The following is a 57,671-nucleotide window of genomic DNA, read 5'->3' on the forward strand; positions in this document are numbered from 1 at the left end:
AACGTACATGTTAAAGTAAAACATGCTCAGGAAATACACGTTCCACATACAGCTTTTGAGCCAGTATAATCCCGAGGATTGGCCGTGGAAATCTTTGGTAAGTATGAAAAAGAAGAACACGTAAACCCAAACGAGCGCGTGACGCCAGAAACGGTATTTTCCTTCGATGAGGAAATCGACCATTTTGTTATCGCTGCATTTCTTTTTGAAAAAGGCGTCCATATCGTTTGGTTTGCGTTGCGAAATAACGAAATGGGAATCGTATTGTGTTGGAAATTATACCAAAACCCGAATTTTTTCTACGAACCGTCTAATCGGGGTTACGACAGCCGTTATTTTTTGACGATGCGTCTGGTTTCGACCGCTTTCGAAGTCCTGATTTTCAAAAGATATACACCCGTTGAGAGCGAAGACAAATCGATCGAATCGGCAGAAACCGGTATTTCCATAACAACTCCGCGAACGTCGTAAAGCGCTTCGAACGTGCAATTTTCGAGATGCAAGATGTTTTCGGCTGGATTTGGATAAACGTTGGTACGTGACAATTCATTTTCAGATAACGACAGAGCGCCAGAGGTTTGTGTCACCTGTCCGCCTTCGAGATTCGTGGTGTAGAAAATACCGTCCCTGAACTCGATGTCCCAAAGCGTAGGTACCGAAATCGAAGCGAGCAATTGCGATTGGCCCGAAGCTATGTCGATGCGTTTTATCGTAGAAGGGCTGTACGAAGCCGCGTATATGTAATTCTCGTCGGGACTTGCCACGATGCCCTGAATAAGAGGAAGGTTCGCAGCCACCGTAATTTTCGTAGGCGAGTTTTGCGACAGGTCGTATTTGACGAGTTTGTTTGAGTCGGAGGCGAACAGATAACCGTCTTTTACGGCGAGGCCGACTGTTCCGAAAACCGAACCCATATCACTCGCAAGTAGCTGTAACGACGGATTGGTCTGTGACAGGTCGACTTTGTAAATGTTGTGGCCCGAGCTGATGTAGAGGAATTGGCCCGAAATGGCGATTCCGTTCGGATCCTGCACCAGTACCACATCTTCGGCCACCGGATTGTTTTGAGAAACGTCCAGTCTTATGATCTTGTTCACGCCGGGTGCATTCGGATCCAAGGCTGCGTATAGGTAATTGTCTTTGAAGCAAATCCCTTGCATGGTGCCGAGTCCCGATTTGACCAGTTGCGCGCCGGAACCCGTATTCGACACGTCGATGCGATGGATCGTTCCGTCGAACGTGGTCGCCATATATAAAAAGTTATCGCGTATGGCCAAACCGGAAGTATTCGACGATCCGTTGAAAATCGTGGTATTCGTTTGCGCATTGGTTCCGATGAAAACGGAAAGGCAGAAAAAACAGAGTAGAAGTCTTGTCATTACGTATCCTGAAAAGTGTGATACTTTCAAAGATAAGCAGTTTAACCTTTCGCCAATAAATCCTAACTTTAAGGCAAACAAAAAAACATGGACAGACGACATTTCATCAAACGCACGGGCCAATTCGGGTTGGCTACGTCTTTATCGCACTTGATTCTTCCCGGCATTCTCGACGAGACATCGGATTGGTTCTTTTCGGACGCCAAACCCTTTTTCAAACTTTCATTGGCGCAGTGGTCGCTTCACCGTGCTTTCGACAGCAAGGTATTGTCGCGTCTCGAATTCGCCAAAGTCGCCAAGGAATTCGGATTCGAAGGGTTGGAATACGTGAGTTCTTTCTATTTACCCGAGAAAGGCAAGGAGCACGAACTCAGGACGACCGTACACGAACTCAAGAAGCGCAGCGGCGATTTCGGTTTGCAGAACGTGTTGATCATGGTCGATGAAGGCGATTTGTCGACGGCAAACGAAGAAACCCGGAAAAAGACTATAGATGCGCATTACAAATGGATCGATTCGGCTGCGGAATTGGGCTGCCATTCGATACGCGTGAATCTTTTCGGAGGCGAAACAGAGAAAACACCCGAAATCTGGATGCAGAAATCGGCCGAAAGTTTAAGACAGTTGTGCGAGGTCGCGTCCAAAAGCAAGCTCAACGTGATCGTCGAGAACCATCAATTGTTGAGTGCCGATGCCGCCAAGGTTTCCAAAATCATGAAAATGGTGAATCTGCCCAATTGCGGCACGTTGCCCGATTTCGGGAATTTCTGTCTCAAACGCGAAGGCGGCGCACGCTTCGAAGGCAAGTGCATAGAAGAATACGACCGCTACAAAGGCATGGCCGAATTGTTGCCGTTCGCGAAAGGCGTGAGCGCGAAGTCGTACGATTTCAATGCGTCGGGTGAAGAGACGACGATGGATTACAAGCGATTGCTAAAACTCGTCAAGGATTCGGGCTATAAAGGATTTATCGGCGTAGAATACGAAGGCAACCGACTCAGCGAAGTTGATGGTTTGATGGCGACGAAGGCATTGTTGCTGAAGCATGGCGGGTGATTTTGGGATTCCGACGAAGGAGGAATCTCATCCAAAATGTTCTGCACTAATTGACCAATTCAACTCGTCATTTTCCCCAAACACCACGAAAACTTATCCGTAATTTCGTTCAACATTCTAACAAATCAACAATTCACAATCATGACAACATTAGCAAAAGCTTATGCGGCCCAAAGCGCGACTACACCGCTCTCGCCTTGGCAGTTTGAACGCCGCGACCTGAATCCGCACGACGTGCAGTTCGACATTTTGTATTGCGGGGTTTGCCATTCCGATCTGCATCAGGCAAGAGGCGAATGGGGAGGCGAGATGTTCCCGATGGTTCCCGGACACGAAATCGTAGGACGCGTGGTAGCCGTCGGCAGCCATGTCACAAAATTCAAAGTTGGTGACCTTGCCGGAACCGGATGTCTTGTAGATTCGTGCCGCGAGTGCAGCAATTGCCAGCACGGACTCGAGCAATTCTGCCTCAACGGAGGTTCTTATACCTACAACGGGTTCGAGCAGGACAAGAAAACCCCAACTTACGGCGGCTACTCCAACACCATCGTCGTACACGAAGACTTTACATTAAAGATGCCCGAAAATCTTGATTTGGCCGCAACTGCTCCATTGCTTTGCGCGGGAATCACGACGTATTCACCTTTGCGGCACTGGAACGTCAAGAAAGGTGACAAAGTTGCAGTCGTCGGTTTGGGCGGATTGGGACATATGGGCGTGAAATTCGCCGCGGCTTTCGGTGCCGAAGTGACCGTATTGAGTACCTCTGCCGATAAGGAAGCCGATGCCAGGAAACTCGGTGCGCACAAATTCGTCGTGACCAAAGACGAAGCCCAGATGAAAGCGGTGCGCGGTTATTTCGATTTCATTCTCGATACGGTGTCGGCCCAGCACGATTTGAACGCATACCTTGGACTATTGGCCACGGACGGGACTTTGTGCGTCGTCGGGATTCCTTCGACAGCACAACCTGTACATCACTTCAGCGTAATCGCCGGAAGGAAGTCGCTTGCCGGATCTTCTATCGGAGGTTTGCCCGAAACCCAGGAAATGCTCGATTTCTGTGCCGAACACAATATCGTTTCAGACATTGAACTTATCGACATCAAAGACATCGAAAATGCGTTCGAGCGCATGCAGAAAGGCGATGTGCGGTATCGTTTTGTGATCGATATGGCAACGCTGTAAAATTTTAGCCACGAATGGCACGAATCACACAAATAATTAGTGCAATTCGTGTCATTCGTGGCTTTTAAATAAAAAACCGCCAGTTAAGCGCTGACGGTTTCTAGGTGCATTTAACTCAATTCCCAACTATAGCTTAAAGAATTGTCTTGTTGGTAAGCCTTGTGCCTTTAGGAAATAAACGCCTTGGGAAAGGTCGCTTACTGGGATTTCCGCATCGGGCGAAAGTGTTACCGTTTTGATTTTTTGCCCGAGGGCGTTCAATAAAGTGGCGTTGTTGTCGGAAAAATTTCCGCTTAATCTTATATAATCGTTAGCAGGGTTCGGATACAGAACGAAAGATTGTGTTTCGTATTGTGGCGTGTTCAGGCTTTCAGCCGAAATTTTTGTAAGAAAAGTAAATCTATTGTCGCCTTCATCGTGTAAGATTCCGTCGAGGTCGACCGCACCGTACGAAAGTCCGGCGAGGAAAATATCGCCTAGCGGGCTCACGCTTACAGCATCGAATCGGTTTTCGGCACTGCCTTCAATGGTTTTGGCCATGAGTACGTCGCCTTGCGGATTGTATTTGAGTACGAGCGCATCCGAATGGAAACCGTCCACTTGCGTCGATTGGTTCGCATTCCAGTTGATATTGCCTCTGGTTTTTCCCGAAAAATAAACATTACCGATCGCATCGAGTTCCAAAGTGTTGCGGTTGCCCAAAGATGCTTGTCCGCTACCCGGTACTTCACGAATCCATTGGAAAGTCCCGATAGAGTTTAGTTTTGAGATAAAGAAATCTTCGCCTCCCGCACCCGGTCCTTCAGAAGAAATGTTTCCGAACGAAAACGCATCGAACAAAGCGGAACTGAAATATACTTCGTTAGGCGTGCGTGCCTTTACCAACGGAAAAGGGCAGGTCACGTCTTCTACGTAACGCACCCATTGGAAAACTCCCGAAGCGTTGTATTTGGCGACATACACATTATACGTAAGGTTAATAGGTGCGTCCGCTCCGTTAAAATTCGCCTGCGGTTCGGCACAGGAACCGGCCGTATAAATATTGCCTTCGTTATCGACGCTAAGCGAGGTCACGGTTTTGACTTGCGTTTGCGTTATCGTCGATACGAAATTTCCCGAAGGCGTGAATTTTGTCACGTATGAGTTGCTGTAATCGCCGTATCCGATATAGATGTTGTCGGATGCATCGACGGTGACCGTGCGGAACTGTTCAATGAAACTGTCCTCGATTTGGGGTACGAAATGCCAAATCATATTGCCTTCGGCGTTGAGTTTGACTAGCATCGGCTGGATGCCTTGGGCGGTCGTCAAAAATCCGAGGTTGTTGATGATGATGCTTCCCTGATAACCGATTGCCAGAATAAGATTGCCCTGCGAATCGGAAACCATCGAATAAATATTGCCTTGGCCCGCGAAAGTCTTCGAGTACAGCTCATTTCCCTGCGCATCGTATTTCTTTACGAAAAGAGAACCGAGTATTTCGGAACCGTAAGGCGTCTGGTTGCTTTCGAAACCTGCGTAGAACACATTTCCCGAAGCGTCGCAAGCCGAATTGTATCCGATATAATCGGCATTCAGCGTCATCGTGATCGGCGGAGTCCTGAGCCATTCGAACGCAGGTTGGGCCGCGGCACACATTGCCGACAGCACAAAACCCGAGAGAAGTAGCAGTTTTTTCATAGACTGTTCGTTGATTGATACGATGATTAGATACTAAAGTACGCCATGAGTTGCGTCGATCGGTTCACAAATTGAGCATTGGCGCGCCTTCGTCGAGAATTCGAGGCTTTTTGCCTATCAAATAAGAAAGCCGCCCCCCCGGACGGCTTTCGAAAAACACCCAAACTTAAGTAACCTAACTTACTTATCGATCACGATGAAATCGGAACGGCGGTTGGCCAGATGTTCGGCTTCTGAACATTTTACGCCGTTCTTGCATCGGTTGGTCAATCGGCTTTCGCCGTACCCAATAGCACTTTCGATGCGGCTTGCATCAATTCCTTTAGATATGATATAGTCTCTTGTAGATTTGGCGCGGTTGTCTGACAGCTTCATGTTATAAGCGTCTTTCCCTCTCGAGTCGGTATGCGATTCGATCTTGATCTTGAGGTTCGGGAATTTGGTCATCGCGAAGACGACTTTGTCAAGCTCGACTTCGGCCAAAGCTGTGATGTTCCACTTGTCGTATTCGAAATAGATCGGATTCACGGTAATCTTCTCGACATCGCCTTTTTTGGTGATCAGGTCGTCGTAGTTCGTGAGTTCGAAATTTACGTCCTTGGTCTGGTTGCCGTTCTTCTTGCCGATTTCGAGCTGTTTTTCCTCACGGCTGTGATTGGCTTTGGTCGCGGCGATCTTATACTTCTTTCCGCAAGGCACGGTTACGACGTAATCTCCATTCGCATCGGTAGTTGCGGAAGTGATCGGCGTATCCATCATATCGGTGACCGAAACCGTCGCTTCGCCAATAGGCAGTTTCGACTTGGCGTTGGTGACTTTACCCGAAATCAACTCGTCGCAAGGCACGGGCGCTTTCGTGAAATAGTAGATGTCGTCGTCGCCTTTGCCCATTTCGCGGTTCGAGGAGAAGTAACCGAATTTGTCGGTCGGATCGACAATCAAAGCGAAATCGTCCTTGTTGCTGTTGATAGGCGCGCCCAGATTCCTAGGTTCGGAAAAATTCATAGCTCCCGTCATTTTAGATTCGTAGATGTCGAGTCCGCCCCAACCAAAATGGCCGTCCGAAGCGAAGTACAGCATGCCGTTGCTCAAGAACGGGAACATTTCCTCTCCGGGCGTGTTCACCATCGGGCCTAAGTTCTTGGCCGGTCCGACCGTTCCCGCAGCGTCGATTTCGGCTACGTAAATATCCGATCCGCCTTGTCCGCCGGGCATATCCGAAGCGAAAAACAGCCATTTCCCGTCATTGCTCACCGCCGGATGCCCCGTGGAGTATGCGTTGTCGTTGAACTGCATGTCCTCGAGTTTGCCGAGTTTGCCGTCTTCCGAAACCGTACCGCGAACGATCTTGAACTGGTTGGTGCCGGTTTTATCGTTCACGAGCTTTTTGTTGTTCTTGACGATGTTACGCGTGTAATACACCGTTTTGAGATCCGGAGAGAAAGCGGCCGTCGCGTCGTGGTATTTGGTCATCGCGTCCGAAAGGAAAGGTTGCACATTCAAGAGCGTGCCGTCGTTGACATTGCGTTCGGCCACATACAAATCGAGAAATGGCTGTTGGTTCCAGTTATACAGTTTCTGGTCGTACTTGGTCGTGTCCTTGGCCGAAGCGTATACGATTTTCTGACCGTAGAACGCCGTCCCGAAGTCGGACTTGTTCGAATTCACGTCGAGCGTTTTTATCGTGTACAGCGGTTTTTCCTTGGCCAGGCTGTCCATCTGTTTTTTCTGCAACGCGTATTTGGCCATCAACGAATTGTCGCCTTTTGCAGAAAGATATTCTCGCGTCACCTTGTCGGCCTTGGCGTAATCGAGCGATGCTTTTATCGATTCGGTGTACTTGATGAAATAATCTTGTGGCATCGTGCTTCCCTGGATGTCGTATAGCATCTGATAGTATTTCAAAGCTTCGCGTTTCTGTCCGATATTGTAATGGGAATCACCGGCTTTCATAAGCGTTTCCGCTCCCGGATTGGGTTTGTCGGCCAATGCCTCGTCATACAATTTGGCGGCTTCAGAGAACGAGTATCCTTTGTAGAACTTATCGGCTCTTTTGATCTTGGTCTGTGCCGTGGTCAATGCGACTACGAGACACATCACTATGGTAAGTAATTTTTTCATCTTTGGTGTGTTTTAGAAGAATCGCGGTGACTTGATTTGGCTCGTTTTCTTGTTCATCTGGAAACGCAGCATAATTTCGTGCGTACCGTCGTTGTACTTGTTGAGTTCGCTCGTCGTGAAATCGTAGGCATAGCCGATAAAGAAATCACGCGAGATCTGGAATCCCGCAAGTGCCGAAACCGAATCGTCGAAACGGTAGGCCGCGCCAAGCACGAACTTTTCCATGAACATAAAGTTGGCCGAAAGGTCGAATTCCACTGGCGCGCCGGTCACCGCACGGGCAAGGACGGCCGGTTTGAACTTGAGGTTGTCCGACAGATCGAACACATAACCTCCGATGAGGTAGAAGTGAAGGCGATCCGGGTCGACTTCCTCGGCTATATCGTCGTAATAATCGCTTTTGATAAAACTCGGAACCGATGCGCCCACATACCATTTCTCACCGTACAAATACGCTCCGGCACCAATCTGCGGGATGAATTTGTTGTCGATGTTCTGGTTGAGTAATACGTCGTCCTCGTCATAAAAGCGCCCTTTCGACCAATCGATGTTGAGGATCCTTGCACCGGCTTTTACTCCGAAAGCAAGCTTCGTCTCATAACTTAAATCGATTGTGTACGAGAAGTTCGCATCAAGATAAATCTCACGAGACGGGCCGAGTTTGTCCTGTACGGCAGAGAATCCGAGTCCGAGTTTCTCGTTGGAAAGCGGACTGTGCACGGTAAACGATTGGGTTTCGGGAGCGCCGTCTATTCCGACCCATTGGGAACGGTGAATCAAAACGGCTTCTAAAGTTCCCGTCGATCCGGTATATCCGGAGTTGATCACAAGCGGGTTGTACATGTATTGCGTGTAACCCGGGTCTTGCTGGGCATTTCCGCTAATGGCGAACATCAGGAAAAATGCCACACTGATTGTATATATGTTGAATCTCATTGTTACAAATTTTTGGTTAATGGCTTTTCCTGATTAGCGCAAGATGTACATCCATCCCGACTTGGTCACGCCGCTGCCGTCGTTGAGTTCGAGCGTATAGTAATACGTTCCGGCGGGAAGCATCTTGTCTTCGTTTATCGGCGAATTCTGGTTGGCGATACCGTCCCAATTGTTCTGATAGCTGCGCATTTTGTACACCATCACGCCGTAGCGATTGAAGACCTGCAACATATTGTTCGGATAATTTTCGATACAATCGATGCGGAATGTTTCATTGTCGCCGTCTCCGTTAGGCGTGAACTCGTTGTACACGATAAGGCAGATCGGTTCTACCCAAGCCTCGGCTCCGTTGTTCAATACGGTAGAATCATCGGGAACGGAATCGTCGATCGTGACGCTGTTCATGTAATTGCCCGTTGGGTTTACTATAGCCGTTACGGTAAGTGTAGCCGAATTGTTTCCGAGAAGTGAAGGAATCGTCCACAATCCCGTTGCCGGAACATAAACACCTTCCGAAGTATGGAAACTGACCAACGTATAACCCGAAGGCAACGTTTCGTTGATGATCACATTCGTGAAATTGCTGATGCCTTCGTTGTTGACCGTGATCGTGAACGTGACTTCATCGCCAATGTTCGGATTGAAGTTGTCGACGACTTTCGTGATCGTAAGGTCGGAACAAACCGCAATGTTCACGTTAAGCGAAGCAGAAGCCGTATTGCCGCAGTTCGCATCGGTAAATACGACCGAAACCACGCCGACTCCGATGGTCGCCCAACTTATGTTTGCGGTGTTGTCTGTAGCGGTTCCGCCAGATACGATCGTTCCGCCAACGACATTCCACTGGTAATTGAGCATGCCCGCAGTCGTCGAATACGTCACCGTTTCTGAAATGCAGGATTCGCCGTCGCCACCTGTGATCTGGGCCGTATCGGAACCTGAAACCATCACGTCGATCTCAAGTCGCACGCTGCTTTCGCAGTTACCTTCGACCAAAGCGGCGTAATATGTTCCGGTTACCAAAGCGGTTGAAGCTGATAGTGGAGTTCCGCCCGTAAGTTGTGTATAGAATACTACGTTGGCTTCGTTCACTTCAAGATCGGCTACTGTCGGATTGTTCGCGAGACAGAAAATCTGCGAATCGTCGTTTGTGGTAGGCGTCGCAGGATTGCTGATCGTGACCGCGATTTCCAGACGTACCGCGCTTTCGCAAGTTCCGTCGGATGCGGCAACATAATACGTACCGTTCGTCAGTGGAGTAGTGGCGGCCAATGGTGTTCCTCCGGTCGCGGCCGAATAGAAAATCACACCTGTTCCGTTGACCTGGATTTCGGCAACAGTCGGATTATCCGCAAGACAGAATTCTTGAGAAGCGTCGTTTGTCGTGGGCGTAGCCGGATTTCCGATCGTCACCGCGATTTCAAGTCTGATCGCGCTTTCGCAACTGCCATCGGACAAAGCCGCATAATACGTGCCGTTCGTCAATGGTGCCGAAGCGGCCAAAGGTGTTCCGCCGTTCGGTGTCGTATAGAAAATAACACCGGTTTCGTTGACTTGTATATCGGCAACCGTCGGCGCGTCTATAGAACAGAAGTTTTGTGTTGCATCGTTCGTCGTCGGCGTGGCCGGATTTCCGATGGTCACGGCAATCTCGAGACGTGGCGCGTTTTCACAATCCACATTTCCGAAAGCCGCGTAATACGTTCCTGCGGTAAGTGGGGTTGAAGCGCTGAACTGGTTGCCTCCGGTCGGAGCATCGAAGAATACGACGCCAGTTTCATTGACCTGGATGTCACCGACTGTCGGGTTGTTCGCGGCACAAAAGTTCTGGGTCGCATCGTTTGTGGTCGGAATGCCCGGATCGTCTATGATCACTGTAATCTCAAGTCGTATCGAGCTTTCGCATCCGTTTTCTACATTGGCCATATAATAAACTCCGGCGGTAAGAGGTGTCGACGGGTCAAGCGGCGTTCCGTTCATGATGCCGTAAACCACGATGTTCGCTTCATTGATCTGAATGTCTCCAACCGTAGGATTGTCGCTCAAACAAAACGTTTGGGTCATGTCATCGGTTGTCGGCGACGCCGGATCGGCAACATTCACTACGATTTCAAGACGTGTGTCGCTTTCGCAAAGTCCGAGGACCAAAGCGGCATAATACATTCCCGAAACAAGTGGAGTCGACGGGTCGTAAGCGTTTCCGCCATCGGCTGCATCGTAGAAAATCACGCCGGTTTCGTTGACCTGGATGTCTGAAACGGCAGGCATATCGACCAAACAGAAATCCTGTGTGGCATCGTTCGTAGTCGGAGTGCCGACGTTGTTCACGTTTACGGCAATCTCAAGGCGTACGGAGCTTTCGCAACCTGTTCCGGCTTCGACCAAAGTCGCGTAATAAGTACCTGTCACAAGTGGCGTATTTGCTGATAAAGCCGTTCCGCCGCTAGCTACGTCGTAAACCGCTATGTTCGATTCGTTTACATCGAGATCGGCAACCGTAGGATTCAAGCCCGCACAGAAATCCTGTGAAGCATCGTCAGTAGTTGGCGTCGCAGGGTCGCTTATCGTGACGGTAATTGCCAAACGATCTTCGCTTTCACACAGTCCGTCGACGATGGCGGCGTAATAAATGCCATTGGTCAGCGGAGTTGTCGGATCGTAAGGAATTCCCGCAATCGGCAAGTTATAGAACACGACTCCGGTTTCGTTGACCTGGATGTCGGCGACGGTCGGGTTATTGACCGCACAAAACGTCTGCGTATTGTCGTTCGTAGTTGGCGTTGCAGGATTTCCGATGGTAACGGTAATGGCCAGACGGGTTTCGCTTTCGCACACGCCATCGGACAAAGTCGCGTAATATATTTCCCCGTCGACCAAAGGAGTAGTAGTAGAGAGAAGGTTTCCTGCGGTTGGCGCGTCATAGAACAACACGCCGGTTTCGTTGACCTGCAAATCGGCCACGGTCGGATTGTTCGCGGTACAGAAATTCTGTGTCGTCTGTAAAGTCGTCGGTGTCGGCAAACTGCCTACAGTCACGGTCACGGCTTCAAGATTTCCGGCTTGGTTGATACAGGTCGTGCCGCTTGTAAGCGCGATGTAATACGTATATGGGCTATTGGATTCGTCGAGACCTGTAATCGTCAGTATGCCGTTCGGTGCGATGTCGAACGTCACGCTTCCTACGGTCATACCGTCTAAAATTGGCTGGGTCGTATCGTTGGTGAAGTAATACGTGAAGACAGGATTCGAAAGCGTGCTCGTCGGTGTGATGACAGCCGTTCCGTCAAGGCAGATTCCCGTATCGGCCACCGAAATATCGGCTGCGACCGAAGACGGCAGGATCATGAAGTCGATGCGCGTGCGGTCGGCTTCGGCAGTCTGGCAATATTCATTCGAACTGAATCCGACGAAATAGGTGTATGAACCCGGTGCAAGTCCCGTCAACTGTAAAGTCGATGAGGTTTCTCCGGCGATCAGGGTTTGTGTCGTGCCGTCGAAAGAATACCAGTAGAATATAGGATCGGTGATCGTGATGACCGCGGCCAAAGTGGCGATCAACGTCACGTTTCCGTCAGGAGCGCAAAATGATGATTCGGCACCACCGTTGATCGTGACGCTTTGGATGCCGTTTTCGGGAGCGGTTTCCGTTACGTTCACGGTCACGCTGCCGCGGCTCAAAAATGCACATCCGAAACGGATCGGTTGGATCCAGAACGTATGCGGGCCGGCCGGCAAATCGGAAGGAATCGTAAACGAATTTCCTGTGGCGACCACGTTTCCGCCAACTTCGGCATCGTACCAGATAAAAGTGGTACACGCAATCGGAGCGGCTTCGAGCGTAATCGTCTCGCCTTGACAAGCCGTAATGGTATTCGTCGGATCGGCGCCGATCACATGTGTATTTGCCAATCGTTCGACATCGTGAACGTTGAGGAATTCAAGAACGCCCGCGACTCCGCCGTAGCGGATGCGCAAACGGTCGAAAGTGGCATCGGGCGTAAACGTTACGATTGCCGACTCGCCTCCGCCAAGCAATTGCAAAGACAACAGCGAAGTCGTGATGTTAGATCCCGAAACGGCATTGCCCAACATCGGTTGGATGGACAATCCGCCCAAAAGCGACAAACTCAACAAAGAACCCGGTTTTGAAATCCGGATGCGTACCTGGTCGCCCTCGATGGACGGCGTGTTGAACACCACGGTCATCTCGGCTGCCGCGAGGACGCCCAATCCGCTATACATCGTCGCGGATGAGGTCTGGCTATTGTCGATGGCCTCGAAAGCGTCGTCAACTCCGACCGTTGCAGTCAAAGCACCGACACCAAGGTCTACGGCTCCGTAAAGTACGTCGCGCGCATCGTCTCCGCAGGCAACCTGAGTGGCCGAAGTGGTATAATAAGCGTCGAAAACTTTCGCGTTTTGGGCCAAGCTTACCGTAGAAGCGATAATGACACGTACGCCATCAAAGTCTTGCGGACCTGATCCGTTGGATGGGACGAAAGTATATTCGAACGTGTTTTCTCCTGGAAGCAAGTTCAATAAAGAACCCGAAACCTGTTGTGCGTTTCCGATCGGAGTAGGGGTTCCCGAACCATTGCGTTTGGTTCCGACTACGGAAAATCCGCCGATCAAAGCCAATCCGCTGTATTCGGATCCCAATTTGACCGTTACCGGAGTTCCGGCCGGGATCGTTTCTTCCCATTGCAAGGTTTGCCAGGTCGTGCCGATTCCCAACAATCCGATTCCTGTCGTGACGGTGGAATGCGTCTGTAGATTGGCGTCTACGGCGTTATTTCCGTTCGAAACGCCTCCGGTTATGATCGAGCCCGAACTTTGCATGGTCGCGAAATCGGGTTGGGTCAACGGAGGGCATTCGTTCGCGTCCAAAACAGTTACGGTGATCACGATGCTTGCCGAACAGCTTCCGACGGTTGCGATTCCCGTAAAGGTGTACACTCCGGTCGAAGTGAAAGCAGCGGTGGTGTTCGAAGCCAGCGCATCGCCATTTTGGTTATACCAAATAATAGTTCCCGAAGAAGAAGTCGCATTAAGCGTAACGCTGTTGCCTACATTGGTCACGATGGCATTGCCCGTAGCCGTAATCGTAGGTTGTTGGTTTACGGTTACATTGACCGAGGCAAGCGCGGAAGCACAAGTGCCGTTCGGGCCTTGGGCTTGGATGGAATAGGTGCCGCTTGTCGTGGTATTGGCAGTAGCTTCGGCGGTAATCGGATTGTTCGAACCGTCAAAGAAAAGATAGGTGTTGTTCGGGTCGAAGTTCTGGATGGCGTCCGCAAGGTTCACAGAGCCGCATCCTTCAAGATTGGCCTGCGCCTGAACGACCAATTGGCTTGAATAGTTCACGACGACTTCCTTGAGCGTTCCAGTTGCGTTGGTACACAATCCGTCTACTTGCAAGGCGATGTAGTATTCGTATGGCGAATTGGCTGCGGATAATCCGCTGATCGTCAATGCGCCGGTCGTGTTATTCTTGACATACGTGACACCGGCATCGCCAGAATATCCGGTGGTGATTTCCTGGGTCATGTTCTGGTTCGTGTAATATCTGATGACAGCATTCTCTAGCGAGGTTGTAGGTGTAAGGGTAATGTTGCCTTGACACGCGCTCAGCGGTGAAGAGATTTCGATGTCGGCTGCGGTAGGCAATGGCACGACATCTACATTGATGCGTACACGAGACGATTCTTCGGGGCATCCGATTTTCACGGCAGCGACATAGTAAGACGTATCGGCCATAAGTACTGGCGTCACGAACGGTTGACCCGATTGCGTGGTGGCTAACGTTGACCCGCCTTGTGCAGCAGAAAACCAATGCAATTCATAGCCTGAAGCGGTCGTTGCGATAAGTGAAGCCGCGCTTCCGGCGCAGATTTTAGGATCAAGCGTAAACGGATCTGTAATGACCGGTGCTCGGGGTACTCTCGTGATCCCGTATAGATCGAGGCTTTGGTTCAGTTGCACATTGAGCAACGCATTGAATCGCACGGTAATCCTGCTGGCCGGCGATGAGGTCTGGAAAGGAATGGTTACGACTTGGTTCGATTGCAGCAAGCCCAATAATTCGGGACTTAACAGCGATCCCATGGTCATCGTCTGTACGGTATTCGGACCGTTTTGGGCGATGATCTGGATGTTGTTCGCAACGCCCACTTCGACCAAAGACGGATTGAGTCGCAACCTGATATTGAATTGGTCGTTGGCATCGGATAACCCATCGAAATAGACTGTTTGCTCAATGGAAGCGGCTACGCCAAGTATTCCCAAACTCAATTGAGAGAAATTCGCCGTGTTGTCGTCGATCGCGTTTTGAGGATTATCGACTCCGGCTCCTGCGAGGTTTATCAGGTCGAGCGTGATCCCGCTTCCGCTGAATGAGGTATACGAAGGCTGGCCGCAATCATCGGCATCCGAAATATAAAACGCATCATACACATCGAGATTCCTTGTATTGAAGAACCCCAAAAGACTGCCGAGGCGATTCGTAAGGCGTATGCGGTTGTAGGCTTGAGCAGGCGTGATGGCGATGAAATAGTCCCCGTTTTCGTCGGTTACGATTCTTAATCTGTTCGTCGCAAATTCGCCCGCATCCTGACTGTCGCCTTGCAGCACGACGGTTCCGTTGTTGCGCGCCTGAACGGTGAACTCCTGGTTTCCGATAAGCACGCCGCCCAAAACATCGGAAAGCACGCCTCCGAGGCTTCCTCCCAAAAGGGCCGGCAACAGATTGTCGTCTGTCTCGATTTTTACGTATGATGTGGTGTTGGCAGGAAGGAGCGCATCATATTGAAGTTCGATGTGTCCTGAATAAGCTCCGATTCCTAAAGCCAAACCCGAACTGGCGCGTACGCGGGCACGAGTGGTAAGGTTCTCGTCCGTGGCGTTTGTCGCGTTGTCGGTGTTGCTTTGGCTTGAAATCGTTTCGGTGTACACTCTTACCGACTGAGCTTTGGCGGGCTCTGTAAGAAGAATCGGTAAGAAAAGGATAAGAATGCACTGAAATACGTACATTCTGTTGAACGTAGAATTCAATTTCATAAGTAAAGTGTTAAGTTAATAGTAAGGTGTGGGGATCGGAAGTGTTTTTTAACTATTTCATTCCTACTTGTTTTAAAAATTAAGTTTTGTTTAATTGTTTGCTGTATGAAAAATTCTATATTTGCTAGGCTCGCAGACTGTTTAAAATACCACATTAATACAGGATGCGATTAAAATTTCTAAAAACAAAACCGAATCATTCGCAAATTGCGATTTCGGTTAACCCAGACATAATCCGCTTCTGAAAATCGGGTTATTTATGGCCTACAGGCTATATAAATTGTAAGCCCCCGACGATTTATATGGTTGAATTTTTGTAAGAATTCATAACCATATTTTTATCTCGTAAGATAAAGATAGCATACATTTTGCGAATATGCAAGAAAAAAACTCACAAAATGCGAATGATGTTATCAATCGATTGAAATTGCTATTGAAGTTAAAGACCGATATTCAGCTTTCAGAATTCCTTAATATCAGGCCGAATACGATTTCAACTTGGAAAAAACGCAATAGTCTCGATTATGAAACGGTCATCTCAATATGCGAACTGTATGAGCTCGATTTGAACGAAGTTTTCCTTAATAAGCGAACTTCTGTCGATTCGTCTGCTTCTACGCCGTTGATTACGCGTGAAGTTCAATTCCAGTACGCATCGGGAGCAGATCGTCAGGGACTCATGGAAATTGTACCCAAATACAAATTCCCGTTCCTTGCCGTAGAGAATTCGCTCGCTTTCCAGGTGGTAAGCAATAACATGTTTCCTTTAATAGATGAAAATTCATTCGTTATTTGCGAAGCGGCCACGTTAGATGCCGTTCGCGACAACAAGATAGCGGTGATCGTGAGCAAGAACAAAGGTATTTTCCTGAACCGTGTAGGAAAGGGGCAATACAAAGCCGATCAGGTGCTATTGGTCAATGACAATGACTTCTATAACGATGTCGTGTTGAGTGAATCTGAAATAACCGAAGTATGGCTTGTTCGAGGCGTACTTTCTTACGATATGAACCACGAAAGCCGTTTTACGTTCATAAATGACAGTCTCCGGAAGATAAATTCGTTCATGAAAAAGAATGAAATAACCGATAAACAATAATAAAGACCGGGCTACCGGTTTTTTTTATTTCCATTTGCGTTTGATTTTTAGGCGTTTATCGAGCGGTTTTTCCGTTTCGTAAAGAATAGCTGTTTTTTTGAAAAAAATAGTTTGGAAAACAGAAAAGCGTTGCTATATTTGCAACCGCAATCAGCAATGGTAGTGCACTTATTGGAGAAATGGCAGAGTGGTCGATTGCGGCAGTCTTGAAAACTGTTGACTGTAACAGGTCCGGGGGTTCGAATCCCTCTTTCTCCGCAAAAGCTTTCAAAGCAAACCGAAACCCTTTAAATCATAAGATTTAGAGGGTTTTTCTTTTGTGTCGGATTTCATCGTGTGCGATAGGATTCCCGAATAGAAATGAAAGTGTTCTTTCTGTTGGATTTACCGGCCATATTCTTGATTTTGACCATTATATATCGCTCTTAATTGAGTAATGCCGAAAACAGAAAGTAAGCTGTTAAAATTTGTCATTTCCATAGCGGTCATCCGCCAAGCAAATCTTAACTTTGGGAATAAAAGTTTACCATGGCGCAATCACAGTTTTCCTCCGATGACCAGTTGGCGATCAATACTTTAAGATTCCTGTCGGCAGATATGGTCCAGAAAGCCAATTCCGGGCATCCGGGTTTGCCTTTAGGTGCAGCGCCCATGGCGTATGTGCTTTGGAGTCGTTTCTTAAAATTCGATTCGCACAACCCGTCATGGCCCGATCGCGACCGTTTCATTTTGTCCGCAGGACACGGCTCTGCTTTGCTGTACAGCTTGCTGCATGTTTACGGTTATGACCTGCCGATGTCTGAACTCAAGAACTTCAGGCAATTGGGTTCAAAAACACCCGGACATCCCGAATCGACATTGGTTCCCGGAATCGAGGTTACGACCGGTCCTTTGGGACAAGGTTTTGCCAACGGCGTCGGTGTAGCGATCGCAGAGGCGTTCCTTTCCGAAAGATATGGCCACGAAATTATCGACCATTATACCTATGCTATCGTAAGCGACGGCGACCTCATGGAAGGCATCGCATCCGAAGCGGCTTCATTGGCCGGACATCTCAAACTCGGTAAACTGATCTATCTCTATGACGACAACCAGATTTCGCTCGACGGACCTACAAGCCTTGCCTTTACGGAAAATGTTCCCGAGCGTTTCCAGTCGTACGGGTGGCATACCATTACCGTAAAAGACGGGAACGACTTGGCCGAAATCGAGCAGGCGATACGTTTGGCTCAACAGGAAACGCAAAAACCGTCATTGATATCCGTCAAGACGATAATTGGTTTCGGAAGTCCGCAACAAGGGACAAATAAAGTCCACGGCAATCCGTTGGGTGAGGAAAATCTTAAGAAAACCAAAGAATATTTCGGCTGGAATCCAGATGAAGCGTTTTATATCCCGACGCAAGCGAAAGCATTATTCGACAGTCAAATCGCAACAGGCAAAAAGCGATATGGGGAATGGCAATCAAAATTTGATGCGTACGCCAAGGCGAATCCTTCAAAAGCGACAGCATTCGAAACCAGTTTCAACGGTGGTCTTCCCGAAGATTGGGATATAAATTTTCCGGTCTTCAACGCCGATGAATCTATTGCTACCAGAGAAGCTTCGGGAAAAGTACTCGAACTGATCAAAAAAAATGTGCCTTGGGTCATTGGCGGTTCAGCCGATTTGGCGAGTTCCAACAGCACACCCGGAAAAGGAGAAGACAGCTTCCAGCCCGAACATTACGATAAAAGCAATATCTGGTTCGGTGTGCGCGAACATGCCATGGGTGGAATCCTTAACGGAATTGCGGCACACGGAGGTGCACGTACCTATGGCGGAACTTTCCTTACATTCTCCGATTACATGCGAGGCGCCATCCGTTTGGCGGCGCTCACCGAAGTTCCCGTGACCTATATTTTTACGCACGACAGTATCGGTTTGGGTGAAGACGGACCGACGCACCAGCCCGTCGAGCATGTGACCGCGCTAAGGGCGATACCGAACCTCGCGGTAATCCGTCCTGCCGATGCCAATGAAACCGCAGAAGCGTGGCGCATCGCGATCCAGCGTGAAAAAGGCCCGGTCGCGTTGATTTTGACCAGACAAAAACTTCCGATTATCGATCAGCAAAAATTCGCGCCGGCATCGAACGTATCCAAAGGCGCCTATATCCTTAACGATTCCGATACGGCACCCGACATAATACTGATTGCGACTGGCTCCGAAGTACAACTGATCCTCGGCGCACAGCAAAAACTGCAAAAAGAAGGAATCGCCGCACGCGTAGTCAGTATGCCTTCGTTCGAATTGTTCGAAAAACAGACCAAGGAATACAGAGACAGCGTTTTACCGCCGTCCAATCATAAGCGATTGGCGGTCGAAGCCGGAATCACGCAGGCTTGGTATAAATATATCACTGCGGAAGGCGATGTGATCGGAATTGACAGATTCGGCGAATCGGGACCCGGAGACGAAGTGCTGCGTCATTTCGGTTTTACCATAGAAAATGTGTACCAACGAGCCAAAGCGCTTCTTAACAAATAAGATATGAAGATAGGAATCGCTGCCGATCACGCCGGATTCGAACAAAAGCAAGCCGTGCTCAAAGAACTTCTCGACGCCGGATTCGATGTCAAAGACTTCGGCGCTTTTTCATACGACGCCCAAGACGATTATCCCGATATCATCGTGCCGCTGGCAAATGCCGTTTCCAAAGGCGAAGTCGAAAAAGGAATCGCCATTTGCGGAAGCGGTGTCGGTGTTTCCGTCGCGGCAAATAAAATCAAAGGCGTGCGCGCGGCACTGATTACCGAGACGTATTCCGCGCACCAAGGCGTCGAACACGACGATATGAACCTGTTGTGCCTCGGCGGACGGGTTTTGGGCGCTGCACTGATTTCCGAACTCATACGAACATTCATCAATGCCAGATACGACGGAGGCGAGCGTTTTCAACGAAGGCTCGACAAAGTTATCGCACTCGAAAACAAACACGACATTAATACATAAATCAAATCACATGAATCAATATGATTTTGGGACGGTAGGCCTTGGGGTAATGGGCAGCAACATCCTGCTCAATGTAGCCGACCATGGTTTTTCTGCCGCCGGACTCGATCTTAGCGCAGAAAAAGCGGCCTCGTTCGAAGCCGCCGCAAAACCCGGACAATCCGTTTTCGGCACGACTTCTCCCGAGGAATTCGCCAAATCCTTAAAGACACCCAGAGCAATTATGTTGCTTGTTCCGGCGGGATCGTTGGTAGATCTTGCGATCGAAAACCTTTTGCCGTTTTTGGAACAAGGCGACATCGTCATCGATGGCGGCAATTCCTATTTTACCGATACCAATCGCAGGTTTGCCACGCTCAAGGAAAAAGGCATCCATTTCTTCGGGATGGGAATTTCCGGTGGAGAAAGCGGCGCGCGTTTCGGACCGAGCATGATGCCGGGCGGCGACAAATTGGCCTATGAAAGATTGCGTCCGATTTTTGAAGCGATCGCGGCGAAAGTCAACGGCGATCCTTGCGTAGCTTATATGGGCAACGGTTCGGCCGGAAATTATGTCAAGATGGTGCACAACGGAATCGAATATGCGATCATGCAGCTGATATCCGAAACCTATGACCTGCTCAAGCGCGGACTTGGTGCAGACGACGCCGATATCCAAAAACTGTTTGCAGACTGGAACCAAGGAGAACTTCAATCGTTTTTGATAGAGATTACCGCCGAAATCCTTAAAGTCAAAGATGAAGAAACAGGAGACTTACTGGTTCACGTCATTTCGGACTGGGCGCGTTCCAAAGGTACCGGAAAGTGGACTTCCCAAAACGCAATGGATTTGCAGGCACCGGTTCCGTCGATCGATTCGGCCGTGACCATGCGGAATCTTTCGGCCCATAAGCAAGAACGACTTTTGGCGTCGGAGATTTTGCACAGCGCTTCACAACAAGAGAAAATCGACATCGCTACAATCGCCCAATCGCTCAAGGATGCGTATTATTTTGCGATGATCAACGTTTATGCGCAGGGCTTGGCGCAATTGTCCATCGCTTCGAAAGAATACCAATACGAAATCGATCTCAAGGAAGTCACCAAAATCTGGCGCGGCGGCTGTATCATCCGTGCGGCCTGTCTTGAAAACTTCCGCTCGGCGTTCGCGTCAAATCCTCAATTATCGAACATATTGCTCGACAAGGATATCGCCAAATTAGTTCTCGATCGTCAGCAAGCGGCGCGAAAAATCGCAAAACTCGCTATCGACAAAGGTATTCCGGCTCCGGTATTTTTGTCTTCGTTGAGTTATTTCGACGGTTACAGAAGCGCGGTACTGCCTACCAACCTGATCCAGGCGCAACGCGATTTTTTCGGGGCGCACCTTTACGAACGCACAGACAAGGAAGGTTTCTTCCACACCATTTGGGAATAACTGCACATTTTAAACCAACAAACACGACATGCCTTCCGTTAAAAATACAAACCCTACCATCATCGTCATTTTTGGCGGTACCGGAGACCTTGCCAACCGCAAGTTGATTCCGGCTTTCTACAATCTATATCTCGATGGCTGGATGCCCGAGAAATTCGCCCTTATCGGCCTCGGACGTACCAAATTGCACGATTCCGACTACGCCGCTCATCTGTTCGACGGGCTTACGAAGTTTTCGCGTAAAGGAAAACCCGATGCCGAAAAATGGGAGCAGTTCGCGAAATCGGTGAACTATTTCGTTTCCGATATCAATGATCTGGAATCGTATAAGGCACTTGCAGCAAAAATGGATTCCATCGATAAGCAATGGGGAATTCGTGCCGAACGCCTGTTTTATCTTTCGGTCTCGCCTCAATTCATTGAAACGGCTACGGTGAACATCAAGAAATCGAAACTGGCCGATCATCCGAAAACCGACCGGATCATCATTGAAAAACCATTCGGACATAACAAAGAGACGGCAATTGCACTCAACAAGTTGCTTTCCAAGACGTTCGAGGAGCAACAGATTTACCGCATCGACCATTATCTCGGAAAAGAAACGGTACAAAATATCCTTGCGTTCCGTTTTGCCAATACGCTTTTCGAACCGCTTTGGAACCGCAATTACATCGACTACGTGCAGATTACCGTTGCCGAGGAAGTAGGAGTAGAGGAACGCGGCGGATATTACGAAGGCGCGGGAGCGTTGCGCGACATGATCCAAAATCACTTGCTCCAGATTTTGTGCATGGTCGCCATGGAACCGCCGGTCTCTTTCGATGCCGAGGAAATCAGGAACAGGAAAGTGGACGTGTTGCGAGCCATACGCCGTATCCGTCCCGAAGAAGTACATCGTTATGCCGTCCGTGGCCAATATGACGCGGGTTGGGTACAAGGGAAAAAGGTACAAGCTTATCGCGATGAGCCACAGGTCGATGCGAATTCGAATACCGAAACCTTTGCGGCAATCAAATTCTATCTCGACAACTGGCGTTGGCAGGACGTTCCGTTCTATCTGCGCACCGGGAAAAGGATGCAGGAAAAAATATCGTCGATTACGATCCAGTTTCGTCCCGTGCCGCATTCCACGTTTTCAAAAACGCAGGAAGACAGCTTGATGGCGAACCGACTCACGATCAACATCCAACCTTCTATGGATATCCGATTGCGGTTCATGTCAAAAAAGCAAGGCCTTGAGATGAACTTGAATCCTTCGGAAATGATTTTCGATTACGACGACTGTTCGACCCAAACGCCTGAAGCTTACGAAACATTGTTGCAGGACGCCATGCACGGAGATACGACACTGTTCATGCGTTCTGATCAGGTTGTGGAAGCCTGGGACGTGATCACGCCTATACTCGAAGCTTGGGAAAGCCGCGATTCTCTCGATTTCCCGAATTATGCCGCGGGAACCTGGGGACCCGAAAGTGCCGAGGCGCTCATTGCAAGACAAGGGCACGTCTGGTCGCTTAATGCGCATACGACACAGAAAAAACACAAACAATGATCCGTATATTCCAAGATAAAAACCAATTGAGCCAAGCCGCTGCCGAAATTTTCATCGCTTCGGCACAAGAGGCCGTTTCCAAAAAAGGAAAATTCACCGTGGCTTTGACGGGAGGTTCGTCACCCGCGATTTTGTATGCATTGTTATCCGATGCCGAAAACCGCGGTAAAATCGATTGGCAAAATACATTCGTATTCTGGGGCGATGAGCGCTGGGTTCCGATCGAAGACGAAAAAAGCAACGCGGGTGCGGCATTTGCGTCGTTGCTCGACAAAATAGCGCTTCCAAAAGAAAATATTTTCCCGATGTGGAAAGCCGGCACTCAACCAGAAGGGCGGGCCAAAGAATACGAAAAAATCCTGCGCGAACATTTGGGCGATTCAGGCGAATTCGACCTGATTCTTTCAGGAATGGGCGATGATGGACATACCGCGTCGTTATTTCCGGGAACCGAAGTGCTTCACGAAAAAACGAAATGGGTCGACGCTTACTACCTCGCGCCTCAGCAGATGTTCCGAATCACTTTGACCGCTCCTTTGCTTAACAAGGCGAAGAAAAATGTCGTTTTGGTTTTCGGAGCGAATAAAGCGCACGCATTTTCTCAGGTAATTTCGGGCAAGTACAATCCTGAACAGTATCCATCACAACTTCTGAAGCCTGTTACAGGTGAACTGATTTGGTTGGTCGATGAGGCAGCTGCTGCAGAATTACCTTCATCCGTAAATGCGATAAAAGAGTAAATACCATTTGCGATAAGCCAAAAGCCGAAGATGTAGCATCTTCGGCTTTTGTATTTTATACGAATGAATCGTGCGAAATTAGTCAAAAAATTTACCCAAATCGCATTGATAATAATACCAAAAGGTATATTTTTGTATCGTCAAATTAGACCGTCATGTCAAAAGCCGAAAAAACACGTCAGTTCATCATAGAGAAAACCGCGCCTGTGTTCAACAAGAAAGGTTATGTGGGCACGTCACTCAATGATATGATCGAGGTGACCGGGCTAACCAAAGGCAGCATTTACGGTAATTTCGAGAACAAGGACGAGGTGATGATCGCGGCTTTCGAGTACAATCTCAAAATGCTCAGACAGCGTTTCAATGCCGATATCGACAACAAGGCGACCTATAAAGAGAAGCTCTATTCCTATCCGGAGCGCTATCGGGCGTATTTTGACAAGTTGATCATCAGCGGCGGTTGTCCGATACAAAATACAGCGGTCGAAGCCGATGATACGCATCCCGTACTAAAGGATATGGCCATGGAAGCCATCCTTTCGTGGAAAAACAGTATCGTGAGTCTTATCGAAAAAGGTATCGAAGCAGGAGAATTCAAAGCGCCGGGCATAAATCCCGAAAGAGTTGCACTGACTATGGTCGCCACGATAGAAGGCGCTGTGTTGATTACGCGTCTTACGGGAAGACTCGATCATTTGGGAAGCATCATGGATTCCGTAAAAAAAATGATAGACGATTTGGGCTGATTTTTTTTGATTTAAAATATACCGATTGGTATAAAATATTATTTATCCGATGGATACAAGACAAAAAATACTCATGATTACCGTAATCGGCGCCGCCATTATGGAACTGATCGACATTTCTATCGTCAACGTCGCGCTCTCGCACATGAGCGGCAATCTCGGCGCGACGCTCGAAGATACCTCGTGGGTAATCACGGCCTATGCGATCGCCAATGTAATTATCATACCGATGACGAGTTTCCTCACGACCAATCTCGGCCGGCGCAATTACTATATAGGATCGATACTACTGTTCACGTTCTGTTCGTTCATGTGCGGCAATTCGGGCAATATTTGGGAACTCGTGATTTTCCGTTTCCTGCAAGGTCTTGGAGGCGGCGCACTTTTGTCGGTTTCAGCCGCAGTCGTTTACGAATTGTTCCCGAAAGAGAAACAGGCTACGGCAAGCGCACTTTTCGGGATCGGGATTTTCATCGGACCGACCATCGGACCCACACTCGGAGGTTATATCACAGAATTCGCTTCGTGGCCGTGGATTTTTTACATAAACGTACCTATCGGAATCATCGTCGCGATCTCGTGTTACTTCCTGCTCGGCGAACCATCGACCGCCGGTAAAAAAGGCAAAGTCGACTGGATCGGAATCGCTTTGCTTGCGATAGGCGTTGGTGCTTTGCAGATCGTGCTCGAAAGAGGGCAGACCGATGATTGGTTCGAAGCGCGGTACATCGTGGTGTTATCGGTCATCGCGTTCTTCTCGCTTTTGTTCTTTATTTTTTGGGAACTGCACGTCGATTATCCGGTAGTCGATCTGCGCGTGCTCAAAAGCAAATCGCTTATGATTGCCGCAATCCTGACGTTCATTACCGGTATCGGAATGTTCACTTCGATCTATCTCACTCCCGTATTTGCACAACGGTTATTGGCTTTTTCACCATCGCAGACAGGCGTTTTGCTGTTGCCCGGATCGGTCGTGGCGCTGATTGCACTGATTTTGTCGGGTAAAATGCTGCAACGCGGCGTATCGCCGGCACTTATCGTATTGCTTGGCTTTTTGTGTTTTATTTATTTCAATTGGGCGATGTCGCAAGTGACCCTCGATACGTCGGCTTCATATATCGCCGTCAGCCTGATATTCCGTGCCGTGGGAATGGCCTTCCTGACCGTTCCTTTGGCTACATTGGCCGTTTCTTCACTCGCTCCCGAAGACATGCCACAAGGTGCGGCCATGAACAACATGATGCGTCAATTGGGCGGTTCGTTCGGGATTTCGATCCTCAATACGTTCGTGGCGCGTCGCATTGCGGCTCATCGTGTCGATATGATCAGTGACATTTCCGAAACCAATACGATCGCCATGGACAGGTTGCACCAACTTACCAAAGCATTCGAACAAAAAGGATTCGCCGAAATCGATGCCAAACTGCGTGCGTTGCAACTCATGGACAACGTCGTACAGAAGCAATCGTCTCTGTTGAGTTATATAGACGGATATTTGCTTATAGGACTTTTCTTCACTTTGGCGCTTCCATTGTTGATTCTCGTCGCCCGCAGGCAAAAAGGCAAGCTCGTCGTGGCTTCTGCAGACCATTGATTTTTAGCGCCTTCCTGAAAACGCCAAAAATATTTGGATTTGATGGCTTTCGGGATTTTGACAATTCCAAAACCATGACGTAAATTTGCCGCATGAACGCAAATCCATGGCACGACGTGCCCTACGGCGAAGAGTCGCCCCGAATCGTAAACGGCATCATCGAAATCCCAAAGGGAAGCCGTGCAAAATATGAATTAGACAAAGAAACCGGACTGCTCAAGCTGGATCGGGTATTGTTTTCATCTGTATATTACCCGGCCAATTACGGCTTTATCCCGCAAACATATTGCGATGACAAAGACCCGCTCGACATATTGGTGATTTCGCAGGTAAAGATCGTACCGCTTTGTATGGTCGAAGCTAAAGTAATCGGCGTGATGCGCATGATTGACGGAGGTGAGGCAGACGACAAGATCATCGCAGTAGCCCAAGGCGATCCGAGCGTAAGCCATATCGAAGACATTTCACAATTGCCGGAGCACTTCATTTCCGAAATGCGCAATTTCTTCGAGGATTACAAGAAACTTGAACACAAGACCGTCGTCGTCGAGGAATTCCAGGACAGGTTTGTGGCCGAGCAGATCGTGATCAAAGCCATCCAGGACTACAAGGACGTATTCGGCAAAAACTGATTTAGGCTTTCCTTAAGAAATTTTATTTGGTTTTTTGAACAAGAACCTGTTAGCTTTGTACCCGAAATGAAAAACAAACGCCATAATACGATGATTTCAATGTGCCGCATGATGTGCCGCAACAATCATCCGTATACCGAAATGGCCTTGTAAATAAGTAATATCACGTATTTTTTATATGAGCCTTTCCATCCAGAAAGGCTTTTTTATTGACTTTTAAAACCTTTTGTCATGAAGAATTTCGCCAACAATCGCATGTGTATGAACCATTGTCATAAGACGATGCGCCTCCATTGTTGCCGGAAAGAATCTGTATAGCCATACGCTGACACGAACACAAGGTCCTTCCTCAACACGAGCAAGGGCCTTTTTTTATTCATTTCAAAAATCAGACACATGTCACTTATCAAAAATAAATTCGCGTTTACCGTTTTTCTGGCTTTCGCCGGAATTTACGTCATTTGGGGATCGACTTTCCTCGCCATATCATACGGACTGACCGGTTTTCCGCCGTTCCTGCTTTCGGGATTGCGGTTTTTCGGAGCCGGTCTTATACTATTCCTGTGGAGGAAAAGCAAATCGGACACTTCGGGCACTTTTTCCGACTGGAGAAAAAATGCGTTCACGGGAATCCTGATCCTTACCGGCGGAACGGGGCTCGTCGCCTGGGGCGAACAATTCGTCACTTCTACGGAAGCCGCGATCGCCATTGCAACCGGGCCGTTCTGGTTCATCGCGCTCGACAGGAAAAACTGGGGTTATTACTTTTCGAACAAATTCATAACCGGCGGCCTTGCCATTGGGTTCGCGGGACTTGTGCTGTTTCTCAAAGGCAGCATGTCATCGACAGTTTCAGAAGCTTCGGGCGGTTTGAGGCTGATTGCATTCCTCGTTTTGGCCCTGAGTTCGGTTTCCTGGGTTTTGGGTTCGCTGTATTCGAAAAACAATCCGGCGGGCAACTCTACGTTCATGAACATCGCCCAACAACTGCTCGTCGCGGGTTTTGCGAGCTTCGTGATTTCGGGACTCAGAGGCGAGTGGGCGCAATTTTCGGTTTCCGAAGTGCCGACTAACGCGATTCTCGGGCTGCTGTTCCTGATTTTTTTCGGATCGATCGCCGCCTATGTGTCGTACATTTGGTTATTGACCGTAAAAGATCCGGTGCTCGTAAGCACGCACACCTATATCAACCCGATCGTGGCCGTGGTCATCGGATGGATATTGGCAAACGAAAGCATCACGTCGATACAATTCGCAGGACTGGCCATCATCCTTTTCGGCGTATTGCTCACGAATTCGGCTCGGTATAAAATCGGTAAACGAAGTCAGGTCAGGCTTAGGCGCATCAACCAGATGCTTTCGAGAATCACAAGTCCTTACAAATACATAACCCATTATTGATATGCTCAGGAAATCTATAGAAGCACTCAAGGTAGAAGCGGCCCAAAGCGGGAAAAGCTCACTTAAAAGAAGCCTCGGTCCGGTCAATCTCATCGCGATCGGCGTCGGAGTCATCATAGGCGCGGGACTTTTCTCGCTGACCGGGATCGCCGCTGCCGAAAATACGGGTCCGGCCGTGACCTTATCGTTTATTATTGCCGCCGTCGGATGCGCGTTCAGTGCGTTGTGTTACGCCGAATTCGCGGCCATGGTTCCGGTTTCGGGAAGCGCTTACACTTACGCCTACGCAACTTTGGGCGAGTTGTTCGCCTGGATCATCGGTTGGGATCTCGTACTCGAATATTCGGTCGGAGCGGCAACGGTCGGCATCAGTTGGTCGCAATATCTCGTCAAATTCCTCGATTCGTTCGGCATCCATATTCCGCCACAACTCGTGCAATCGCCATTTGAAACCGTGACGATGCAAGACGGTTCGACAGTGTCGGGAATCATCAATCTGCCCGCCGTTCTGATCATCGCGCTGATCACATCGATCATCATCAGGGGAACGAAAAGTTCGGCTTTGTTCAACGTGATCGTCGTGGCTTTAAAAGTCGGCGTCGTTTTGGTCTTCATCGCTTTGGGATGGCACTATATCGATCCGGCCAATTATCAGCCGTATATTCCGCAAAACACGGGTACGTTCGGTGAATTCGGATGGAGCGGCGTACTACGAGGCGCCGGAGTCGTATTCTTCGTATTCATCGGGTTCGACATCGTCGCGACCATGGCACAGGAAACGAAAAATCCGCAGCGCAACATGCCTATAGGGATTCTCGGTTCGCTTTTGGTCTGTACCGTTTTATTCATCCTTTTCGGATACGTGATGACAGGAATGGCCAATTACACCGAATTCAAGGACAGCGCCGCGCCCGTTGCCATCGCGATTGCGCATACGCCTTATCAATGGCTCGCGACGGCAGTGATTCTTGCGATTCTGATCGGATACACTTCGGTTATTCTTGTCGATCTTTTGGGACAGTCGCGCGTGTTTTATGCGATGAGCAAGGACGGATTGTTGCCGCAAATTTTCTCTCGCCTGCATCCCAAATTCAACACGCCGTCGAAATCGAACGTCGTATTGTGTGTTTTCATCAGCTTGTTCGCAGGTTTCGTACCGATAAGCGTGGTGGGCGAAATGACGAGTATCGGAACATTGCTCGCTTTCGTGATGGTGTGTCTCGGCATATTGATTTTGCGCAAACGACAACCCGATGCAGAACGTCCGTTCAAGACGCCTTTCGTTCCGCTTGTCCCGATTTTGGGCATTTTGACTTGCGTGGTCATGATGGTTTCGCTTCCGCTCGACACGTGGATCAGGCTTTTCGTCTGGCTGGCGATCGGTTTCGCGATTTACTTCGCTTACGGAAAGAAAAACAGTAAACTGAGAAACGGTATTTCCGTTGCCCAAGATTCCGTCAAAGAGTAACGATTGCCATAATCGGACAAAACCCTTTCTATCTGCGGACGGAAAGGGTTTTGTTCGTTTATAAAGACTCGATTTCGATTTCTTCTTCTTCAGGAAAAATGGCTTCCGCGTCCGAAAAGTCGAGCACTTCGCCTACAGATGAATATTTGAGGATTTCATCGATGCCTTTCTTGAGCAGCAATTCCGTCGTGTATTTTCGGCTGTTGGCCAACACGAGACCGCCTTTCGACAATCGGAAGAAATATTTGCCGCCCGCATTTCTCACCTTCGTAAACGTGAACATGTCGATGTGGTTGCGGATACCGTCTATCATCAGCTCGCAATCGGACTTGTTCTTGCAACCGATGCTCGTAAAAATAGTCTTGCCTTTGCGCGAGGCGAAAATGAATTTGTAATCTCCGTTAAAGCGTTTGCTGATGACGAATGTGCCCATGTACTTTTGAAAAATTGACTTTCAATCGGTTGGCCGGATCGGTTTCCCGTTTTCCCGATGTGCCAAATCTAAACATTTGAAGCAACGTTGACGACCCGACGGCGTTCGAGTAATTAACAATCGGCCGTGTAAAACATTTGTCGGAAAACACTCGCATCCGTCAATGTCCGACTCAACCCCTAAAATGTCCGTTTCGCATTTTTATCGCTGTGGATTGCAACCGCATAGCTGCAACTTTGGGTCATTAATCACCTAAAAAACTCAGAAATCATGAACTTCAAAGCAACAAAAATCACGTATTGGACAAGCACTTTATTGATCTCGGCCTGGTTCGGCGCCAGCGGATTCTTCGAACTCACGAACAATCCTTTGGTTTGGCAAATCACGCAACAACTCGGTTATCCGGCACATTTCATTTATCTGCTTGGCGTATTCAAAGTGGCCGGCGTTTCGGTATTGTTGGCGCCAAATCGATTCCTAAGGCTCAAAGAATGGGTATTCGCGGGCATCTTTTTCGACATCGTGTTCGCGTTCGTTTCCAAAATCAGCGTGCTCGGACTTTCGGCTGCGACCGATGCCGTCATTGCGTTTGCGATCGCTTCGACATCGTATGCTATGTTCCGAAAATTGTATCCGGTAAAATATGGCAAGACGGTTTCGAAATAATCTCAACAAATCAAAAAAAGAAAGCCCGGATTTTGTCTGGGCTTTTTTGTGCGTATAAGTTTGTTAGGAACGCTGATGACGCAGATTTTACTGATTTACGCAGATTCGATGTGCTTAATTCAATTGATTTTCTGGTCAGACAAGACGCGACGGCGATATCCCGTACATTTTTTTGAACGCGAACGAAAAATGCGACAGGTTTTCAAAACCCGTTTGCAGATAGACGTTTGAAGGCGCTTTTCCTTTTTCGGCGATCAGATAATGCGCTTCCTGCAGTCGTCTTTGTTGTAGCCATTTGCTTGGCGACATCTTGAAAATACGTTCGAAGTCGCGTTTGAAAGTAGCGAGGCTGCGACCCGTGAGGTAGGCGAAACGATCGAGGTGCACATTGAACTGGAAATTCTTGTTCATGAACGCTTCAAGGTCGATTTTTCCGGGTGCGCTGAAATCGAACAGTATGTCTTTCAATTCGGGATGCGCCTGCAACAGGATCAACAAGGCTTCTCGTTGTTTGAGCAATGCAAGCTGATAGTTTATCGGCGTTTCCGAATGCACGTAAGGCAAAAGCGAATCCATAAAGCTCTTGAAAAGCGGGCGTTCCGGCAGTGGGATTACCTTTTCGGCCTCGACGTGGTTTTTGGGATTCTCGATGCCTAAATCACGCGCCAGATCTTTAAGTGTGGCCTGGTCGAGATAAATCGACAGCGATTTGAAAACGCCCTGTTCACCGGGTTGCTTCACGAATTTGAGCAACTGGTTCCGTTTGATGAACCGGAAATCGCCTTCTCTTGAAATGTGTTCGGCATCGCCCGTGTTCACCGTCAACGTACCCGAAATCTGGTAACTGAACACGTGTTCGCGCACGAATTGCTCGCCTTCGCGATGACGCGTGTAATAGCACGAATAGGCGATAGGTGGATTTTTGAGATCGTCCATATGCAAAAGTAGTGAAATGACGCAACGGCTTCGAGTGGTCGAAGCCGTTTGCATCACAATGATTCAATCGGTATTATTTTTCCTTCGTCACGCTCGTGAACCATTTACCTTGAGGTGTGTCGAGAAAATTTTCAGACTCGTCGTGATCCGTAGAAAGGCTTACGTCGAGCCATTGTTGCATTTCGGCTTCGCGCGTCTCGTTGGCATTTTTGAGCAAACCGATGGCTTCGCTTCCCAAAACCAGATGGACTGGCGGATTTGGATGCGAAGCGAGTTCGAACATGGCTTTGGCCGCCTTTTCGGGATCGCCTACAGGGATAAAATTGCCGCCTTTGATGAAATCGGTGCGTTGCTTGACGGCATCATAGCCTTCGATTTCGGTTGCATACGTCATCGAAGCGCCTGCCCAATCGGTACGGAATCCTCCGGGTTCCACGCTCGTGACATATATTCCTAGAGAAGCAACTTCCTTAGCCAACGCCTCGCTGAAACCGCTTAACCCGAATTTCGCGGCCTGATAGATCGTAAGTGCCGCATTTCCGACGCGTCCGCCAATGGAACTGATCTGCAGAATGCGTCCGCCGCGTTGTTTTCTCATGATCGGCAAAACGGCGCGCGTGATTTCGATCGGTGCGTACAAATTGGTTTCGAGTTGGGAGCGCACCTGCTCGTCGGTAAACGCTTCGGCGGCTCCGATGATCCCGAACCCGGCGTTGTTGACCAGAACGTCGATGCTTCCGAAGCGCGAAACCGCATCGGCGACGGCAATGTGTACCTGATCGTAATTCGTGACATCCAACGGAATCGCAAAAACCCGATCGCCATATTGGGCAACCAGGTCTTGCAATTGATCTGTATTTCGTGCTGTTGCAGCTACCTTATCACCGCTTTTGAGAACGGCTTCGGCTAGATTGCGACCCAATCCGCGTGAAGCACCTGTAATGAACCAAACTTTTGACATGATATATCGTTTTATGATTTATATCTGCAAAGTTAGGTCGATACATAAGGGCTTACTTTGGTGTACGGCTCAAATGAGCTTTGTTGTATGGCTCATTGTTTTGCGAAAGACGCACGCGTGGCGGCAATGATCTTTCCGTCTTTTTCATTTTGGACCATGCCGATGATCTCCCAATCCTTGGTGTTGAAGCCTTGCGGGATCTTGAATTGGTTCGAACCTTTTCCATACGGGTTAAGCCTGAACGTGTGCAGTTTGCGCACGATTTGCCAATGGTCGAGCGTGCGCCCTTCGTTTTCGCCTCTTTTCACTTGGCTTACGGCATGTTTCTGTACGATCGCCATGCGCAATATGCCGTCGTTTTCATAGCGGTCGAACGTGTAATCGAAATGGATGTTACCCGCTTCTGTTCTGGCTTGTACGTCAAACTTAGCCTTTGGTGTGCCTTTCGTCGCTGCCTCAAGCGATTCATCGGCTACTTTGGCGTTCGAACCCACAAATTCGCTTTTTCCGTTGAGTACGACCTGTGGTGTGTACATTTCCGATTTCAACGATTGGGTGTAAGCGTATTGGCGATTCGTGAATTCCAGGCTGCTGAATTGGTCTTTCCATCCCAGACGATCCCAATAATCGACATGGTAAGCGAGTACGTAGACGGGCTTGTCTTTGTATTGTTGTTGGATGCGGCCCAAAAGCTTGTCGGCCGGAGGACAACTCGAGCAACCTTCGGAAGTGAACAGTTCGAGTACGGCAAAACCGTCGCCGTTTGCTACAATCGGTTGGGGTTCGATGGCCTTGTTTCCGGTATCGTCGGTAACGAAAGCCAAACTGCTGGCGAGAAGTGCTATTCCGGCACAAATCGCGAAAATTTTTATCGGTTTCATATCTGTTGGATTTTATTTGACCCAAAAGTACTTTCCCGATACGCGCCACGACAGTCAAAACAAGGCCAACCGGACATATTGGCGTCCGAAACCGTACAAATCGAACCGTGAGATTTACGGCTTAACGGTCTTCGAGCCACGAAAAGAAAGCGTGCGACTTTTCTTTATTGATGAACAGTTTGTCGGGCGTTTCCACGGCGAGTCTAATGTAAAGTTTGCGCAAAAAGTAATGTTCGATTTCCTTTACGGCTTTGAAATTCACGAGATATTGTCGGTTCACGCGGAAAAATTGCTTGGCCGAAACCAAACTGGCCACTTGGGTCAAGGTTTGGGTCAGCGGAAATTCCTGTCGGTCGAAAGTGACCAGGAAAGTCGAGTCGTTCTTGATGTAGAAAAAGGCGACGTCATCGGTTTGTACCGTCGTGTATTTGAGGTTTTTGTAAACGAGAAAACTGGTTTTTCCCGCAGAAGGATTGAGTTTATTGAGCAAATCGTTCAAATCCGGAGTCGCATTTTTCTGGAAGAAATTCTTGAGCTCGTCCACTTTTTTGAGCGCTTCCCAAATGTCGTCTCGCGAAAACGGCTTGAGGATATAATCGACGCCATTGCTCTTGAACGCTTCGATCGAATATTGATCGAAAGCCGTACAAAATATGACCGGACACGAAATAGTGACCGATTTGAAAATCTCGAAACACAGGCCGTCGGCGAGCTGTATGTCCATAAAAATAAGGTCGGGTTGAGCTTTGGACAAAGCCGCGACCGAACTTTCCACACTGTCATACCAACCGATAATCTCGGCTTCGGGTTTGAGGTCAAGAATCAGGTTTTCGAGCGATTTGGCCGTTTTCGGCTCGTCTTCAATGATGACTATATTCATGGATTAGCGGGAGTTTGATCTTAAAAATGTTGTTTTCTTCCGAAATATCGATATGTTTTTCGAGCAAATGTTTGTAGCGCAGGTCGATGTTCTTGAGCCCGACGCCAAGCGATTCCTTTTCGCCTATTTTGGGTTGTATCGGATTTTCGATCACGATTTTCCCGTCTTCCGAATACACTTTGATGGCCAGTGGTTTACTGCGAGACACGATATTGTGCTTGAGGCAATTTTCGACGAGAAGTTGTAGTGAAAAAGGCGGAATCAACGTATTCATCACACTTTCGTCCAATTCGCTTTCGAACGTGAAACCGCCTTCGAAACGCGCGTTTTGGAGAAAAATGTAAGCGTCGAGAATCTGCATTTCCTCACGTACGTGGATCAGGTCGAGCTTCCGGCTTTCGAGCGTGAACCGGTAAAAACTCGATAATTTGATGATGAAATCGATCGAATGCGCATCCGAAGTTTCTACCATCGCCTTGAGCGTATTCAGACTGTTGAACAGGAAATGCGGATTCACCTGTTGCTTGAGCAATTCGTACTGAGCGCCCAGATTGTCGTTCTTGATGCGTTCGAGTTCCATACTCACGTGCTGGTTTTCGTAATTCTGCTGTAGCAGATTTAAGAACATGTAGAACACGAGGTTGATCAGGATGCCGCGCACTTCGACCATAAGCATAGACGGGCCGAAATCGATATGCGACAAAATCAATTGCTGGATCCAGGCAAGGCCGAACATCACGATCAACCCGAAAACGAGCGAACTCAGCAATTTCGAATAAGAAATGCTTTGCTTGCGGCGCTTGTCCGACTGTCGCGTGAGCATATACAGGTTGAAATACCACATCATCACAGCAAAAGACGCGGTGAGTGCGGCATTTACGATTGCCTCGGCCAAATTGAAATCGCGTGAGGCCAATTGAGGAACAGAAGACAGCAATCCGAGAAAAATGGAGCTGATCCAAATGGTGGCCGTTGAAATTTTGAAACGTGTCTGCTTCACGATGTTCGGGATTAAATAAGGCAAGCGCCCAAATCGGACGCCTGCCTTCAAAGTTATGACATTATTTTTTGCGCTTCGGCGATTCCGTCATTTAGATGGATACGCTGAAAGTCACGTTGATGTTACCGCTCGTGACTTTTGAATACGGACAGGTTTGGTGAGCCGCTTCGACAAGTGCTTTTGCCTGTTCGAAAGTCAATCCCGGAAGATTCACGTTGAGTCTTGCGCCAAGTGCGTAACCGCCTTCTCCCGAGGTAAGGTCTACTTCTGCGTCTACCGACACGTCTTTTGGCAAGCGGATTTTCATGCCTGCCGCGTTGATTTTGATCGCCCCGATAAAACAAGCCGACCAACCGGCGGCAAGAAGTTGTTCGGGATTCGTGCCTTTGATGCCGCTTCCCGGAGTCGAAAGTGCGATGTCGAGTTGTCCGTCGTCGCTTTTGGCCGAACCTTCGCGACCGCCGTCGATGTGGACTTTTGCTGTATAGATCACTTTTTCGACTTGGATAGGTGTCTTGCTTGCTGCTGTAAATACGATTTGATTTTCCATGATGATATTAAAATTTAGAGTTGTGATTTTTCGATTAATTCGCAAAATGATCCGCTTCGATGATGGCGTCCGCAAATGCCTGAGGTGCCTCTTGTGGCGGGTTGTGCCCGATAGTGCCCGTTAGGTTGTGATGCGCGTATTTGCCTGTGAATTTCGATGCGTATTTTGCCGGATCAGGATGTGGCGCGCCGTTCGCGTCTCCTTCGAGCGTCACGGTCGGCACGCTGATTGTCGGGAACGTCGCGAGTTTTTTCTCGAGCTCGTCGTATTTTTTCTCGCCTTCGGCCAACCCCAGACGCCATCTGTAATTGTGGATCACGATTGCGACATGGTCCGGATTGTCGAACGCTGCTGCCGATTTGTCGAAAGTCGCGTCGTCGAAATTCCATTGGGGCGATGCCGTTTTCCAGATCAGTTTGGCGAAATCGCGTCGGTTGGCTTCATAACCTTTCTGGCCGCGTTCTGTCGCGAAATAGTATTGGTACCACCAAGACAATTCGGCTTTTGGCGACAAAGGCGCGGCGTTGGCCTGCTGGCTTCCGATCAGGTAACCGCTTACGGAAACCAAGGCTTTTACACGTTCAGGCCACAAGGCTGCGACGATGTCTGCCGTGCGCGCGCCCCAGTCGAATCCGCCGATGACGGCTTGCTTGATTTTGAGCGCATCCATAAACGCGATTACGTCTACGGCCAACGCGGCTTGCTGTCCGTTCCTGGGTGTTTTGTCTGACAGGAATCGGGTAGTGCCGTAACCTCTTAAATAAGGCACGTAAACATGATAGCCTTTTGCTTGTAGGATTTGGGCCGATTCGGCAAAACTTTGGATATCGTAAGGCCAGCCGTGAAGCAATATCACGGGTTGTCCGTTTTTGGGCCCGACTTCGGCATAACCGATGTTGAGATCTCCGGCGTTGATTTGTTTGATCGATTCGAAAGAAGCCGTTTGTGCGATCATTTTAGAAGAAGTGAGTTGCATCGCCGCCAAAGCCAACAGGTTGAGGCTTATCGTGCGGAATCGGTTTAGAATTGTTGTTTTCATGATTTCTTGGTGGTTATCGGTTTTAATTTCATGTCAAAAGTAGCTCAGTATCAAAGGTTGGGAAAGGGAAAGCGGGCGAAGTGGACAAATCGGGAGGTGAACCGGACATCGTGTAGGTTTAACTTTCCAAATCCGCATCCGAAAAGAAAATAAACCGATTCGGACATAATCGAACTCCATATTTTATACTTTTGCACCAACGATCACTTCTCTATGTAAATAGCCCTTTCTTTTCGCGAAAATTTTTGGAAGCCAAACTTCGGCCTTCCCGTATTTATCCATATTAAAAAGAAAGAACATGCTTTTACTGCAGGACATCTGCTATGCGCATCCCAACAAGGACGTGCTTTTCACCCATATCAACCTCTATCTCGGCAAAGGCGAAAAAGCCTCGCTTATTGGCCGTAACGGCTCGGGAAAATCGACTTTGCTCAAAATCGCGGCCGGACTTTTATCTGCAACCGAAGGAAGAATCAAGGTTGAAGGCACGTTGTATTACGTACCTCAAGTCTACGGGCAATTCGACGCGATGACGGTTGCCGAAACATTGCACATCGACAAAAAGATCAATGCTTACCGTGAAATCCTGGGCGGAAATCCAACCGAATATAATCTTGAGATTTTAGACGACGATTGGTCGATAGAAGAACGATTCCATCAAGCTTTGCAGGATTGGCGACTCGACGGCATCGGACCCGACCGCAAAATGGGCTCGTTGAGCGGCGGGCAGAAGACGAAGGTGTTGTTGTCGGGAATCGGCCTGTACCAACCCGATATCGTATTGCTCGACGAACCCGGCAACCATCTTGATCGCGACGGGCGTGATCTGCTTTATGATTTCATCGGCAACAGTGCGCAAACCATTCTTATCGTGAGCCATGACCGTGCGTTGTTACATCGTGTAGACAGGACTTTCGAGCTCGAAAAAGACAAAATCGTCACGTACGGAGGCGATTATGCATTTTATGTCCAACAGAAACAACACGAAACGCAAGCGTTGCAACGCGACATAAAAAGTTCTGAGAAGGCGCTTCATCACGCGCGCGAAATCCAACGCGAATCGGCCCAAAGACAACAAAAACTGGATTCAAAAGGAAAGAAGAAACAACAAAAATCGGGCTTGCCGACGATTTCGATGAATACCTTGCGCAACAAAGCCGAGAACAGCTCTTCGAAACTCAAAAGCGTACATGCCGAAAAGACCCAAGCCATCGCACATGAGTTGAGTGGTTTACGCAAATCGTTGCCCGAACGCTCCAAAATCAAGTTCGGTTTCGACGATTCGAATCTGCACAACGGCAAAACGCTTTTTAAGGGAACGAAAATCAATTTCGCATTTTCGGACGTCTTTTTGTGGAAATCCGACCTGGACATCGAAATCTTGAGTGGCGAACGGATCGCTTTACATGGCGCGAACGGATCTGGGAAAACGACTCTGATCAACATGCTTTTGGACAATTTGGAACCTTCTACCGGAACTTTGAATCGTACGGTTTCCAAAACGGTATACGTGGACCAGGATTATTCTGCAATAAACGACAAGCTCAATGTTTTGGAACAGCTACAGAAATCCAATCTTTCTCTGAAACCCGAACACGAAATCAAGACCGAACTCAGCCGTTTCCTGTTTCCTCAAAACGATTGGGACAAACCTTGCGCGGCTTTGAGCGGAGGCGAGCGTATGCGATTGCTGTTGTGTTGTTTGACGATAAGCGGCCAATCGCCCGAAGTCATCATTTTGGACGAACCCACGAACAACCTCGACCTTGAGAACGTCGCCATCCTTACCGATGCGTTGCGTGCGTACAAAGGAACGTTGATCGTGGTTTCTCACGATGCCCATTTTGTTGCGGACATAGGTTTGCAGCGCGAGATTCGCCTCGAATAGAAAAGGTCAACGAATCGGGATGCCGAAACTTTTCATAAATTAGTTAACATGAAACGTCGACATTTTCTGCAGACATCGGCTTTGGCCACTTTGGGTGCGTACCTGATCGATTTTTTACCGTCGGACCAATTTCCCGTGGTCCGCGTGCCCAAATCGAAGCGCAAATTCACGAGCGCGTCCGTAGAGAAATTGATCGCATCGATGAAGACCAATCTGCGAAATCCCGAACTGGCCTGGCTTTTCGAGAACTGTTTCCCTAATACGCTCGATACGACCGTCGATTTTTCGATCAAAAACAACAAACCCGACACGTTCGTGATTACGGGCGATATCCACGCGATGTGGTTGCGCGACAGCACGGCACAGGTCATGCCGTATCTCACTTTGGCCAAACAGGATCTTCAATTGCGAAAGCTTTTGGCAGGCGTGATCAACCGTCAGGCGAAATGCATCAGGATCGATCCTTATGCCAACGCGTTCAACAAAGGCGCGACCGGAAGCGAGTGGAAGAACGATCTCACCGAAATGAAACCCGAGCTGCACGAACGCAAATGGGAAATCGATTCGCTGTGTTATCCGATCCGGCTTTCGTATCATTATTGGAAACAGACCAAAGACGTTTCGCCATTCGACCAGAATTGGCACGAAGCGATGAAACTCGTGGTCGAAACATTCCGCGTGCAGCAACGCAAGAACGGAAAAGGCCCGTACAGTTTTATGCGGTCGTCGCCGAGAAGTATCGACACGCCTCCGCTTGACGGATACGGTTTCCCGATAAAACCCGTCGGATTGATCGCGTCCATGTTCCGTCCGTCCGACGATGCGACGGTTTTTCCGTTCCTCGTGCCATCGAATTATTTTGCGGTGGTTTCGCTTCGTCAATTGTCGGAAATGGCCACACAACTATTCAAAGACAAAGAATTACAACTTGATTGCATAGAACTGGCGTCGGAGGTGGAATCGGCACTCAAGAAATACGCGATCGTCGACCATCCCGATTTCGGAAAGGTCTTCGCTTACGAAGTTGACGGTTTCGGAAACCGGCTTTACATGGACGATGCGAATGCGCCGAGTTTGCTGTCGATGCCGTATTTCGGAAGTTGCGCCGTAGACGATCCGGTGTATGTGAACACGCGCCGTATGATTTTGAGCCCGTCGAATCCTTATTATTACGAAGGCAAGGCGGCCAAGGGAATCGGTGCGCCACACACGCCCGAAAATTACATTTGGCACATCGGTTTGATCATGCAGGCGCTTACCAGTGTGGATGACAACGAGATCCGGCAATGTCTGCACATTTTGAAAACTACGCATGCGGGAACCGGATTCATGCACGAGTCTTTCCACAAAGACGATCCGAAGAAGTTCACGCGATCGTGGTTTGCTTGGGCCAACACGTTATTCGGGGAATTGATCTGGAAAATCCAGCGCGAGAAACCGCATTTGCTTGCCGAATGATTACGAAGCGGAAACGATCAGTTTGTAACCCGATCCGTGTACGTTTACGATTTTGACGTTCTCGTCGCCTTCGAATTTCTTGCGCAATCTCGAAATGAAGACGTCAAGACTGCGACCAACGATCACGCCTTTGCTTTCCCAAACCTCGTTCTGCAGTTCTTCGCGCGTGATGAGTTCGTTTTGGCGACTCGCGAAAATGGACAATACGTTGGCTTCTTTCGCGGTCAGTTTTTCACGGTTTTGTCCGATTACGAGCAATTGGGTTTCGGGAAAATACTCGTAAGCGCCAATCTTCAAACTTTTCCTTTGCGATCCGGATTCGGGTATTTTGGGCGAGCGCTTGAATCCGAAACTTAAGAACACGATCACGATCGGAATCGCGCTTGCGTAAAATAAAGTGTTCGAGGATTCTGAAATATCGGTAAATGTGACGTCTAAACGATAGGAATCCTGCGGTTGCGGACGTCCGAGGCATGCAGTCGAATCAAGTGCCGGCATTTCATAGCCGTAGGCCAATCGTTCGCCCGAATTATAAACCTTGACCGTATATTTTTTAGGAAATCTGCCTTTTGCGGCTTCATGTTCGGTAAGTGCAACGAGGGAATCGGTCGAAAAGCGAAAAGGTTTGGCAAATGAAAGCCGGAAAGTCGATCGGTCGATTTGGATCACCGCAGGCACGACCGATATACTGTCGCCGTTTTGCCACAACAGTTTATGCCCGATGTGACGCATGGCGATGTTGCGGCTGTCTTCAAGATCGCGGTTCCGGTCGAAAGAAGAAAAAGCCAACATCGCAAGCGAGCATGCCACGGCAACGCAAATCCATAAAATCCTTTTGGTTTTTCGCATACGTAAAATTAAGGATTTGGTGCGCATCCCGATTCGTAAACGGCACTTTTTACATTCGTTTACATTTGTTTTACGCGTCTTATACTGCTTAAATTCAGTCCGCAAGTAGTTTTGCCGTACTAAAACACTTTTTATGAAACGAATTTTGAATGTGACGCCTTTATCTGAAATCGGAGTTTTTGTGGCCAAGCTGTCGGTGGGGTTTTTGATCATGAGACACGGGCTTCCGTTGTTCGATCGCGTGGAAATGCAAAACCTGTCGGCCTTTCTACGAGAATCGGGTTTTGTAGCTCCTGTTTTTATGGCGCATTTGGCCAAGGCTACCGAATTTTTTGGAGGGATTTTACTCGGATTGGGATTGCTTACGCGTATCGTTTGCCCGATGCTTGCCTTTACGATGTTCGTCATCGTCTGGAAAATGGGCGATCTGGATTTTTTGCAACAGGAACTCCCGACACTTTTCCTGTTGTTCTTCTTGTTGTTCTTTTTCCACGGTTCAGGCAAATGGAGCCTTGACCGATGGATTTCGGAAAAATGGGTTGACTAAAACGAAACGTATTCGGAAATCTCGAGTCCGTAACCGATCATACCGACGCGTTTTGCTTGTTCGGTGTTCGAAATCAAACGGATCTTGCAGATGTCGATGTCGTGCAAAATTTGCGCGCCTATACCGAAATCCTTGTTGTCGATCACGATTTTGGGCGCTCTCATTTCGCCTTGCGCCTGCAATTCCTTGAGTTCGGTGATCCGGTTGAGCAATCCGTAGGCTTCCATGTTCTGGTTGATGAAAAGCACCGCACCTTTGCCTTCGTCGTTGATCAGCTTGAACATATCGTCGAGCTTTTGGTCGGCGTTGTTGGTCAAAGTCCCGAGAATATCGTTGTTGACTTGGGTCGAATTGATACGTGTCAAGATCGGTTCGCCCGCATTCCACGTGCCTTTCGTAAGCGCGATATGGACTTGCTTGTTCGTCGTCTGCACATAAGCGCGAAGCCTGAACGTGCCGAAACGCGTCTCTACGTCGAAATCTTCTTTTTTGACGATCAATGAGTCGTGTTGCATGCGGTAAGCGACCAAATCTTCGATAGAAACGAGTTTCAAGTCGAAACGTTTGGCAACTTCTACAAGCTCCGGAAGACGTGCCATCGAACCGTCCTCGTTCATGATTTCACAAATCACGCCTGCTGGTTTGAATCCGGCAAGGCGCGCAAAATCGATTGCGGCTTCGGTATGTCCGGTTCGTCTCAACACGCCGCCTTGTTTGGCGATCAGCGGGAAGATATGTCCCGGACGTGCGAAATCGTATGGTTTTACATCGGGATCGGTAAGCGCGATGACGGTTTTGGAACGGTCGTCGGCCGAAATACCCGTAGTCACGCCACGTCCTTTCAAATCTACCGAAACCGTGAACGCCGTTTCCATGTGGTCGGTGTTGTTGGTCACCATGGCCTTGAGGTCGAGTTCCTTGCAACGGCTTTCGGTAAGCGGTGCGCAAATCAATCCGCGGCCGTGTGTGGCCATGAAGTTGATCATTTCTGGAGTCGCCTTTTCGGCAGCAGCCAAGAAATCGCCTTCGTTTTCGCGATCCTCGTCGTCTACGACAATGATCACTTTACCCTGGCGGATATCTTCTATGGCTTCTTCTATGGTATTGAGTTTGATGGACATTATGCTGTTGGTAGTTGTTCTGTTTCCTGTTTCTCTTTTTTGGAAAAAATCTTCGCGAAAAAGTTCTGGATCGGTTCCAGGATGTTGTCAAGCTGGAACAATCCGATGTCGTTCGTGGCGCGATACGTGAGCAAAACCGCGAACGGCGTCAGGATGAACGATGACATCCATGAACCGAGCCAGGCCGGAATCCCGTCTGTCTGCGCCATTTTTTTTCCGAAAGTATTGATGAAATGGAAGGTGATGAAAATCAGTACGGCAAAAACGATCGGCAAACCGATACCGCCTTTGCGGATGATCGCTCCCAATGGCGCGCCGATAAAGAACATCAGTAGACAGGCATAAGCGATCACGAATTTGTCGAAAAACGCGAGCTGGTGATTGTTGATGTTCTTGATCTGTTCCTGCATCTCGAAAGTGGAACCGTCTATAGAAAAATTCGTGCTTTCGACGTTTCCTTTCGCGATTTTGAGCAGCGCCTGTTTATCGCCCCGACTGAAACCCGAAAGAAGGTCTTTGGGCAATTCTTTCTTTTCTGCTTTTAACGCCGTCGTATCCTTAGGTTTATTGGGTGCGTATTGGATCGCACTCGAAATGATTCCCGTGCGTTGGTAAATGTTATCGGCAAACGAAATGATGTTTTTGTCGAAATCTTTGTGCAGTGAGTCGAGCGTGTAATTGAGCTCGTTCACGTTAAGCATGTTATTGGTCGTGACCTTGTCTTCGGATTCGTCGAGTTTGTTGAGTTTGCTCAAATCCATGTTGATCACGTAGCGTTTGAACGAACTTTTGGCGAACGGCATCTTGTTCTGGTCTTCGTATTTTTTCGGGACGATGTCTTCGTAGTAATCGCCATCCTTCAAAACCAGTTTAAGGATGTTCGAATTCTCGCTCGAGACCAATTCGCCGCTTTTCGATCGGATCACGGTAGGCGTTCCTTGTCCCGAACCCGATTTTTTGTGGATTGTCACGCCCGAAAGGATGTTGCCGTTCTCGCCCGATTTTTTCTCGACCTTGATGTTGAACGAGCCTACGTCGCTGAACTGTCCTTCGGCAATGGCCATCGCAGGTTGTTTTTTCCCGATATCCGCACGGAAATTGATGAATTGGTATTCGGCATACGGAATCACGTTGTTGGCGAAGAAGAACGAGGCGACGCTCAGGAATCCGATGAAAACCATAAGGCTTCTCATCGCGCGCTGAAGCGAGATTCCCGACGATTTCATGGCCGCGAACTCGTAATTCTCGGCAAAACTTCCGAACGTCATGATCGATGCGAGCAAAACTGAAAGCGGCAACACCAAAGGAATGATCCTCGGCATGGCGAACATCAGGAATTTGACGATAAGGAAAAAGTCGAGGTCTTTACCTGCGAGCTCGGCTATGAACAGCCAAACCGTCTGTAAAATGAATATAAAAAAAAGGATTACGAACACCGTGGCGAACGTAATCACAAAAGATTTTAAGATGTAACGATCAAGGATTTTCACTCCTGCAATCAGTCTAGTTTGTTGATGTAGTAATTCGGGTATTTACTCTCGGTAAAAGTAAATTGATTTTTCGACAACGGCTGGTTGGTTTTAAAAGAATTAACAGTGAGCGTCGTCTTGGTGCCGTTCTTGCCGACCTCAATAAGGTTGTAGATGTGTTTGGTCTGACTGTCGATACCAAGCAGGATTTCCTTTCTCTGGTCTTTCGAAGCGATAGGCGTAAGCTTGATATACTGTATTTTACGGCCTTTTACGTTCTGTAAAATGTCCATTGCGTACTTGTATCCCGAATTGAAAAATGTGAGCAGACGCGATGGCGTAATCGTGTTGTCGTCCTTTTCGCTGTATTTCGAAATGGTGATTTCCTCGTCTTCGGGAATGATCGTATACGTCTTCTTTCCGTCGAAAATCTTGGTCACGCCCATGAAATTGAGCACGTACATATTGCCTTTCATGACCACGCTGCCTTTGCTGTCCTGGTTGACGTTCTCTTTGGCGTTGTTGAGCGAATACTTGAAATCTATCGAAATATTGTCGTAACTCTTGACTTTCGCGGTCACTTCGTCCAATAGCGCTTTTGCCTTTTTATCCTGTGCATGAACCGAAACGGCCATCAAAAGGAAGAACGCGATTTGGAATACTTTTTTCATCTTATTCATTTTGTTCATTAGCGAAAAACTGGTCGAGAGCCTGCAAATCGGGTACGTTTACGCTTCTTGCCTTGCTGCCTTCGAAAGGACCGACGATTCCCGCCGCTTCCAATTGGTCGATAAGCCTTCCGGCGCGGTTGTAACCCAGCTTGAGTTTTCGTTGCAAAAGCGAGGCCGAACCTTGCTGCGAAGATACGATAACTTCGGCAGCTTCCCTGAAAAGGGCATCTCTTTCCGAAATGTCGATATCAAGATTGATGCCAGTTTCGCCTTCAGGAACGTATTCTGGAAGCAGATAAGCGTTCGGATAAGCCTTTTGCGAACCGATGAATTCGGTAATCTTCTCGACCTCAGGAGTATCGACGAATGCGCACTGTACACGGGTTACGTCGTTTCCGTTCGAATACAATAAATCGCCTCGTCCGATCAATTGGTCGGCGCCTTGCGTATCGAGAATAGTACGCGAATCGATCTTTGACGTCACGCGGAATGCAATTCGCGCCGGAAAGTTCGCTTTGATGATACCCGTAATCACGTTCACCGACGGACGTTGCGTCGCAATAATCAAGTGGATTCCGATTGCACGAGCCAACTGCGCAAGACGCGCGATCGGGGTTTCGACTTCTTTTCCTGCGGTCATGATCAGATCGGCGAACTCGTCGACGACTAAGACGATGTAAGGAAGAAAACGGTGGCCGGCCTCAGGATTGAGTTTCCGGTTCTTGAATTTGTCGTTGTATTCCTTGATGTTGCGCACCATCGCGTCTTTGAGCAACGAATAGCGGTTGTCCATTTCGACGCAAAGCGAATTCAACGTGTTGATTACTTTGGTGTTGTCGGTGATGATCGCATCTTCGGTATCCGGAAGTTTCGCCAAATAATGACGCTCGATCTTATTGAACAGCGTGAGTTCCACTTTCTTCGGATCGACGAGCACGAATTTCACTTCGGCCGGATGTTTTTTGTAGAGTAGGGAAGTAAGCACGGCGTTCAAGCCAACCGATTTACCTTGTCCCGTTGCACCCGCCATGAGCAAGTGCGGCATTTTGGCCAAATCGGCTACGAAGGTTTCGTTTGAAATCGTCTTTCCTAACGCAATCGGAAGTTCCATTTCGGCTTCCTGGAATTTGGACGAACCGATCACGTTCTTCATCGAAACGATCGTCGGTTTCTGGTTCGGCACTTCGATACCGATCGTTCCTTTTCCCGGAATCGGTGCGATGATACGGATTCCGAGAGCCGAAAGCGAAAGCGCGATGTCGTCTTCAAGACTCTTGATTTTCGAGATGCGGATTCCGGCTTCGGGCACGATCTCGTAAAGCGTCACCGAAGGACCGACCGTCGCTTTAATTTGAGCGATGTCGATTTTATAATTGCGAAGCGTCTCGACGATCCGGTTCTTGTTTTCCTCGAGTTCTTCCTGATTGATCGTGATTCCGCCGCCGGCGTACTCCTTGAGCATGTCGATCGTAGGGAATTTATAGTTCGAAAGTTCGAGTGTCGGGTCGAAAAGGCCGAAATCCTCAACCAGTCTCGCGGCAAGGTTTTCTTCGACTATATCTTCTTCCGGGGCTTTTTCGATCACGAAAGCCTCGTCGTCGGTCGTGATGATTTGCGGAGCAGGCGTCGGTGTAGGAAGCGATTCCAAAACGGCTTCGTGTTTCGGGTCGTGCGTAAGCGAAATTTCTGACGGATGTTCGATCGTCGGACGCAACGCCTCCTTGTCGATCTCGAATTTCGAAGCGACTTTCAAAACCGGTTCGGGAATGTCTTCTTCGTCTTCTTCGGGAAACGGATTGAATTTTAAATCTTCGTTCGGTTGTTCCTCTGTTGCAAACTCCTCGAGATTGTAGGCATCGCCCGCATTGTCAGAAACAGCCGGAGTTGCCGTATTCATTTTAGCCAACTCTTCGTTGATTTCGGACTTTTTGCGTTCGAAGAAACCTTTGATCTTATCCGGAGAAACCTTGATTTTATAAATCAGGTAAATGATGATGCCGAAAACCAACACGAGAAGCGTTCCCGTACTTCCGATATAATCCTGTAGGAAAACGTTCATTTCGTAACCGACCGTTCCGCCGAGTTCGGGCAATGAATCCGCGAAAAATCCGAACAGGACAGAAAGGACGATCAATGCGAACAAATCCCAGAACCAAATGCTTTTGAGTTTGCGCAACGGTACGTCGAGCACCAAAAATGCGCCGGTCAGGAAAAACAGTTTCACGAACAGGAAAGAAGCGGCCCCGAATCCTTTGAAGATAAAGAAATCGGCGAGCCAAGCCCCGAATTTACCGAGCCAGTTGCGCGCCTTGAGGCTGCGGTCGGCCCAGGAAACCAACGTGCTTTGGTCTTCTCTCCAATAAATGAAAAAAGACACGAACGACAGCAACAACGCTACCGACAACAGCACGAGCAACGAGCCGATGAGAATCTCATGGCGACGCGAAATCTTGCGTTTCTTCTTGATGTCTTTCTTTTCGTCTGCCGTTTCGGCTGTTTTCTTGGTTCTTGCCATCTACAAGGTTTCTAGATGAATTTTGGGATGTATATCAGCGCGCCTATCGCAATGGCGGTCATCGCGGCGAAAAATACGGCGCCGGCGGCTATGTCTTTGATGAAACCGATTTTTTCATGGAATTGCGGATGGATGAAATCGGCGATCTTCTCGACGGCCGTGTTCAATCCTTCGATGCTCATCACAAGCCCGATCGCCAAGGTCTGGAACAACCATTCGGTAGCCGAGATGTGCATGATGAAGCCCAAAACGCTCATCGCGATCCCGATACCGAACTGCACCATCACGCTGTGTTCGGTCGTAATCAGTTTCACGGCGCCCAAAAAAGCATATTTGACGCTTTTGAGCCTGCCGGTAACAAAGGTGTTGTCTTTTTCGAAATCCATTATAATGCGGCCAATGCGGCTTCGTAATTCGGTTCGTCTGCAATTTCAGGCACTTGTTCGCTATAGGCGATTTTTCCGTCAGTATCGATGACTACGACCGCGCGCGAATGAAGCCCCGCGAGTTTTCCGTCGACGATCTCAAGACCGTAATCCTTACCGAATTTCCCGTCCTTGAAATCGGAAAGACAATGTACGTTGCTCAATCCTTCGGCACCGCAAAAACGCTTTTGGGCAAAAGGCAAATCGCGCGAAACACAAAGTACGACGGTATTGTCGAGGTTGCTGGCTTTCTGGTTGAAAACGCGTACCGAAGTCGCACAAGTCGGGGTATCGATGCTCGGGAACACGTTTAGTATGACGTTCTTTCCTTTGTAATCGGCCAATGTAGCCGTAGAAAGATCTTCTTTAGAAAGTTGGAAATCTGTTGCGGCATCTCCTTTTTTAGGAAGTTCACCGTTGGTGTGGATCGAATTTCCACCTAGGGTTATCGTAGACATGTCTTGTTTTTAAAAGTTCAAAATTAAAAAAAAAGCCGAGCTAATCTGCGACTTCGGCAGCTATTATGACCTGCAAAATAAAAAAGCTTTCGGGCTTATGGGTGAAGTGCGCAAAGAAGTTTTGAAGAAAGTAATAAACAGTTTTAAGTGAGTGTCCGAAAAAGAAATATAAGGTTGGATATCATCATTATCATCGATAAAAGGAGCAAAAAATTAACAAATACATCCGTTAAAGTTCAACATGCGCGGGCGTACATTTGAGTTACCCTAATCTACAACCAATATTATCGACCAATGCTAAAAAAAATACTTCCGCTATTTCTGCTGGCGGGGCCTTTTGCGGCCGTTTCCCAAGTCGGGATCGGGACGCAGACACCCAATGCCTCGGCCCTTTTGGAACTGAATTCGTCCGATAAGGGATTGTTGCTTCCAAAAGTCGCTTTGACTTCCACAAACCAATCTGCGCCCCTGTCTTCACACTTGCGTGGAATGATCGTGTACAATACCGCGACATCGGCTACCGAAGGAGGTTTTGATGTTACGCCGGGCATGTACTATAACGACGGATCGGCTTGGATCCGAATGACAACCAAACTTCCTGTTATAGGCGATATCAAATACGGACTGCAACCCGCAGACCACAACGGTTGGTATATACTCGACGGACGTCCCACGAATTCGCTTTCGGGCAGTGCCGCAACGGTAGCCGCCTCGCTTGGGTTCACCAACAGTCTTCCCGATGCGCGCGATAGGTTTCTCAAAAGCAAAAGCGCCACCGAAAATATCGGAGATACAGGCGGAACAAGCACATTTTTTATTGCACTCGAAAATTTCCCCGACGTGAATTTTACCGGTTCGACAGATTCTGCAGGAGCGCATACACATTCGTATCTCGACAACCTCACAACTGTAAACAATTACATCGCGGGCACAGATAATGCGCTGGCGAATACTGTAGCGGCTAATTTCACGACGGGATCGGCAGGAAACCATACCCATACGGCTTCGTTTTCTTCGGGCGGTTCCGGCACGGCCGTGACTTTTGTGCCTTCCCACATCGTAACCAACGTTTTTATTTACCTCGGAATCTGACCTATGGAAAAAACTCTACTCTTGGCGTTCGGATTTTTGTCCAGCGCAGCTTTTGCCCAAGTGGGCATCGGAACGGTAAACGTAAATCCCAACGCTTTGCTCGAACTCCGCAGCTCGTCCGACACGGGTGGCTTGCTGCTTGATACTGTCGCACTTTCCGCATTGGAATCTGCGGCTCCGTTTGCGAGCCATGTTTCAGGGATGCTTGTCTATAATTCGGCCACGAGCGCATCCGATCCCGAAAATATATTTCCCGGATTGTATTACAATGACGGCTCGAAGTGGGTCCGCATGTCTATCGATAAGGAATTCCCGAAAATAGGAGACGTCAAACAAAGCGCATCGATATCTGACCATGATGGCTGGTACGCGCTTGACGGCAGGGCCGTTTTGTCTCTTCCGGCATTGGCACAACAAAATGCGGCCACACTTGGTATCGCGGGAAATCTTCCCGATGCGGCAGATGCAACGCCCAAAGGAGAAGCCTCAGGTGAAGATTTTGGCGACTTGGGCGGTGAAACGTCTTTTGTCATAGAGCAGGACAATCTTCCCGATATCACGTATGAAGGTACTACTTCGGTTACGGGCGCGCATTCGCACAGTTATGTAAACAGAGGAGGCAGCTTGTACAATTTTACGGCGGGTGCTGTGGGCGGATTGCGTTTTGAAACCGGCGCGACCCGTTCTACGGGCAGTGCAGGTGCGCATACGCACATACTTTCGGTCCCGACGGGCGGTTCGGGAACACCGATTGATTTCCGTCCAAAATATCTTGCAGTGCAAACGTTCATTTATCTCGGCTCCTGATCATGAAAACAACAACACTTATCGTAATTTGTCTGGCTTTGTTGCCAATGGCGGGAGTTTCCCAGGTCTTGATTTCGGATTTTCCGCCAAACAGCGAACCGCAAACAGACGCCGTTCTGGAACTGCGCAGCCTCAATAAAGACAAAGGCTTGCTTTTGCCTAAAGTCGCATTGGTCGCTGCGAATAATCCGAGCCCGATGTCTGCGCATGTCCAGGGCATGACGGTTTACAACACTCAGGTTTCGGGTGTTTTCCCGAACCGCGTCGAACCCGGATTATATTACAACGACGGAACTTCGTGGAAGCATATTTCGACAAACGCCCCGACAATCGGAGATATCAAAAGCAGTGCGCTCGCTTCCGATCACGATGGGTGGTATTTGCTTAACGGAAGAGTCGTAACAGCCTTGCCGGTAGCGGCACATGCCTATGCACAGGGGTTGGGATTCGCTTCGAATCTGCCAAATGGAGCGAACCGTTTTCTTAAAGGCAAAACCGATGCGGAAATATTGGGTTCGTCAGGCGGAAGCGCGGGTATTGTCATCGCACAGGAAAATTTTCCTGAATTTATGTTTACCGCTACGCTCGGAGAGGCAGGACTTCACAACCACAGCTACAACGACAGGGCCAGTGGGACAGGAATGAGCGCGGAAGGCGGTGCGATACAAACCGTAGCCGACAATGTGAGCGTCGCCGACACAACAGGCATTTCAGGAGACCATTCGCATTCATTTTCAGTAAACACGGGCGGAAACGGTACGCCAATCCCGTTCAAGCCGCCTTATATGGCTTCGAACCTGTTCATTTATCTCGGAAGTAATTGATCCAAAAAAAAAAGCGCCCTTATGACAAGGGCGTTTTTTTTTGGGCCAATCAAGTAAATAAAGCGATGCTTATTTGTCTATAGAGCCGAGCACGCGCTGCATGAACGCATTCAAGGCTTCTTTTTTGGGCGTTCCCGATTTGATCATCTTGTCGACTTCGAGCGCGCCGTACATGTTCGAGATCAGTTCGCCTATCACATCGAGTTCTTCGTCTTTGAGCGACGGTACTTCGGTGAGCGCTTCGAGCACTTCTACGGCTTCGATCACGTAATCCTGGTCGTTGGCTTCGATGAACTCGGTCAAATGTTTGATTACGGGCAACTTCATCAGTTCGACGAGATTTCGGTTACGAGTTCGGCCAAAACCTCGGCTTTGTTCGTCTGCGTTTCGTTAAGCAGTTTTCCGCCTTTGAAAGTCGCGAAAGTCGGCAGGTTCGAAACGTTGGCGAGTTTGCGCGATTCGGGCGAGTTCTCGGCGTCGACGATCACGAAAGTCATGCCTTCGTTCTCGGTCGCGAACTTCTTGAACTTGGGTTTCATGATGCGGCAGTTGCCACACCACGAAGCGGAGTATTGCACGACGACTTTGTCGTTTTGGGAAACGATGTCGGCGAGCGTATCGGTTGTTAATTCTACTACCATTTTGGAATTTGGAAATTAGAAAATTTGAAAATTTGAAAATGATTTGACAATGTTAAGTCCAATGTCTCATTTTCAAATTTCCAAATTTGCAAATAGATTTATTAATTGTTCAAATAATTAGCGACGCCTTCACGTGTAGCGAACATCGCTTCTTTTCCTTCTTCCCAGTTCGCAGGGCAAACTTCGCCTTTGGTCTGTACGTGCGTGTAAGCGTCGATCAAGCGAAGGTATTCGCCAACGTTGCGTCCAAGCGGCATGTCGTTGATGCTTTCGTGGAATACTTTTCCGGTTTCGTCGACAAGGTATGTCGCGCGGTACGTCACGTTCGAACCTTCTACCAAAAGCACGTTGTTTTCTTCGTCGTATTGAGATGATTCGATATCCAAAATCCCGAGGATGTTAGACAGGTTGCGGTTCGTGTCCGCCAAAATAGGGTAGGTCACGCCTTCGATACCGCCGTTGTTTTTCGCAGTGTTCAACCACGCAAAATGTACTTCGTTCGTGTCGCAAGAAGCACCGATCACGATCGTGTTGCGTTTTTCAAACTCCGGCAACGCTTCCTGGAACGCGTGAAGTTCTGTTGGACAAACGAACGTGAAATCTTTCGGGTACCAGAAAAGCAATACTTTCTTGTTGTTTTTGGTAGCTTCCTCAAAGATGTTGATCTTTAGGTTGTCGCCCATTTCAGAGATAGCGTCTACAGCGATGCTTGGAAATTTTTTACCTACGAATGCCATAATTATTTGGGTTTAAAAGTTATTTTTATTGCCGCAAAAATAGGTGGCTGCTGTACGATTTTTCAATCAGAAGTAATTATAAGTTTTGATTTTGAAATAGGTTTCGGCTATACTTTTGCTTCGGTTAAGAATGCCTTAATTATTTTGGATTTGGATTGAACGACCGATAATTATCGGCGTATTTTTTTCGAATATTCCCAATTTGCATTCCTGACTTTTTATATTTGCCATCTGACAACCCAGACAAAACACTATATGTCCTTTTCAAAACTGTTCCGCAGAAAACCAACATCAACCATAATCCAGCAAGGAGGAGACGGAGAAGAACACTCCGGATTGCACAAAGTCCTTACCGTTCGCGACCTTACGTTCTTCGGGATTGCGGCCATCATTGGCGGCGGAACGTTCAGCGCCATCGGGAACGCTTGTTTTTCGGGCGGTCCGGGCGTCGTCATCTTGTACGTGATTTGCGCCATAGCGTGCGGATTCACGGCCATGTGCTATGCCGAATTCGCATCACGCGTGCCCGTTTCGGGAAGTGCGTACACGTATGCTTACGTCTCTTTCGGCGAATTGTTCGCGTGGATCATCGGATGGGCGCTGATTATGGAATATTCCATCGGAAACATCTACATCGCGTTTTCGTGGAGTGGCTATTTTACGAACCTGCTCGAAAGTTTCCACCTGCATTTGCCCGAATGGCTTACGATTAATTACCAATCGGCCTGGGATGCGGTCGAAGCCGGAAAAGGTGACGAAGGCATAGCGGCTTGGAAAAACGCGCCCGTAATCGGCGGATTGCGCATCATTTTCGATTTGCCTGCAGTCGTCATCAACCTTTTGATCACATATCTCGTGTATCGCGGCACGAAAGAATCCAAGAATTTCTCGAATGCGATGGTCGTCATCAAGCTCGTGATCATCGCTTTGGTGATCGTCGTGGGCGCGATGTATGTCGATATCGACAACTGGACGCCTTTTATGCCGAACGGTTTCAGTGGCGTTATGGGCGGCGTTTCGGCGGTTTTCTTCGCTTATATAGGATTCGACGCGGTCTCCACATTGGCCGAGGAATCCAAAAACCCGCAGCGCGATTTGCCCAAAGGAATGATTTATTCGCTTGTGGTGTGTACGGTTCTGTACATCATCCTGGCGTTGGTTTTGACCGGAATGGTGTCGTATACGGCACTTGGCGTGAGCGATCCGTTGGCCGAAATTTTCGCGCTTAAAGGCGTGAAATGGATGTTGTTCATCGTATCGGTCGCAGCAGTTGTCGCCATGACCAGCGTAATGCTCGTGTTCCAATTGGGTCAGCCGCGTATCTGGATGACGATGAGCCGCGATGGTTTGATGCCCAAAAAGTTCTCTGAAATCCATCCGAAATATAAAACGCCGGGATTCGCGACGATCATCACCGGCTTGGTCGTCGGCCTTCCGATTTTCTTTACCGACGAGAATTTCGTGCTCGATTTCACGAGTATCGGAACTTTGTTCGCATTCGTTTTGGTGTGCGGAGGCGTTTTGCTGATGTCGCCTCAAAGCGAAGCCGAAATGGCCGAGCGCAAGGCCAACGGAAAATTCCGTATCCCGTATATCAACTCGAAATTCATTTATCCGGCCATCCTCGTGTTTTCGGCAGGGTTGATCCAATATCTGTTCCCGACTTTCTTTACGGGAGTATTCAGCTTTACCGAAGAGAACGTCGTGGCCAATTGCTCGATGATCGTGTTCCTGATCCTTTGCGTGGTCATGGCGGTTCTGGCGTTCGTAAAAAACCTGTCATTGATCCCTTTGTTAGGATTGGTCTCGTGCTGTTATCTTTTGACCGGAATGGCGCCAAGCAACTGGAAATGGTTTGGACTATGGCTCGTGATCGGATTGGTTTTCTATTTCTTCTACGGATACAAGAAAAGCCGACTGGCCAATTAAATAAAAAAAGAAACCCGCCTTGTGAGCGGGTTTTTTATTGCAGCGAAGAATCTTAAAGCTTGATGAGCTTATGGGTTTCCTTGCCTTTATCGGATGAAACCTTAATCAGGTACGTTCCCGAACTCAGCCCCGAAACATCGATCGTGTGGCTTTCGGCTTCTTTGAAGGTCATGATCGCCTGTCCGAAAAGATTGCATACTTCGATTTTTGAGGTATTTCCATTTCTTGAAAAGATGTTCACCACAGATGACGCCGGGTTCGGGTACAAGGTAAATTCCTGTGAAAAGGGATTCGATGTTCCCAATTGATATACGTCTGTCGTGGTCGTATTGGTCACGATTGCCGCGTTATAATCGAAGTAGATGTTGGCCGTGTTCTGGTATTGCCAACCCAAATCACTGGCCTGAGTAGATTTTACGTTGAACGTTACGAAGCCGTGGCTTCCCGGTTCATTCTCGGTTTCCGTCGGAAGATTGATGTCTTCGAACCAAAATTCGAGCAAATTTCCTCTTCTTCTCATCTCATACGGATGGCTTGAAGCTATCGGCTGGACCGAATACAGGTTGAAATCGGAATCCAACACATCGGTAATCACGACGCGTTGAGCAGGCGCCGTACCTGTGTTCTGGAATCGGATGGTGTAAGTAAGACCTTTTTCAACGGCTTCGCCCACAAGCATTGCAACACCTTGGGAAACCTGTTTATCATTAGGATCGAACGAATTGACTACGGTCTTGATCGCCGAATCCAAATTGTCTGCAGTGGTTTCATCTGTGCCGGCGGTTACCCAAGCGGTCAGGTAAACGGTGTTGCCGGAGTTGATCGGAGGCGTGTCCAATGGCCCGTTCACGTTAAGGACGATATCGATCATGCGGCTTTCGAAAGGCTCAAGGTTCGAGAAATTCCAGATCAAATTACCTCCGGCCTGGCTGTCGGGAGTTATCGACGCGCTTACGAATTCCTCATCGTCCCAGAAACCGGCCGTAACCGTTCCCGATTGTGTCGTCGTACCGTTGTTGCGGTACACGATCTTGTAATGGGTGTCGAAACCGGCAATAGCGGCATCCACAGGAATCACATCGATGGCAAGATCGTTATGGCTGCCGTTCGGCGCAATGCAGAAATCTACGGTTTCCGTATTGCCCGTTCCCGTAAAATTCACGGTCTGCGTGGCAGGAGAAACAGTAAAATACACCGGATTCACGTTTGCCGAAACGTTCATTTGGGTAAAAGTGGTGAACGCGTGATAAGTGCCCGAACTGTTTGTAAAAGTCGTAGCCTGATAGCCGTTCGTCGTTACAGGGACATGCGCAAGGACGGTATCTGTCACAGAGCAACCGTCTGAACCCGCATCGAAACGCAAAATTCCCGAAACCGTGTTATAATTGCCCGCAGGTTCAAAAAAGCAGTTTTCGCTGACCGCGACGTTGGGATCGATGTGTTCATGTGCCCAATCGGTTCCGCTTACGTAAAATTCAGATTCGAGCGCATATCCTTCGAACGCATCGGTACACACGAGCTGCAACGCCGGATTGTTTGACGCGCCGACGCTTCCGATCGAGCAATATCCGCCGTCACATGTTTCGAAACTGCCATTGCGGAAACTGATCGTCTCGAGCTCCAGGTTATCAGAGATGGTCAAAGTGCTCAAATGGACGGGTTGGTTGAAATTTATCGAGGTGAGATGTGTGTGGCTCAGATAAAGTGCGGTATAACCGTTGGAAAAACCAGATTCGAGTTGCGACCAAGGACCTACGAAATTGAGATCGGTGTAATTGTTTCCCGATAAGTCCAACATCGAATATCCCGGAGTCGTAAGCATACTGAGATCGAGTGTCTCCAATTGGTTGTCGGCCAGCGATAAGTAATACACATAATTGGTGTTTTCAAGATTGATCGAAGTGAGGCCGTTGTTTTCTATTATCACATTGTCAAATGAAACGCCACTCACGTCAAGTGTCGTAAGGTTCTGATTGTTGGTGATTTCAAAATTTGAATAGGAGTTTTCGAGAGCCTGCAAAGACAAATTCACAAGCAGCGGATTATTCGAAATCTTAAATTCATTTTCTGACGTGACAAGGCCGTCAAGGTTCAACATGGTCAGCGAAGCGTTGCCGTTTATGGTGAGCCACATCGCAATGTCCGTCAACCCACTTAGGTCAAGAGCCTGAAGCGCGTCGTTGTTACTGATGTCGACCGAGCCGAGTCCGGCAGAAAACGGCATGTTGACGGTTGTTAGCAGTGAATTGTCTAATATGTTGATTTCCCATAACATAGCCGAATCCGGAACTGTAACGCTCGTTACGCTTGTGTTTGTCAAGTAAAAAACCGACAAGCCGGTAAAATATTGCAAACCTTCAAGGTTGTCTATCGCAGTCCCGTCGAGGTAAAGGTCAAAAGCATCGGCGGCTTCCTGCTGCGAAATCTCCCCATCGCCATTACCATCGACGGGCATGGGATTGGCAAGGATGGCAGCCTTGAAATCGAGATCGGGGAAACTGATGATCTGCGCCTGCATCCCAAAACCGCAAAGTCCGATAAGCAATAGGTAAAATTCCTTCATAAACGATTGATTAGGTTTCGTCTATAAAAATAACAGGTTTTGAATGCGAATAAAAAAAATGCCAGAAATGTTACCAACAAAAAAACCAGCCCGTATTGCCACACGCGGACTGGTTTCAACGAACATAAATAGGCTTTTTTAAGCCGAAACTGTAGTAAGCACGCCCAATTCCTCCATACACGATTTCATGTTGAGGAACGTACGCTCTATATCATTATCGAGCCCGATAGAAAAACGGATCAATCCGTCGGTAAGGCCCATTTCTTTTTGTTCTTCAAGCGGGATTTCAGACGAGGTCGAAGTGCCCGGAGCGCTGAACAACGTCTTGTAAAACCCAAGGCTCACGGCCAGATAACCCAAATTGCGCTGTTGCATGAGTTCCATGAGTTCGTTGGCTTTTTCGAGCGATCCTACGTCTATGGTAAGCATGCCTCCGAAACCGTATTCCGGATTCATCATGCGCTTGTAGATATCGTGTCCCGGATGGCTTTTAAGTCCCGGATATACCGTTTTCAATCCGATCGATTCGAACTTTTCGGCCAAATATTGGGCATTTCGGCTGTGTTGTTTGATCCTGATGTGCAACGTGCGCAAATTTTTCATCACGCTCGACGAACGAAGGCTGTCCATCGTCGGGCCGAGCAACATAGCCGCGCCCGTGTTCACGTTTTTCATATCGTTGACGAACTCGCGAGATCCGCAGCTCACGCCGGCAACCGTATCGCTGCTTCCGTTGATGTATTTGGTAAGGCTGTGGATCACGATGTCGGCTCCCAACTTTGCAGGCGCGACAGACAGAGGTGAAAACGTATTGTCGACGACCAGTTTAAGATTGTGCTTTTTAGCGATTTTGGACATGGCCGCTATATCGACGACTTCCAAAAGCGGGTTGCTCACGGTTTCACAGTACAGGATTTTCGTTTTGGATGTGATCGCTTTCTCGACGATTTCGGGTTTCGTGAAATCGCAAAAGACCGTGTTGATGCCGAGTTTCGGAGCGAAATTCTTGAGGAACGCATATGTTCCGCCATAAATCGTGCGGCTCGACACGACCTCGTCTCCCGATTGGCAAAGCTGCAAAAGGGTAGAGGTGATCGCACCCATTCCTGAAGCGGCCACGCAAGCGGCTTCCGTTCCTTCCATCGCGGCCAACGCTTTGTCGAGGTAAAGGTTGCTTGGCGAAGAATGACGCGAGTATAGGTAGCATCCGTCGGCATTGCCTTCGAACGTATCGAACATGGTTTTGGCGGAAAGGAATGTGTAGGTAGAAGA

The 57,671-nt window shown here is 48.5% G+C and carries 47 protein-coding genes and 1 tRNA gene (2 of these 48 only partly in view); 22 read left to right on the forward strand and 26 right to left on the reverse strand.

From position 1 onward, the window contains the following. Both HZF10_RS01310 and HZF10_RS01315 read right to left on the reverse strand, forming a co-directional pair. Positions 1-222, reverse strand: the start of a protein-coding gene (locus HZF10_RS01310) for a sensor histidine kinase (protein WP_176004363.1). It extends 891 nt beyond the left edge of the window; the window shows 222 of its 1,113 coding nt (coding positions 1-222); the start codon lies at positions 220-222; its stop codon lies off the left edge, out of view. A gap of 110 nt (positions 223-332) precedes the next feature. Continuing rightward, on the reverse strand, positions 333-1,379 hold the full coding sequence (locus tag HZF10_RS01315; RefSeq protein WP_176004364.1) for a T9SS type A sorting domain-containing protein: 1,047 nt from the start codon (positions 1,377-1,379) through the stop codon (positions 333-335). An 87-nt stretch (positions 1,380-1,466) separates the two neighbouring features. On the opposite strand from HZF10_RS01315, the gene HZF10_RS01320 reads away from it, so the two are divergent. Both HZF10_RS01320 and HZF10_RS01325 read left to right on the forward strand, forming a co-directional pair. Continuing rightward, the gene (locus HZF10_RS01320) at positions 1,467-2,435 is read left to right on the forward strand and encodes a sugar phosphate isomerase/epimerase family protein (RefSeq protein ID WP_176004365.1); all 969 of its coding nucleotides are present in this window, start codon (positions 1,467-1,469) and stop codon (positions 2,433-2,435) included. Positions 2,436-2,576: 141 nt separating this feature from the next. Next, positions 2,577-3,623 (forward strand): NAD(P)-dependent alcohol dehydrogenase, encoded by a 1,047-nt coding sequence (locus tag HZF10_RS01325; protein WP_176004366.1) that lies wholly within the window; start codon positions 2,577-2,579, stop codon positions 3,621-3,623. Between the two features lie 126 nt (positions 3,624-3,749). On the opposite strand, the gene HZF10_RS01330 is transcribed toward HZF10_RS01325, so the two are convergent. The 4 genes from HZF10_RS01330 to HZF10_RS01345 form a co-directional block, all read right to left on the reverse strand. Next, positions 3,750-5,303: a T9SS type A sorting domain-containing protein gene (locus HZF10_RS01330; protein ID WP_176004367.1), complete on the reverse strand. Its 1,554-nt coding sequence runs from the start codon at positions 5,301-5,303 to the stop codon at positions 3,750-3,752. 180 nt (positions 5,304-5,483) lie between these two features. Further along, positions 5,484-7,424 carry an OmpA family protein gene (locus HZF10_RS18125; RefSeq protein WP_176004368.1) on the reverse strand — a complete coding sequence of 647 codons (1,941 nt, stop codon included), beginning with the start codon at positions 7,422-7,424 and terminating at the stop codon, positions 5,484-5,486. A gap of 12 nt (positions 7,425-7,436) precedes the next feature. Beyond that, positions 7,437-8,360, reverse strand: a complete 924-nt coding sequence (locus HZF10_RS01340) for a PorP/SprF family type IX secretion system membrane protein (protein ID WP_176004369.1) — start codon at positions 8,358-8,360, stop codon at positions 7,437-7,439. A gap of 33 nt (positions 8,361-8,393) precedes the next feature. Further along, positions 8,394-15,416 carry an Ig-like domain-containing protein gene (locus HZF10_RS01345; RefSeq protein WP_176004370.1) on the reverse strand — a complete coding sequence of 2,341 codons (7,023 nt, stop codon included), beginning with the start codon at positions 15,414-15,416 and terminating at the stop codon, positions 8,394-8,396. 376 nt (positions 15,417-15,792) lie between these two features. On the opposite strand from HZF10_RS01345, the gene HZF10_RS01350 reads away from it, so the two are divergent. The 12 genes from HZF10_RS01350 to HZF10_RS01405 all read left to right on the forward strand — a co-directional run bounded on the left by HZF10_RS01350 (position 15,793) and on the right by HZF10_RS01405 (position 29,059). Then, complete coding sequence (locus HZF10_RS01350) at positions 15,793-16,515, forward strand: LexA family transcriptional regulator (RefSeq protein WP_257008550.1); 723 nt, start codon at positions 15,793-15,795, stop codon at positions 16,513-16,515. 173 nt (positions 16,516-16,688) lie between these two features. Then, positions 16,689-16,773 (forward strand) — tRNA-Ser (locus HZF10_RS01355). Positions 16,774-17,043: 270 nt separating this feature from the next. Further along, complete coding sequence (gene tkt, locus HZF10_RS01360) at positions 17,044-19,044, forward strand: transketolase (RefSeq protein ID WP_176004372.1); 2,001 nt, start codon at positions 17,044-17,046, stop codon at positions 19,042-19,044. Between the two features lie 3 nt (positions 19,045-19,047). Next, positions 19,048-19,509 (forward strand): RpiB/LacA/LacB family sugar-phosphate isomerase, encoded by a 462-nt coding sequence (locus tag HZF10_RS01365; RefSeq protein WP_176004373.1) that lies wholly within the window; start codon positions 19,048-19,050, stop codon positions 19,507-19,509. A gap of 10 nt (positions 19,510-19,519) precedes the next feature. Further along, the gene (gnd, locus tag HZF10_RS01370; RefSeq protein ID WP_176004374.1) at positions 19,520-20,926 is read left to right on the forward strand and encodes an NADP-dependent phosphogluconate dehydrogenase; all 1,407 of its coding nucleotides are present in this window, start codon (positions 19,520-19,522) and stop codon (positions 20,924-20,926) included. A 28-nt stretch (positions 20,927-20,954) separates the two neighbouring features. Then, positions 20,955-22,478, forward strand: coding sequence for a glucose-6-phosphate dehydrogenase (zwf, locus tag HZF10_RS01375; RefSeq protein ID WP_176004375.1), 1,524 nt, complete (start codon positions 20,955-20,957; stop codon positions 22,476-22,478). Continuing rightward, a complete protein-coding gene (gene pgl, locus HZF10_RS01380; protein WP_176004376.1) occupies positions 22,475-23,218 on the forward strand; it encodes a 6-phosphogluconolactonase in 744 nt (247 codons plus the stop codon). Before zwf ends, pgl begins: the two co-directional genes overlap by 4 nt. A 155-nt stretch (positions 23,219-23,373) precedes the next feature. Continuing rightward, positions 23,374-23,964, forward strand: coding sequence for a TetR/AcrR family transcriptional regulator (locus HZF10_RS01385; protein WP_176004377.1), 591 nt, complete (start codon positions 23,374-23,376; stop codon positions 23,962-23,964). Positions 23,965-24,013: 49 nt separating this feature from the next. Then, positions 24,014-25,558: a DHA2 family efflux MFS transporter permease subunit gene (locus tag HZF10_RS01390; RefSeq protein ID WP_176004378.1), complete on the forward strand. Its 1,545-nt coding sequence runs from the start codon at positions 24,014-24,016 to the stop codon at positions 25,556-25,558. 92 nt (positions 25,559-25,650) lie between these two features. After that, positions 25,651-26,190 (forward strand): inorganic diphosphatase, encoded by a 540-nt coding sequence (locus HZF10_RS01395; protein ID WP_176004379.1) that lies wholly within the window; start codon positions 25,651-25,653, stop codon positions 26,188-26,190. A 396-nt stretch (positions 26,191-26,586) separates the two neighbouring features. Next, a complete protein-coding gene (locus tag HZF10_RS01400) occupies positions 26,587-27,591 on the forward strand; it encodes an EamA family transporter (RefSeq protein ID WP_176004380.1) in 1,005 nt (334 codons plus the stop codon). Position 27,592: 1 nt separating this feature from the next. After that, positions 27,593-29,059: an amino acid permease gene (locus tag HZF10_RS01405; protein ID WP_176004381.1), complete on the forward strand. Its 1,467-nt coding sequence runs from the start codon at positions 27,593-27,595 to the stop codon at positions 29,057-29,059. 58 nt (positions 29,060-29,117) lie between these two features. On the opposite strand, the gene HZF10_RS01410 is transcribed toward HZF10_RS01405, so the two are convergent. Further along, entirely contained in the window at positions 29,118-29,492 is a 375-nt protein-coding gene (locus tag HZF10_RS01410) for a DUF1508 domain-containing protein (RefSeq protein ID WP_176004382.1), read from the reverse strand. Between the two features lie 270 nt (positions 29,493-29,762). Here HZF10_RS01410 and HZF10_RS01415 point away from each other — a divergent pair, with 270 nt between their 5' ends. Beyond that, positions 29,763-30,158, forward strand: a complete 396-nt coding sequence (locus tag HZF10_RS01415; RefSeq protein ID WP_176004383.1) for a DoxX family protein — start codon at positions 29,763-29,765, stop codon at positions 30,156-30,158. A 135-nt stretch (positions 30,159-30,293) separates the two neighbouring features. On the opposite strand, the gene HZF10_RS01420 is transcribed toward HZF10_RS01415, so the two are convergent. The 7 genes from HZF10_RS01420 to HZF10_RS01450 form a co-directional block, all read right to left on the reverse strand. Further along, positions 30,294-31,094, reverse strand: a complete 801-nt coding sequence (locus HZF10_RS01420; protein WP_176004384.1) for a helix-turn-helix domain-containing protein — start codon at positions 31,092-31,094, stop codon at positions 30,294-30,296. Between the two features lie 73 nt (positions 31,095-31,167). Continuing rightward, entirely contained in the window at positions 31,168-32,055 is an 888-nt protein-coding gene (locus HZF10_RS01425) for an oxidoreductase (protein WP_176004385.1), read from the reverse strand. 92 nt (positions 32,056-32,147) lie between these two features. Next, complete coding sequence (locus HZF10_RS01430) at positions 32,148-32,936, reverse strand: DUF1223 domain-containing protein (protein WP_176004386.1); 789 nt, start codon at positions 32,934-32,936, stop codon at positions 32,148-32,150. A 121-nt stretch (positions 32,937-33,057) separates the two neighbouring features. Then, positions 33,058-33,816, reverse strand: a complete 759-nt coding sequence (locus tag HZF10_RS01435) for a LytR/AlgR family response regulator transcription factor (RefSeq protein WP_176004387.1) — start codon at positions 33,814-33,816, stop codon at positions 33,058-33,060. Then, positions 33,797-34,840, reverse strand: a complete 1,044-nt coding sequence (locus HZF10_RS01440; RefSeq protein ID WP_217703320.1) for a sensor histidine kinase — start codon at positions 34,838-34,840, stop codon at positions 33,797-33,799. Before HZF10_RS01440 ends, HZF10_RS01435 begins: the two co-directional genes overlap by 20 nt. 67 nt (positions 34,841-34,907) lie before the next feature. After that, on the reverse strand, positions 34,908-35,366 hold the full coding sequence (locus HZF10_RS01445; RefSeq protein WP_176004388.1) for an organic hydroperoxide resistance protein: 459 nt from the start codon (positions 35,364-35,366) through the stop codon (positions 34,908-34,910). Positions 35,367-35,400: 34 nt separating this feature from the next. Next, positions 35,401-36,405 carry an alpha/beta fold hydrolase gene (locus HZF10_RS01450; protein WP_176004389.1) on the reverse strand — a complete coding sequence of 335 codons (1,005 nt, stop codon included), beginning with the start codon at positions 36,403-36,405 and terminating at the stop codon, positions 35,401-35,403. Positions 36,406-36,703: 298 nt separating this feature from the next. Here HZF10_RS01450 and HZF10_RS01455 point away from each other — a divergent pair, with 298 nt between their 5' ends. Both HZF10_RS01455 and HZF10_RS01460 read left to right on the forward strand, forming a co-directional pair. Further along, a complete protein-coding gene (locus HZF10_RS01455; RefSeq protein WP_176004390.1) occupies positions 36,704-38,293 on the forward strand; it encodes an ABC-F family ATP-binding cassette domain-containing protein in 1,590 nt (529 codons plus the stop codon). A gap of 48 nt (positions 38,294-38,341) precedes the next feature. Beyond that, a complete protein-coding gene (locus HZF10_RS01460) occupies positions 38,342-39,751 on the forward strand; it encodes a glycoside hydrolase family 125 protein (protein ID WP_176004391.1) in 1,410 nt (469 codons plus the stop codon). Here the strand turns inward: HZF10_RS01460 and HZF10_RS01465 are convergent, their stop codons facing one another. Continuing rightward, complete coding sequence (locus tag HZF10_RS01465; RefSeq protein WP_176004392.1) at positions 39,752-40,600, reverse strand: helix-turn-helix domain-containing protein; 849 nt, start codon at positions 40,598-40,600, stop codon at positions 39,752-39,754. A 133-nt stretch (positions 40,601-40,733) separates the two neighbouring features. Here HZF10_RS01465 and HZF10_RS01470 point away from each other — a divergent pair, with 133 nt between their 5' ends. Next, on the forward strand, positions 40,734-41,147 hold the full coding sequence (locus tag HZF10_RS01470) for a DoxX family protein (protein WP_176004393.1): 414 nt from the start codon (positions 40,734-40,736) through the stop codon (positions 41,145-41,147). On the opposite strand, the gene ribB is transcribed toward HZF10_RS01470, so the two are convergent. Genes ribB through tpx form a run of 6 tightly spaced genes read right to left on the reverse strand, consistent with a single transcriptional unit; the run spans position 41,144 to position 47,806 of the window. Beyond that, positions 41,144-42,268, reverse strand: a complete 1,125-nt coding sequence (gene ribB, locus HZF10_RS01475) for a 3,4-dihydroxy-2-butanone-4-phosphate synthase (RefSeq protein WP_176004394.1) — start codon at positions 42,266-42,268, stop codon at positions 41,144-41,146. The two genes, HZF10_RS01470 and ribB, sit on opposite strands and share 4 nt — an antisense overlap. Further along, a complete protein-coding gene (locus tag HZF10_RS01480; RefSeq protein ID WP_176004395.1) occupies positions 42,268-43,758 on the reverse strand; it encodes an LptF/LptG family permease in 1,491 nt (496 codons plus the stop codon). The genes ribB and HZF10_RS01480 overlap by 1 nt, the downstream gene beginning before the upstream one ends. An 8-nt stretch (positions 43,759-43,766) precedes the next feature. Continuing rightward, positions 43,767-44,408 (reverse strand): outer membrane lipoprotein periplasmic chaperone LolA1, encoded by a 642-nt coding sequence (lolA1, locus tag HZF10_RS01485; protein WP_246282427.1) that lies wholly within the window; start codon positions 44,406-44,408, stop codon positions 43,767-43,769. A gap of 1 nt (position 44,409) precedes the next feature. After that, a complete protein-coding gene (locus tag HZF10_RS01490; protein ID WP_176004397.1) occupies positions 44,410-46,923 on the reverse strand; it encodes a DNA translocase FtsK in 2,514 nt (837 codons plus the stop codon). Between the two features lie 11 nt (positions 46,924-46,934). Beyond that, positions 46,935-47,309, reverse strand: a complete 375-nt coding sequence (locus HZF10_RS01495; protein ID WP_176004398.1) for a diacylglycerol kinase — start codon at positions 47,307-47,309, stop codon at positions 46,935-46,937. Beyond that, positions 47,309-47,806: a thiol peroxidase gene (tpx, locus tag HZF10_RS01500; RefSeq protein WP_176004399.1), complete on the reverse strand. Its 498-nt coding sequence runs from the start codon at positions 47,804-47,806 to the stop codon at positions 47,309-47,311. The genes HZF10_RS01495 and tpx overlap by 1 nt, the downstream gene beginning before the upstream one ends. A gap of 294 nt (positions 47,807-48,100) precedes the next feature. Between tpx and HZF10_RS01505 the strand changes: the two genes are divergently transcribed. Genes HZF10_RS01505 through HZF10_RS01515 form a run of 3 tightly spaced genes read left to right on the forward strand, consistent with a single transcriptional unit; the run spans position 48,101 to position 50,529 of the window. Beyond that, on the forward strand, positions 48,101-48,898 hold the full coding sequence (locus tag HZF10_RS01505) for a phage tail-like protein (protein ID WP_176004400.1): 798 nt from the start codon (positions 48,101-48,103) through the stop codon (positions 48,896-48,898). Positions 48,899-48,901: 3 nt separating this feature from the next. Further along, positions 48,902-49,705 (forward strand): phage tail-like protein, encoded by an 804-nt coding sequence (locus tag HZF10_RS01510; protein WP_176004401.1) that lies wholly within the window; start codon positions 48,902-48,904, stop codon positions 49,703-49,705. Positions 49,706-49,707: 2 nt separating this feature from the next. Beyond that, entirely contained in the window at positions 49,708-50,529 is an 822-nt protein-coding gene (locus HZF10_RS01515) for a phage tail-like protein (protein ID WP_176004402.1), read from the forward strand. 69 nt (positions 50,530-50,598) lie between these two features. Here HZF10_RS01515 and HZF10_RS01520 read toward each other — a convergent pair whose 3' ends face one another. From HZF10_RS01520 to HZF10_RS01530, 3 genes are all read right to left on the reverse strand, one after another. Next, entirely contained in the window at positions 50,599-50,856 is a 258-nt protein-coding gene (locus HZF10_RS01520) for a DUF6952 family protein (RefSeq protein WP_176004403.1), read from the reverse strand. Beyond that, complete coding sequence (locus HZF10_RS01525) at positions 50,856-51,170, reverse strand: thioredoxin family protein (RefSeq protein WP_176004404.1); 315 nt, start codon at positions 51,168-51,170, stop codon at positions 50,856-50,858. The genes HZF10_RS01520 and HZF10_RS01525 overlap by 1 nt, the downstream gene beginning before the upstream one ends. 101 nt (positions 51,171-51,271) lie before the next feature. Next, positions 51,272-51,907: a peroxiredoxin gene (locus HZF10_RS01530; protein ID WP_176004405.1), complete on the reverse strand. Its 636-nt coding sequence runs from the start codon at positions 51,905-51,907 to the stop codon at positions 51,272-51,274. Between the two features lie 255 nt (positions 51,908-52,162). Here HZF10_RS01530 and HZF10_RS01535 point away from each other — a divergent pair, with 255 nt between their 5' ends. Continuing rightward, positions 52,163-53,836 carry an amino acid permease gene (locus HZF10_RS01535; RefSeq protein WP_176004406.1) on the forward strand — a complete coding sequence of 558 codons (1,674 nt, stop codon included), beginning with the start codon at positions 52,163-52,165 and terminating at the stop codon, positions 53,834-53,836. Positions 53,837-53,888: 52 nt separating this feature from the next. Here HZF10_RS01535 and HZF10_RS01540 read toward each other — a convergent pair whose 3' ends face one another. Beyond that, positions 53,889-56,399, reverse strand: a complete 2,511-nt coding sequence (locus tag HZF10_RS01540; RefSeq protein ID WP_176004407.1) for a T9SS type A sorting domain-containing protein — start codon at positions 56,397-56,399, stop codon at positions 53,889-53,891. 138 nt (positions 56,400-56,537) lie between these two features. Then, positions 56,538-57,671, reverse strand: partial view of an aminotransferase class I/II-fold pyridoxal phosphate-dependent enzyme gene (locus HZF10_RS01545; protein ID WP_176004408.1) — the 3' portion only. 81 nt of this gene lie beyond the right edge of the window; the window shows 1,134 of its 1,215 coding nt (coding positions 82-1,215); the start codon falls outside the window, past its right edge; its stop codon occupies positions 56,538-56,540.

It is taken from the genome of Flavobacterium agri (assembly GCF_013401995.1).
GTDB lineage: Bacteria > Bacteroidota > Bacteroidia > Flavobacteriales > Flavobacteriaceae > Flavobacterium > Flavobacterium agri.

Coding starts and splice junctions, on each gene's coding strand:
- HZF10_RS01435 (WP_176004387.1), bottom strand. CDS start 33,816: ATGAATATAGTCATCATTGAAGACGAGCCGAAAACGGCCAAATCGCTC.
- HZF10_RS01420 (WP_176004384.1), bottom strand. CDS start 31,094: ATGGACGATCTCAAAAATCCACCTATCGCCTATTCGTGCTATTACACG.
- HZF10_RS01490 (WP_176004397.1), bottom strand. CDS start 46,923: ATGGCAAGAACCAAGAAAACAGCCGAAACGGCAGACGAAAAGAAAGAC.
- HZF10_RS01465 (WP_176004392.1), bottom strand. CDS start 40,600: ATGCGAAAAACCAAAAGGATTTTATGGATTTGCGTTGCCGTGGCATGC.
- HZF10_RS01525 (WP_176004404.1), bottom strand. CDS start 51,170: ATGGTAGTAGAATTAACAACCGATACGCTCGCCGACATCGTTTCCCAA.
- ribB (WP_176004394.1), bottom strand. CDS start 42,268: ATGTCCATCAAACTCAATACCATAGAAGAAGCCATAGAAGATATCCGC.
- HZF10_RS01455 (WP_176004390.1), top strand. CDS start 36,704: ATGCTTTTACTGCAGGACATCTGCTATGCGCATCCCAACAAGGACGTG.
- HZF10_RS01415 (WP_176004383.1), top strand. CDS start 29,763: ATGAACTTCAAAGCAACAAAAATCACGTATTGGACAAGCACTTTATTG.
- HZF10_RS01395 (WP_176004379.1), top strand. CDS start 25,651: ATGAACGCAAATCCATGGCACGACGTGCCCTACGGCGAAGAGTCGCCC.
- HZF10_RS01425 (WP_176004385.1), bottom strand. CDS start 32,055: ATGTCAAAAGTTTGGTTCATTACAGGTGCTTCACGCGGATTGGGTCGC.
- HZF10_RS01450 (WP_176004389.1), bottom strand. CDS start 36,405: ATGAAAACAACAATTCTAAACCGATTCCGCACGATAAGCCTCAACCTG.
- HZF10_RS01385 (WP_176004377.1), top strand. CDS start 23,374: ATGTCAAAAGCCGAAAAAACACGTCAGTTCATCATAGAGAAAACCGCG.
- tpx (WP_176004399.1), bottom strand. CDS start 47,806: ATGTCTACGATAACCCTAGGTGGAAATTCGATCCACACCAACGGTGAA.
- pgl (WP_176004376.1), top strand. CDS start 22,475: ATGATCCGTATATTCCAAGATAAAAACCAATTGAGCCAAGCCGCTGCC.
- HZF10_RS01365 (WP_176004373.1), top strand. CDS start 19,048: ATGAAGATAGGAATCGCTGCCGATCACGCCGGATTCGAACAAAAGCAA.
- HZF10_RS18125 (WP_176004368.1), bottom strand. CDS start 7,424: ATGAAAAAATTACTTACCATAGTGATGTGTCTCGTAGTCGCATTGACC.
- HZF10_RS01405 (WP_176004381.1), top strand. CDS start 27,593: ATGCTCAGGAAATCTATAGAAGCACTCAAGGTAGAAGCGGCCCAAAGC.
- HZF10_RS01330 (WP_176004367.1), bottom strand. CDS start 5,303: ATGAAAAAACTGCTACTTCTCTCGGGTTTTGTGCTGTCGGCAATGTGT.
- zwf (WP_176004375.1), top strand. CDS start 20,955: ATGCCTTCCGTTAAAAATACAAACCCTACCATCATCGTCATTTTTGGC.
- HZF10_RS01535 (WP_176004406.1), top strand. CDS start 52,163: ATGTCCTTTTCAAAACTGTTCCGCAGAAAACCAACATCAACCATAATC.
- HZF10_RS01390 (WP_176004378.1), top strand. CDS start 24,014: ATGGATACAAGACAAAAAATACTCATGATTACCGTAATCGGCGCCGCC.
- gnd (WP_176004374.1), top strand. CDS start 19,520: ATGAATCAATATGATTTTGGGACGGTAGGCCTTGGGGTAATGGGCAGC.
- HZF10_RS01505 (WP_176004400.1), top strand. CDS start 48,101: ATGCTAAAAAAAATACTTCCGCTATTTCTGCTGGCGGGGCCTTTTGCG.
- HZF10_RS01315 (WP_176004364.1), bottom strand. CDS start 1,379: ATGACAAGACTTCTACTCTGTTTTTTCTGCCTTTCCGTTTTCATCGGA.
- HZF10_RS01495 (WP_176004398.1), bottom strand. CDS start 47,309: ATGGATTTCGAAAAAGACAACACCTTTGTTACCGGCAGGCTCAAAAGC.
- HZF10_RS01460 (WP_176004391.1), top strand. CDS start 38,342: ATGAAACGTCGACATTTTCTGCAGACATCGGCTTTGGCCACTTTGGGT.
- lolA1 (WP_246282427.1), bottom strand. CDS start 44,408: ATGAAAAAAGTATTCCAAATCGCGTTCTTCCTTTTGATGGCCGTTTCG.
- HZF10_RS01445 (WP_176004388.1), bottom strand. CDS start 35,366: ATGGAAAATCAAATCGTATTTACAGCAGCAAGCAAGACACCTATCCAA.
- HZF10_RS01340 (WP_176004369.1), bottom strand. CDS start 8,360: ATGAGATTCAACATATATACAATCAGTGTGGCATTTTTCCTGATGTTC.
- HZF10_RS01430 (WP_176004386.1), bottom strand. CDS start 32,936: ATGAAACCGATAAAAATTTTCGCGATTTGTGCCGGAATAGCACTTCTC.
- HZF10_RS01515 (WP_176004402.1), top strand. CDS start 49,708: ATGAAAACAACAACACTTATCGTAATTTGTCTGGCTTTGTTGCCAATG.
- HZF10_RS01325 (WP_176004366.1), top strand. CDS start 2,577: ATGACAACATTAGCAAAAGCTTATGCGGCCCAAAGCGCGACTACACCG.
- HZF10_RS01345 (WP_176004370.1), bottom strand. CDS start 15,416: ATGAAATTGAATTCTACGTTCAACAGAATGTACGTATTTCAGTGCATT.
- HZF10_RS01400 (WP_176004380.1), top strand. CDS start 26,587: ATGTCACTTATCAAAAATAAATTCGCGTTTACCGTTTTTCTGGCTTTC.
- HZF10_RS01410 (WP_176004382.1), bottom strand. CDS start 29,492: ATGGGCACATTCGTCATCAGCAAACGCTTTAACGGAGATTACAAATTC.
- HZF10_RS01320 (WP_176004365.1), top strand. CDS start 1,467: ATGGACAGACGACATTTCATCAAACGCACGGGCCAATTCGGGTTGGCT.
- HZF10_RS01540 (WP_176004407.1), bottom strand. CDS start 56,399: ATGAAGGAATTTTACCTATTGCTTATCGGACTTTGCGGTTTTGGGATG.
- HZF10_RS01520 (WP_176004403.1), bottom strand. CDS start 50,856: ATGAAGTTGCCCGTAATCAAACATTTGACCGAGTTCATCGAAGCCAAC.
- tkt (WP_176004372.1), top strand. CDS start 17,044: ATGGCGCAATCACAGTTTTCCTCCGATGACCAGTTGGCGATCAATACT.
- HZF10_RS01510 (WP_176004401.1), top strand. CDS start 48,902: ATGGAAAAAACTCTACTCTTGGCGTTCGGATTTTTGTCCAGCGCAGCT.
- HZF10_RS01530 (WP_176004405.1), bottom strand. CDS start 51,907: ATGGCATTCGTAGGTAAAAAATTTCCAAGCATCGCTGTAGACGCTATC.
- HZF10_RS01470 (WP_176004393.1), top strand. CDS start 40,734: ATGAAACGAATTTTGAATGTGACGCCTTTATCTGAAATCGGAGTTTTT.
- HZF10_RS01350 (WP_257008550.1), top strand. CDS start 15,793: ATGCAAGAAAAAAACTCACAAAATGCGAATGATGTTATCAATCGATTG.